This is a genomic window from Cellulosimicrobium funkei, from assembly GCF_001019615.1.
Lineage (GTDB): Bacteria > Actinomycetota > Actinomycetes > Actinomycetales > Cellulomonadaceae > Cellulosimicrobium > Cellulosimicrobium cellulans_E.
In genome coordinates, this window is sequence record NZ_JNBQ01000008.1 from 57,672 (window position 1) to 114,696 (window position 57,025).

Annotated in this window: 55 protein-coding genes (2 of these 55 only partly in view); 46 read left to right on the plus strand and 9 right to left on the minus strand. The window is 75.0% G+C overall.

Annotated features, from left to right (window positions below):
* From FB00_RS09360 to FB00_RS09430, 15 genes are all read left to right on the plus strand, one after another.
* Positions 1-1,770, plus strand: the 3' portion of a protein-coding gene (locus FB00_RS09360; protein ID WP_082141164.1) for a [protein-PII] uridylyltransferase. Its footprint begins 93 nt before the window's first position; only the last 1,770 of its 1,863 coding nucleotides appear in the window; its start codon lies beyond the left edge, outside the window; the stop codon is at positions 1,768-1,770.
* Between the two features lie 111 nt (positions 1,771-1,881).
* A complete protein-coding gene (gene ffh / locus FB00_RS09365; protein ID WP_047232646.1) occupies positions 1,882-3,492 on the plus strand; it encodes a signal recognition particle protein in 1,611 nt (536 codons plus the stop codon).
* 148 nt (positions 3,493-3,640) lie between these two features.
* Positions 3,641-4,765, plus strand: coding sequence for an amidohydrolase family protein (locus FB00_RS09370; protein ID WP_047232647.1), 1,125 nt, complete (start codon positions 3,641-3,643; stop codon positions 4,763-4,765).
* A gap of 171 nt (positions 4,766-4,936) precedes the next feature.
* Positions 4,937-5,374, plus strand: coding sequence for a 30S ribosomal protein S16 (gene rpsP, locus FB00_RS09375; protein WP_047232648.1), 438 nt, complete (start codon positions 4,937-4,939; stop codon positions 5,372-5,374).
* Entirely contained in the window at positions 5,374-5,613 is a 240-nt protein-coding gene (locus tag FB00_RS09380) for an RNA-binding protein (protein WP_024840519.1), read from the plus strand. Before rpsP ends, FB00_RS09380 begins: the two co-directional genes overlap by 1 nt.
* Before the next feature lie 140 nt (positions 5,614-5,753).
* Positions 5,754-6,347 carry a ribosome maturation factor RimM gene (gene rimM, locus FB00_RS09385; protein ID WP_047232649.1) on the plus strand — a complete coding sequence of 198 codons (594 nt, stop codon included), beginning with the start codon at positions 5,754-5,756 and terminating at the stop codon, positions 6,345-6,347.
* Positions 6,348-6,349: 2 nt separating this feature from the next.
* Complete coding sequence (gene trmD / locus FB00_RS09390) at positions 6,350-7,165, plus strand: tRNA (guanosine(37)-N1)-methyltransferase TrmD (RefSeq protein ID WP_047232650.1); 816 nt, start codon at positions 6,350-6,352, stop codon at positions 7,163-7,165.
* A 275-nt stretch (positions 7,166-7,440) separates the two neighbouring features.
* Positions 7,441-7,800 carry a 50S ribosomal protein L19 gene (rplS, locus tag FB00_RS09395; protein WP_047232651.1) on the plus strand — a complete coding sequence of 120 codons (360 nt, stop codon included), beginning with the start codon at positions 7,441-7,443 and terminating at the stop codon, positions 7,798-7,800.
* A 143-nt stretch (positions 7,801-7,943) separates the two neighbouring features.
* A complete protein-coding gene (lepB, locus tag FB00_RS09400) occupies positions 7,944-8,747 on the plus strand; it encodes a signal peptidase I (protein WP_231581789.1) in 804 nt (267 codons plus the stop codon).
* Positions 8,744-9,601, plus strand: a complete 858-nt coding sequence (locus tag FB00_RS09405; protein ID WP_369799756.1) for a ribonuclease HII — start codon at positions 8,744-8,746, stop codon at positions 9,599-9,601. Before lepB ends, FB00_RS09405 begins: the two co-directional genes overlap by 4 nt.
* 37 nt (positions 9,602-9,638) lie before the next feature.
* Positions 9,639-9,938 carry a DUF2469 domain-containing protein gene (locus tag FB00_RS09410; RefSeq protein ID WP_024840525.1) on the plus strand — a complete coding sequence of 100 codons (300 nt, stop codon included), beginning with the start codon at positions 9,639-9,641 and terminating at the stop codon, positions 9,936-9,938.
* Between the two features lie 114 nt (positions 9,939-10,052).
* Positions 10,053-10,412 carry a YraN family protein gene (locus FB00_RS09415; protein WP_047232652.1) on the plus strand — a complete coding sequence of 120 codons (360 nt, stop codon included), beginning with the start codon at positions 10,053-10,055 and terminating at the stop codon, positions 10,410-10,412.
* Positions 10,412-11,950 carry a YifB family Mg chelatase-like AAA ATPase gene (locus FB00_RS09420; RefSeq protein ID WP_047232653.1) on the plus strand — a complete coding sequence of 513 codons (1,539 nt, stop codon included), beginning with the start codon at positions 10,412-10,414 and terminating at the stop codon, positions 11,948-11,950. Before FB00_RS09415 ends, FB00_RS09420 begins: the two co-directional genes overlap by 1 nt.
* The gene (dprA, locus tag FB00_RS09425) at positions 11,943-13,283 is read left to right on the plus strand and encodes a DNA-processing protein DprA (RefSeq protein ID WP_047232654.1); all 1,341 of its coding nucleotides are present in this window, start codon (positions 11,943-11,945) and stop codon (positions 13,281-13,283) included. Before FB00_RS09420 ends, dprA begins: the two co-directional genes overlap by 8 nt.
* A gap of 128 nt (positions 13,284-13,411) precedes the next feature.
* Positions 13,412-14,386: a tyrosine recombinase XerC gene (locus FB00_RS09430; RefSeq protein WP_082141165.1), complete on the plus strand. Its 975-nt coding sequence runs from the start codon at positions 13,412-13,414 to the stop codon at positions 14,384-14,386.
* A gap of 22 nt (positions 14,387-14,408) precedes the next feature.
* Here FB00_RS09430 and FB00_RS09435 read toward each other — a convergent pair whose 3' ends face one another.
* Positions 14,409-14,963 carry a M23 family metallopeptidase gene (locus FB00_RS09435; RefSeq protein ID WP_231581790.1) on the minus strand — a complete coding sequence of 185 codons (555 nt, stop codon included), beginning with the start codon at positions 14,961-14,963 and terminating at the stop codon, positions 14,409-14,411.
* Positions 14,964-15,417: 454 nt separating this feature from the next.
* Between FB00_RS09435 and rpsB the strand changes: the two genes are divergently transcribed.
* From rpsB to FB00_RS09495, 12 genes are all read left to right on the plus strand, one after another.
* Positions 15,418-16,401: a 30S ribosomal protein S2 gene (gene rpsB, locus FB00_RS09440; RefSeq protein ID WP_047232656.1), complete on the plus strand. Its 984-nt coding sequence runs from the start codon at positions 15,418-15,420 to the stop codon at positions 16,399-16,401.
* A gap of 134 nt (positions 16,402-16,535) precedes the next feature.
* Positions 16,536-17,375 (plus strand): translation elongation factor Ts, encoded by an 840-nt coding sequence (tsf, locus tag FB00_RS09445; protein WP_047232657.1) that lies wholly within the window; start codon positions 16,536-16,538, stop codon positions 17,373-17,375.
* A 159-nt stretch (positions 17,376-17,534) separates the two neighbouring features.
* Positions 17,535-18,290: a UMP kinase gene (gene pyrH / locus FB00_RS09450; protein WP_047232658.1), complete on the plus strand. Its 756-nt coding sequence runs from the start codon at positions 17,535-17,537 to the stop codon at positions 18,288-18,290.
* Positions 18,291-18,365: 75 nt separating this feature from the next.
* Complete coding sequence (gene frr / locus FB00_RS09455) at positions 18,366-18,923, plus strand: ribosome recycling factor (RefSeq protein ID WP_047232659.1); 558 nt, start codon at positions 18,366-18,368, stop codon at positions 18,921-18,923.
* Between the two features lie 32 nt (positions 18,924-18,955).
* Positions 18,956-19,813, plus strand: a complete 858-nt coding sequence (locus tag FB00_RS09460; protein WP_047232660.1) for a phosphatidate cytidylyltransferase — start codon at positions 18,956-18,958, stop codon at positions 19,811-19,813.
* A gap of 124 nt (positions 19,814-19,937) precedes the next feature.
* Complete coding sequence (gene rlmN / locus FB00_RS09465) at positions 19,938-21,029, plus strand: 23S rRNA (adenine(2503)-C(2))-methyltransferase RlmN (RefSeq protein WP_047232700.1); 1,092 nt, start codon at positions 19,938-19,940, stop codon at positions 21,027-21,029.
* Entirely contained in the window at positions 21,026-21,577 is a 552-nt protein-coding gene (locus tag FB00_RS09470; protein WP_047232661.1) for a DivIVA domain-containing protein, read from the plus strand. Before rlmN ends, FB00_RS09470 begins: the two co-directional genes overlap by 4 nt.
* A gap of 25 nt (positions 21,578-21,602) precedes the next feature.
* A complete protein-coding gene (locus tag FB00_RS09475; RefSeq protein WP_197088787.1) occupies positions 21,603-22,364 on the plus strand; it encodes a class I SAM-dependent methyltransferase in 762 nt (253 codons plus the stop codon).
* Positions 22,365-22,422: 58 nt separating this feature from the next.
* The gene (gene dxr, locus FB00_RS09480; RefSeq protein ID WP_047232662.1) at positions 22,423-23,622 is read left to right on the plus strand and encodes a 1-deoxy-D-xylulose-5-phosphate reductoisomerase; all 1,200 of its coding nucleotides are present in this window, start codon (positions 22,423-22,425) and stop codon (positions 23,620-23,622) included.
* Between the two features lie 55 nt (positions 23,623-23,677).
* Entirely contained in the window at positions 23,678-24,988 is a 1,311-nt protein-coding gene (locus FB00_RS09485; protein WP_047232663.1) for a M50 family metallopeptidase, read from the plus strand.
* Between the two features lie 225 nt (positions 24,989-25,213).
* Positions 25,214-26,353 (plus strand): flavodoxin-dependent (E)-4-hydroxy-3-methylbut-2-enyl-diphosphate synthase, encoded by a 1,140-nt coding sequence (gene ispG, locus FB00_RS09490; protein WP_021482273.1) that lies wholly within the window; start codon positions 25,214-25,216, stop codon positions 26,351-26,353.
* 7 nt (positions 26,354-26,360) lie between these two features.
* Positions 26,361-27,323, plus strand: coding sequence for a DUF4081 domain-containing GNAT family N-acetyltransferase (locus FB00_RS09495; protein WP_082141166.1), 963 nt, complete (start codon positions 26,361-26,363; stop codon positions 27,321-27,323).
* A gap of 36 nt (positions 27,324-27,359) precedes the next feature.
* Here the strand turns inward: FB00_RS09495 and FB00_RS09500 are convergent, their stop codons facing one another.
* The gene (locus FB00_RS09500) at positions 27,360-28,283 is read right to left on the minus strand and encodes an Fpg/Nei family DNA glycosylase (RefSeq protein ID WP_047232664.1); all 924 of its coding nucleotides are present in this window, start codon (positions 28,281-28,283) and stop codon (positions 27,360-27,362) included.
* Positions 28,284-28,316: 33 nt separating this feature from the next.
* On the opposite strand from FB00_RS09500, the gene FB00_RS09505 reads away from it, so the two are divergent.
* Positions 28,317-30,185 carry a proline--tRNA ligase gene (locus tag FB00_RS09505; RefSeq protein ID WP_047232703.1) on the plus strand — a complete coding sequence of 623 codons (1,869 nt, stop codon included), beginning with the start codon at positions 28,317-28,319 and terminating at the stop codon, positions 30,183-30,185.
* Between the two features lie 147 nt (positions 30,186-30,332).
* On the opposite strand, the gene FB00_RS09510 is transcribed toward FB00_RS09505, so the two are convergent.
* Positions 30,333-31,442 (minus strand): DUF4439 domain-containing protein, encoded by a 1,110-nt coding sequence (locus FB00_RS09510; protein ID WP_082141167.1) that lies wholly within the window; start codon positions 31,440-31,442, stop codon positions 30,333-30,335.
* A gap of 150 nt (positions 31,443-31,592) precedes the next feature.
* On the opposite strand from FB00_RS09510, the gene rimP reads away from it, so the two are divergent.
* The 5 genes from rimP (at position 31,593) to rbfA (ending at position 37,288) form a co-directional block, all read left to right on the plus strand.
* Positions 31,593-32,207, plus strand: a complete 615-nt coding sequence (rimP, locus tag FB00_RS09515; RefSeq protein WP_082141168.1) for a ribosome maturation factor RimP — start codon at positions 31,593-31,595, stop codon at positions 32,205-32,207.
* A 2-nt stretch (positions 32,208-32,209) separates the two neighbouring features.
* On the plus strand, positions 32,210-33,271 hold the full coding sequence (gene nusA / locus FB00_RS09520) for a transcription termination factor NusA (RefSeq protein ID WP_047232666.1): 1,062 nt from the start codon (positions 32,210-32,212) through the stop codon (positions 33,269-33,271).
* Between the two features lie 81 nt (positions 33,272-33,352).
* Entirely contained in the window at positions 33,353-33,676 is a 324-nt protein-coding gene (locus tag FB00_RS09525; RefSeq protein WP_047232667.1) for a YlxR family protein, read from the plus strand.
* A gap of 155 nt (positions 33,677-33,831) precedes the next feature.
* Positions 33,832-36,705 (plus strand): translation initiation factor IF-2, encoded by a 2,874-nt coding sequence (infB, locus tag FB00_RS09530; protein ID WP_047232668.1) that lies wholly within the window; start codon positions 33,832-33,834, stop codon positions 36,703-36,705.
* 139 nt (positions 36,706-36,844) lie between these two features.
* The gene (gene rbfA, locus FB00_RS09535; protein ID WP_047232669.1) at positions 36,845-37,288 is read left to right on the plus strand and encodes a 30S ribosome-binding factor RbfA; all 444 of its coding nucleotides are present in this window, start codon (positions 36,845-36,847) and stop codon (positions 37,286-37,288) included.
* 110 nt (positions 37,289-37,398) lie between these two features.
* On the opposite strand, the gene FB00_RS23090 is transcribed toward rbfA, so the two are convergent.
* The gene (locus tag FB00_RS23090) at positions 37,399-37,548 is read right to left on the minus strand and encodes a hypothetical protein (protein WP_331386739.1); all 150 of its coding nucleotides are present in this window, start codon (positions 37,546-37,548) and stop codon (positions 37,399-37,401) included.
* A complete protein-coding gene (locus FB00_RS09540; protein ID WP_331386740.1) occupies positions 37,542-38,933 on the minus strand; it encodes an MFS transporter in 1,392 nt (463 codons plus the stop codon). The genes FB00_RS23090 and FB00_RS09540 overlap by 7 nt, the downstream gene beginning before the upstream one ends.
* Before the next feature lie 81 nt (positions 38,934-39,014).
* Between FB00_RS09540 and FB00_RS09545 the strand changes: the two genes are divergently transcribed.
* The 5 genes from FB00_RS09545 (at position 39,015) to FB00_RS09565 (ending at position 44,037) form a co-directional block, all read left to right on the plus strand.
* Complete coding sequence (locus FB00_RS09545) at positions 39,015-39,605, plus strand: TetR/AcrR family transcriptional regulator (protein ID WP_047232670.1); 591 nt, start codon at positions 39,015-39,017, stop codon at positions 39,603-39,605.
* On the plus strand, positions 39,602-40,582 hold the full coding sequence (truB, locus tag FB00_RS09550; RefSeq protein ID WP_047232705.1) for a tRNA pseudouridine(55) synthase TruB: 981 nt from the start codon (positions 39,602-39,604) through the stop codon (positions 40,580-40,582). Before FB00_RS09545 ends, truB begins: the two co-directional genes overlap by 4 nt.
* A gap of 106 nt (positions 40,583-40,688) precedes the next feature.
* Positions 40,689-41,723 carry a bifunctional riboflavin kinase/FAD synthetase gene (locus FB00_RS09555; protein WP_047232671.1) on the plus strand — a complete coding sequence of 345 codons (1,035 nt, stop codon included), beginning with the start codon at positions 40,689-40,691 and terminating at the stop codon, positions 41,721-41,723.
* A gap of 2 nt (positions 41,724-41,725) precedes the next feature.
* A complete protein-coding gene (locus FB00_RS09560; RefSeq protein WP_082141170.1) occupies positions 41,726-42,430 on the plus strand; it encodes an ABC transporter ATP-binding protein in 705 nt (234 codons plus the stop codon).
* Positions 42,431-42,432: 2 nt separating this feature from the next.
* A complete protein-coding gene (locus FB00_RS09565; RefSeq protein WP_052877565.1) occupies positions 42,433-44,037 on the plus strand; it encodes a DUF6297 family protein in 1,605 nt (534 codons plus the stop codon).
* A gap of 25 nt (positions 44,038-44,062) precedes the next feature.
* On the opposite strand, the gene FB00_RS09570 is transcribed toward FB00_RS09565, so the two are convergent.
* The gene (locus FB00_RS09570) at positions 44,063-44,815 is read right to left on the minus strand and encodes an ABC transporter ATP-binding protein (protein WP_047232673.1); all 753 of its coding nucleotides are present in this window, start codon (positions 44,813-44,815) and stop codon (positions 44,063-44,065) included.
* 79 nt (positions 44,816-44,894) lie between these two features.
* Positions 44,895-46,016 carry an ABC transporter permease gene (locus FB00_RS09575; RefSeq protein ID WP_047232674.1) on the minus strand — a complete coding sequence of 374 codons (1,122 nt, stop codon included), beginning with the start codon at positions 46,014-46,016 and terminating at the stop codon, positions 44,895-44,897.
* Positions 46,017-46,225: 209 nt separating this feature from the next.
* On the opposite strand from FB00_RS09575, the gene FB00_RS09580 reads away from it, so the two are divergent.
* The 8 genes from FB00_RS09580 to FB00_RS09615 all read left to right on the plus strand — a co-directional run bounded on the left by FB00_RS09580 (position 46,226) and on the right by FB00_RS09615 (position 56,239).
* A complete protein-coding gene (locus tag FB00_RS09580) occupies positions 46,226-47,569 on the plus strand; it encodes a sensor histidine kinase (protein ID WP_231581791.1) in 1,344 nt (447 codons plus the stop codon).
* Positions 47,566-48,207: a LuxR C-terminal-related transcriptional regulator gene (locus tag FB00_RS09585; protein WP_047232675.1), complete on the plus strand. Its 642-nt coding sequence runs from the start codon at positions 47,566-47,568 to the stop codon at positions 48,205-48,207. The genes FB00_RS09580 and FB00_RS09585 overlap by 4 nt, the downstream gene beginning before the upstream one ends.
* A 236-nt stretch (positions 48,208-48,443) precedes the next feature.
* Positions 48,444-50,411, plus strand: coding sequence for a peroxidase family protein (locus tag FB00_RS09590; protein ID WP_052877566.1), 1,968 nt, complete (start codon positions 48,444-48,446; stop codon positions 50,409-50,411).
* Positions 50,412-50,588: 177 nt separating this feature from the next.
* Complete coding sequence (gene rpsO / locus FB00_RS09595) at positions 50,589-50,858, plus strand: 30S ribosomal protein S15 (RefSeq protein WP_021479897.1); 270 nt, start codon at positions 50,589-50,591, stop codon at positions 50,856-50,858.
* Positions 50,859-51,172: 314 nt separating this feature from the next.
* On the plus strand, positions 51,173-53,398 hold the full coding sequence (locus FB00_RS09600; RefSeq protein ID WP_047232676.1) for a polyribonucleotide nucleotidyltransferase: 2,226 nt from the start codon (positions 51,173-51,175) through the stop codon (positions 53,396-53,398).
* Between the two features lies 1 nt (position 53,399).
* The gene (locus tag FB00_RS09605; RefSeq protein WP_047232677.1) at positions 53,400-54,731 is read left to right on the plus strand and encodes a M16 family metallopeptidase; all 1,332 of its coding nucleotides are present in this window, start codon (positions 53,400-53,402) and stop codon (positions 54,729-54,731) included.
* Positions 54,732-54,938: 207 nt separating this feature from the next.
* Positions 54,939-55,694: a 4-hydroxy-tetrahydrodipicolinate reductase gene (gene dapB, locus FB00_RS09610; RefSeq protein ID WP_255365076.1), complete on the plus strand. Its 756-nt coding sequence runs from the start codon at positions 54,939-54,941 to the stop codon at positions 55,692-55,694.
* 104 nt (positions 55,695-55,798) lie between these two features.
* Entirely contained in the window at positions 55,799-56,239 is a 441-nt protein-coding gene (locus FB00_RS09615; RefSeq protein WP_047232710.1) for a hypothetical protein, read from the plus strand.
* 19 nt (positions 56,240-56,258) lie between these two features.
* Here the strand turns inward: FB00_RS09615 and FB00_RS09620 are convergent, their stop codons facing one another.
* The gene (locus FB00_RS09620) at positions 56,259-56,717 is read right to left on the minus strand and encodes a hypothetical protein (RefSeq protein WP_047232678.1); all 459 of its coding nucleotides are present in this window, start codon (positions 56,715-56,717) and stop codon (positions 56,259-56,261) included.
* 79 nt (positions 56,718-56,796) lie between these two features.
* A protein-coding gene (locus tag FB00_RS09625) for a GNAT family N-acetyltransferase (RefSeq protein WP_047232679.1) crosses the window boundary here: on the minus strand, positions 56,797-57,025 show its end. It continues 281 nt past the right edge of the window; 229 of the gene's 510 nt are visible here — the last part of the coding sequence; its start codon lies beyond the right edge, outside the window — the gene reads right to left on this strand; it ends in the stop codon at positions 56,797-56,799.

Below are 57,025 nucleotides of genomic sequence, written 5' to 3' on the forward strand. Positions count from 1 at the left end.
GTCCCGCACCCCGAGGGGGTGCGGGACCTCCGCGCGCGGATGCTCGACGTCGCGCGGTCCATGAGCGGACCAGGCCGCAGCGGGGTCGCGCGCCGGGCCGCCGTCGTCGACCTCGTGACGTCGTCCCTCCAGGACCTGTGGCGCGACGCGACCGACGGCGTCGCGGCCGACGGGATCGCGCTCGCCGCGGTGGGCAGCCTCGGCCGGGGCGACATGGGACCCGCGAGCGACCTCGACCTCGTCCTCGTCCACGACGGCCGCAGCCACACGGCCGACGACGTCGCACGGGTCGCCGAGCGCCTGTGGTACCCGCTCTGGGACGCCGGGGTCGACCTCGACCACTCGGTGCGCTCGCTCTCGCAGTGCCGCCAGGTGGCGTCCAAGGACGTCCCCGCCGCCGTGGGCTGGCTCGACGTGCGCGCGGTGGCTGGCGACGCGCTCGTCGTGCACCGGGCGTCGTCCGCGGTCCTCACCGACTGGCGCTCCGCGTCGCGGCGCCGCCTGCCCGACCTGCTCTCCTCGACGCGCGAGCGTGCCGAGCGGTCCGGCGAGCTCGCCTACCTCATCGAGCCCGACCTCAAGGAGTCGCGCGGCGGGATCCGGGACGCGGTCGTGCTCTCCGCCTTGGCCGCGACGTGGCTCACGGACCGTCCGCACGGGTCGGTCGACCGCGCGCACGCGCACCTGCTGGACGTGCGCGACACCCTGCAGGTCGTCACGGGCCGGCACACGAGCCGGCTCCTGCTGGCCGACCTGGACGAGGTCGCCGCGCTGTCCGGGTTCGACGACCCCGACGAGCTGCTCGCGAGCCTCGCCGCGGCCGGCCGCGAGGTCTCCTACGCGCTCGACACGACGGTCCGCCGCGCCCGCCAAGCCCTTCAGCGCCCCTCGATCGCCCGCCGTCCCGTCCTCGTCCGCGGCCGCCGGGCGGCACCGCGGCTGCGGTCCGTCGGCGACGGGCTCGTGGAGCACGACGGCGAGCTCGTCCTCGCGGTGGACGCCCACCCCGCGTCCGACCCGCTCCTGTCGCTGCGCGCTGCCGCCACGGCCGCCCGGACGGGCCTCACGCTCTCGCCGGTCTCGGTCGCGAGCCTCGCCCAGTGCCCGCCGCTGCCCGAGCCGTGGCCGCGGGCTGCGCGGGCGGCGTTCCTCTCGCTGCTGGGCTCGGGCCAGGCCCAGGTCGCCGTGTGGGAGGCGCTCGACCTCGCCGGCGTGGTGACCACGTGGATCCCCGAGTGGGCGGGCGTGCGGAACCGTCCGCAGCGCGCCGCCGTGCACCGGCACACCGTCGACCGGCACCTCGTGGAGGTGGTGGCGCGCGCGGCCCGGGACCGCAAGGACGTCGAGCGACCGGAGCTGCTCCTGCTGTCCGCGGTGCTGCACGACATCGGCAAGCGCGCGGGCGCCGTCGACCACTCGGTCGAGGGCGCGCGGCTGGTCCCCGCGATCCTCGGCCGCATGGGGTTCGAGCCCGACGTCGTGGTCGACGTGGAGCGCCTCGTGCGGCACCACCTGACGCTGTCGCGGCTCGCGGTGAGCGAGGACCCGGACGACCCGGCGACGGTCGCCGAGCTCGCCGACGCCGTCGACCACCGGCCGGACCTCCTCCGGGTGCTGCGCGCGCTGACCGAGGCGGACGCGTCGTCCCTCGGGCCGAGCGCGTGGACCGCGTGGCGGGCGCGGCTCGTCGACGACCTGGTGGGGGAGACGCTGCGCGCGCTGGGCGCTGCGCGGAACGACGTGCCGAGAGACCCGGACGCCGCCGGGTAGGCTGGTCCCTCGCGGACGGCCCGTCCTCTGCCAGCCCGCGCCCGGCCTCGGGCGACGGCAGGCGGGAGGCCACCGCGGACGAGACTTCCGACGACTGGTGAGGATGACGCGGTGTTCAACACGCTGTCGGACCGACTGACATCGACCTTCAAGAACCTGCGTTCCAAGGGCCGGCTGTCCGAGGCGGACATCGACGCGACGATCCGGGAGATCCGGCGCGCGCTGCTCGACGCCGACGTGGCGGTCCCCGTCGTGCGCGAGTTCAGCGCGACCGTGCGCGAGCGGGCGCTCTCGTCCGAGGTCTCGGGCGCGCTCAACCCGGCGCAGCAGGTCGTGAAGATCGTCAACGAGGAGCTCGTCGGCATCCTCGGCGGCGAGAGCCGCGGGCTGCGGTTCTCGAAGACGCCGCCGACGGTCATCATGCTCGCGGGCCTCCAGGGCGCGGGCAAGACGACGCTGGCCGGGAAGCTCGCGCTGCACCTGCGCGAGCAGGGGCACACGCCGCTCCTCGTCGCCGCGGACCTCCAGCGGCCGAACGCGGTCACCCAGCTCAGCGTCGTCGCCGAGCGCGCCGGGGTCCCGGTGTTCGCCCCGCACCCGGGCAACCAGAGCGGGGTCGAGGTCGACGACGTCATCGGCGACCCCGTCGCCGTCGCGCGCGAGGGCGTCGAGACGGCGCGGCAGCGCCAGCACGACGTCGTCATCGTCGACACCGCGGGCCGCCTCGGCCTCGACGCCGTCCTCATGCAGCAGGCCTCGGACATCCGTGACGCCGTGCAGCCCGACGAGGTCCTGTTCGTCATCGACGCGATGATCGGCCAGGACGCCGTCGCGACCGCGAAGGCCTTCGAGGAGGGCGTCGACTTCACGGGCGTCGTGCTCACCAAGCTCGACGGCGACGCGCGCGGCGGCGCCGCGCTCTCCGTCCGCGGGGTCACCGGCCGCCCGATCCTCTTCGCCTCCACGGGCGAGAAGCTCACCGACTTCGAGGCGTTCCACCCGGACCGCATGGCGTCGCGCATCCTCGACATGGGTGACGTCCTCACGCTCATCGAGCAGGCCGAGAAGGCGTTCGACGCCGAGCAGGCCGCGAAGATGGCGGAGAAGGTCGCCACGGGGCAGGACTTCACGCTCGCGGACTTCCTGGTGCAGATGCAGCAGATGAAGAACATGGGCTCGATGAAGAAGATGCTCGGGATGCTCCCGGGCATGGGCCAGATGCGCGAGGCGCTCGACAACTTCGACGAGCGCGAGGTCGACCGGATCGAGGCGATCATCCGCTCGATGACCCCCGCGGAGCGCGACAACCCGAAGATCATCAACGGGTCGCGCCGCGCACGCATCGCGCGTGGCTCCGGCGTGACGACGAGCGACGTCAACCAGCTCCTGGAGCGGTTCGCGGGCGCGCAGAAGATGATGCGGCAGATGAGCCGGGGCGGCGGGATGCCGGGGATGCCGGGCATGGGCAACCTCCCGGGCATGGGCGGCAAGAAGGCGCGCGGACGCCAGGCGCCGCAGCGCAAGGTCAAGGGCAAGTCGGGCAACCCGGCGAAGCGCGCCGCGCAGGAGCGCGCGGCCGCGGCGCGGGCGGCAGGAGAGGCCACGGGTCCGGCGGCACCCGCCGGCTCGGCGTTCGGCGTGGGCCGGACCGCCGAGCCTGCACAGCCGTCGTCGGACGACCTGCAGCTCCCGCCCGGGTTCGAGAAGCTGCTCGGCCGCTGACCGGGCCGACGCCCTCGCGGCACGCCCCGTGCCCCGGGTGCGTCCCCGGGGCGCCCGGGCGCTAGGTTATGTCCGTGGCACCTGCCCGGTGCCGCCCCGCGCCCGCGAGCCGGGCCGACCGTCCTGACCGTCCTCACCCAGGAGCCGCATGTCCGCGCTGGAAGGCCCCACGCTGCACGTCCGCGGCCACGTCATCGTCGGCGACGACCGCGAGGTGGGCGACCTGTGGGTCAAGGACGGGCGGATCAGCCTCACGCGGCCGTCGGCGCAGGGCACCAACATGGTCGAGCTCGAGGGCTGGGTGCTCCCCGGCCTCGTCGACGTGCACTGCCACGTCGGGCTGGGTGCCCAGGGCGCGGTCGACGCGGCGACGGCGCAGGAACAGGCCGTCACGGACCGCGACAGCGGCGTCCTCCTCGTGCGCGACGCGGGCTCGCCGCTCGACACGCGGTGGGTCCACGGGCGGCGCGACCTGCCGCGGCTCGTGCGGGCCGGCCGGCACCTCGCCCGCCCCAAGCGCTACCTGCGCGGCTACGGACTCGAGCTCGACGACGTCGCGCAGCTCCCCGAGGCCGTGCGGCGCGAGGCGCGCCAGGGCGACGGCTGGGTGAAGATCGTGGGCGACTGGATCGACCGCGACCTCGGGGCCGAGGGCGACCTGCGGCCGTTGTGGCCCGACGACGTCCTCGCCGAGGCCGTCGCCGCCGCGCACGCCGAGGCCGCGCGCGTCACCGTGCACGCCTTCTCCGAGGAGGTGATCCCGTCCCTGCTCGCCGCGGGCGTCGACGGGATCGAGCACGGTACGGGGATCGACCCCGACCTGATGTACGAGATCTCCGAGCGTGGGGTCGCGGTCACGCCCACCCTGCTGCAGATCGGCCAGTTCGAGGCGATCGCCCGGCAGGCCGACGAGAAGTACCCGGTGTTCGCCGCGCGCATGCGACGGCTCCACGAGCGACGGCACGAGCAGGCCCGGGCGCTGTACGAGGCGGGCATCCAGATCCTCGTGGGGACGGACGCGGGCGGGACGATCGGGCACGGCCGCCTCGCGGACGAGTGCGCCGAGCTCGTCGCCGCCGGTATCCCCGACGCGGCGGTCGTCGCGGCGGCGAGCTGGCAGGGCCGGGAGTACCTCGGCTACACGTCGCTCGTCGAGGGCGCCTCCGCGGACTTCGTCGTGTACCCGCAGGACCCGCGCCAGGACGTCGGCGTCCTGCGCGCGCCGACGGCGATCGTGCTCCGCGGCGAGATCGTCGCCCCGCACGCAGGCTGAGGGGCCGCGCGCAGGTTGGTCCCGGCCGGTCCGGTCTGGCACAATGTCCCGGTACTCGGCGTGCCCCGGCCCCTCTCTCCGGCGCGTGCCGTGTCCTGAACCCCTTCCTCGTCCTGTCCCCACGGGACGGGTCCGGGTTCGCCCGAACCAGAACCAGGAGAGACCACCACTGTGGCCGTCAAGATTCGTCTGAAGCGTCTCGGCAAGATCCGTGCGCCGTACTACCGTGTCGTCGTCGCGGACTCGCGCACCAAGCGTGACGGTCGCGTGATCGAGGAGATCGGCAAGTACCACCCGACCGAGGAGCCCTCGTTCATCGAGATCACCTCGGACCGCGCCCAGTACTGGCTCGGCGTCGGCGCGCAGCCGACCGAGCAGGTGCTCGCGCTCCTCAAGATCACGGGCGACTGGCAGAAGTTCAAGGGCCTGCCCGGGGCCGAGGGCACGCTCAAGGTCAAGGGCGAGAAGGTCGACCCGGCCGCCGCGATCGAGGCCGCCGCCGCGGACGCGGAGAAGGTCAAGGCCAAGGCTGCCGAGAAGAAGACCGAGGCTCCGGCCGAGGAGCCCGCCGACACGGCCGACGAGGCCGCTGCCGACGAGCAGGCCTGATGATCGCCGAGGCGCTCGAGCACCTCGTGCGCGGCATCGTGGACAACCCGGACGACGTCCGGGTGAACGCGAAGACGCTGCGTCGCGGTGACCTGCTCGAGGTCCGGGTGCACCCGGACGACCTCGGCCGCGTGATCGGTCGTGGCGGACGCACCGCCCGTGCCCTGCGCACGGTGATCGGCGCGCTCGCGACCGACGGGCCGGTCCGCGTCGACGTCGTGGACGTCGACCGCCGCTGAGGCCCGCACATCGTGCCCCGCGAGGGGCCACGGGCAAGGCCCGGCTCGCCGACCGGCGGGCCGGGCCTTCCTGTTCCCGCCGCCCGACCAGGTGCCGGACCGGCACCACCCCGACCAGGACCACCGGAGGAGTGACGACCATGGAGCTGACCGTCGCGCGCGTCGGCAAGGCGCACGGACTGCGTGGCGAGGTCGCGCTCGACCTGCGCACCGACGACCCCGAGGAGCGCCTCGCCGTGGGCGAGCGCCTGGAGACGCGCCCCGCGACGGCGGGGCCGCTCACGGTCGGGACCGTGCGGGTGCACCAGGGGCGGTGGCTCGTCGGCTTCGAGGGCGTCCGCGACCGCACCGCCGCGGAGGCCCTGCGCGGCGTCGAGCTCGTGGTCGAGGTCGACGCGTCCGACGAGGAGGACGCGTGGTACCCGCACGAGCTCGTCGGGCTCCGCGCGGAGGACCCGGACGGCCGGACGCTCGGGCGCATCGACGGACTCGAGCACCTGCCCGCGCACGACGTCCTCGTGCTGCGCGAGACCGGGGGCGCGCGCACGCTCGTCCCGTTCGTCCGGCAGATCGTCCCGCTCGTCGACGTGGCCGGAGGCCGGGTCGTGCTCGACCCGCCGGGCGGGCTGCTCGCGTCGGACGCGGACCGGCTCGAGGTGGCGAGCCCGGACGGCGGCGAGACGTCGCGCTCCGCCGCGAGCGAGCCGGGCGATCCGCGCGACGGCGAGGGCTGACCGTGCGCATCGACGTCGTCACGATCTTCCCCGACTACCTCGCCGCGCTGGACCTGTCGCTCGTGGGCAAGGCGCGTACGGCGGGGATCCTCGACCTGCGCGTCCACGACCTGCGGGACTGGACGACGGACCGGCACCGCACCGTCGACGACACGCCGTTCGGCGGCGGGGCGGGCATGGTCATGCGCCCCGACGTATGGGGCCGCGCGATCGACGACGTGGCGGGCCTCTCGGCCGGCACGCCGGACGCGGCGGGCGCCGTGCACCTGGTCGTGCCGACGCCGTCGGGCGAGACCTTCACGCAGCGCACGGCGGAGGCGCTCGCGACCGAGGAGCACCTCGTCGTCGCCTGCGGGCGCTACGAGGGGATCGACGCGCGCGTCGCCGAGCACTACCGGTCGGCCGGGATGCGGGTCAGCGAGCTGTCGATCGGGGACTACGTCCTCAACGGGGGAGAGGTCGCCGCGCTCGTCATGGTCGAGGCGGTCGGGAGGCTGCTGCCGGGCGTCGTCGGCAATCCCGAGTCGCTCGTCGAGGAGTCGCACGGCGCCGCAGGCCTGCTCGAGTACCCCGTGTACACGAAGCCGCCGGCCTGGGACGACCTCGAGGTGCCCGACGTGCTGCTCTCGGGCCACCACGCGCGCATCCACCGCTGGCGCCGCGACCAGGCCCTGCGCCGGACCGCCGTGCGGCGGCCGGACATGGTCCGCGCGCTGGACGTCGACACGCTCGACCGGCACGACCTGGAGGTCCTCGCCGAGGCCGGGTGGTCCGTCGTCGACGGCCGCCTCGACCGCGCCGGTCACGACGCCTCCTGACCCTCCGCGGTGCGCGCTGGGGTCGGGCGCCGGGCCCGGCTGCCGCCGGTCACCGGCATGTGGCAGAATGGTCGACCGGTGTGTGCCGCCCCGGAACCTCTGCCACAGGGGAGCCCGCGCCCGGATCCTCGGGCGGACTGGCACGACGGGTCGACGACCGCGAGGTGGTCGACCGTCCGCGCGCAGCACGGCACACCCCACCGACAGACGACGACGGCCCGGCGCGCCCGGGCCACGAGCACGCGTCCGACCTGTGGCGGACGAGGAGAAGCACCATGCACACGCTGGACAGCGTCGACGCAGCATCGCTGCGCAGCGACGTCCCGGAGTTCCGCCCCGGCGACACGCTCAAGGTCAACGTCAAGGTCGTCGAGGGCAACCGCTCCCGCGTCCAGGCGTTCCAGGGCGTCGTCATCGCCCGTCAGGGCAGCGGGGTCCGCGAGACGTTCACGGTCCGCAAGATCAGCTTCGGCGTGGGTGTCGAGCGCACGTTCCCCGTGCACTCGCCGTCCATCGACTCGGTCGAGGTCGTGACGCGCGGTGACGTGCGTCGTGCCAAGCTGTACTACCTCCGCGCGCTGCGCGGCAAGAAGGCGAAGATCAAGGAGAAGCGCGACACCGCGCCCGCTCGCTGATCGGCTGTCGGCAGGTACTGCCGCTCCGCTCGCACGACGGCGGCCGTCCCCTCGGGGCGGCCGCCGTCGTCGTTCCCCGCGACACGCGGTCCGCGGGCCGGTCCCGTTTCCCGGATCACGGTCCGAGGTGGCATGGTGAACGCGTGACCGACAGCGCCCCGCCCCGCGGCCCGCATCCCGACGCCGGCACCGAGCGTGAGGCGCTCGGCCCTCGGGACGACGAGGAGTCCCCGCACGGGCAGCACCTCGCCACGTCCCGCACGGAGCGTCCGGCGCGGAAGTCGTCGCTGCTGCGCGAGACGGCGATCATCGTGGTCAGCGCGCTGGTGCTGTCGCTGCTGATCAAGACGTTCCTGGTGCAGGCGTTCTTCATCCCGAGCGCGTCGATGGAGGACACGCTGGTCGAGGGCGACCGGGTGATGGTGTCCCGGCTCGTGCCGGGCGCGTTCGACGTGCACCGGGGTGACGTCGTGGTGTTCAAGGACCCGGGCGGGTGGTTGCCGCCGCCGGTGCCGCAGGCCGAGAGCCCGGTGTCGGAGGCGGTGCGCGCGGCGCTGACGTTCGTCGGTCTGCTGCCGCAGGACACCGGCGAGCACCTGATCAAGCGGGTGATCGGCACGCCGGGCGACCACGTGGTGTGCTGCGACGCGGAGGGGCGCGTGAGCGTCAACGGGGTGTCGATCGACGAGACGTACATCAAGCCGGGCTCGATCCCCAGCCAGGACCCGTTCGACCGGACGGTGCCGGCGGACATGCTGTTCGTCATGGGTGACAACCGGCAGAACTCGGCGGACTCCCGGTACAACACGGGCAAGCCCGGGGGCGGGTTCGTGCCGATGGGCAACGTCGTGGGGACGGCGTTCGTCAAGGTCTGGCCCCTGTCCCACCTGGGCCTGCTGCGCAACCCCGGCGACGTGTTCGCCGACGTGCCCGAGGTGGAGCCGTGACGCTGGACGCGGTCGCTCCTCCCGCCGGTCCGGTGCCGGGCTCGGCGCCCGCCGCCGCCCCGGCGCGCGTGCGTCGTGCCCCTGCGCGGCGCCGCCCGGACCTCCGGCAGGAGCGCGCGATGCTGCGCGACGGTGCCCGGCTCGTCGCCGGCATGGACGAGGTCGGGCGCGGAGCGCTCGCCGGACCGGTCTCGGTGGGCGTCGTGGTCGTCGACCTCGAGACGAAGCCCTGCCCTCCTGGTCTCACCGACTCCAAGCTCCTCACCGCGGCCGCGCGGGAGGCCCTCGTGCCGCTCGCCCGCGCATGGTCCGTCGCCTGGGCCGTGGGCCACGCCGGGCCCGCCGAGATCGACGCGCACGGCATCGTCGGTGCGCTGCGCCTCGCGGGCCGCCGGGCGCTCGCCCAGGTGCGGCGCACGGTCGGCGACGTCGACGCCGTCCTCCTGGACGGCAAGCACGACTGGCTCAGCCGTCCCTCGGCGGTGGACCTCTTCGAGGCGTTCGACCTCGACCCGCACGACGACGAGCGGCTCGTCGACCCGCGGGTGCGCACGCTGGTCAAGGCGGACCTCCAGTGCGCCTCGGTCGCCGCGGCGAGCGTCCTCGCGAAGACGGAGCGCGACGGTCTCATGACCAGCCTCGCGCGGCAGTACCCCGCCTTCGGGTGGGACCAGAACAAGGGGTACGGCGCGGCGGCGCACGTCGAGGCCCTGCGCGAGCACGGCCCGACGCCGCAGCACCGCCGGTCCTGGCGGCTGCCCGAGCGGGGGGACGAGGGTCTCGACACCCCCGCGTACGGCGAGCCCGTGGACGTCCTCGAGCTCGACCCGGACGCCGCGCTGCCCACGAGCTGAGGCGGGCGCCGAGCGCTCGATGGTCCATGATGGAGGCGTGAGCGCCGAAGACCTCGAGAACTACGAGACCGAGATGGAGCTCGCGCTGTACCGCGAGTACCGCGACGTGGTGGGCCTGTTCTCGTACGTGGTGGAGACCGAACGTCGCTTCTACCTGGCGAACCAGGTGGACCTCCAGGTGCGTTCCGCCGCGGGCGAGGTGTACTTCGAGCTGCGGCTCGCCGACGCGTGGGTGTGGGACGTGTACCGGTCGGCCCGGTTCGTGAAGTCGGTGCGCGTCGTGACCTTCAAGGACGTCAACGTCGAGGAGCTCGCGAAGGCCGAGCTCCAGCTCTGAGTACGGTCCTGGCCGTCCACAGGACGGCTTCCTGACGCTCCCGTCCACAGGCGGCCGCAGTCCTCTGGCACCGCGCCCTCCCCGTCGCCCACGGTGGGCGGCGGAGGTGAGCCCATGGGAGCGAAGGACGCCGTCGGGCGGTACGGGGAGAGGGTGGCCGCGGCCCACCTGGTCGAGGCGGGATGGACCCTGCTCGACCGCAACTGGCGCGGGACGCGCGGCGAGCTCGACGTCGTCGCGCTCGACGGGGACGTGCTGGTCGCCGTCGAGGTGAAGACGCGTCGTGGCACCGGCTTCGGGCACCCCGCCCAGGCCGTGACGCCCGCGAAGCTCGGTCGCCTGCGGCGGCTCACGGGGGAGTGGCTCGCGACCCACGACGTGCGCGCGCGGTCGGTCCGCATCGACGTCGTCGCCGTGCTCGTGGCGCGGGCGGGCGCCGCGCAGGTGGAGCACCTCGTCGGGGTGAGCGCCTGATGGGCCTCGGCACGACCCGGGCCGTCGCGCTCGTCGGGCTGTCGGGCCACGTCGTCGAGGTGCAGGCGCACCTCGCGGCGTCGGTGCCCGGGTTCGTGCTCGTCGGGCTCCCGGACGCGGCGCTCAGCGAGTCGAGGGACCGCGTGCGTGCGGCCGTCACGTCGTCGGGCATCGCCTGGCCGCAGCGCAAGGTCACGATCAACCTCTCGCCCGCCGCGCTCCCCAAGTCCGGCACGGGCTTCGACCTCGCGATCGCGGTCGCGCTCCTCGCCGGCGCCCAGGTCGTCCCGGTGCGCGCCGTGGAGGACGTGGTGCACCTCGGCGAGCTGGGCCTCGACGGCCGCCTCCAGCCCGTGCGTGGCGTCCTGCCCGCGGTGGCGGCCGCCGTCGCCGCCGGGTTCGAGGAGGTCGTCGTGCCGGCGGCCGACGTCGAGGAGGCCCGGCTGGTCCCCGGCGCGCGCGTCGTGGGGGCGACCACCCTCGCGGACGTCGCCCGGCTCCACGGGGCGTCGCTCGACGACCCGGGCGGCGCCGCGTCCCCGGTCGTGGTGCCCCGGCCTGTCGCGGTACGCCCGCAGCCGGGCGACCTCGCGGACGTCGTGGGTCAGGAGGAGGCGCGGCACGCGCTCGAGGTCGCGGCGGCGGGAGGCCATCACCTCCTGCTCGTCGGGGCGCCGGGCGCGGGCAAGACGATGCTCGCGTCGCGGCTCCCCGGGATCCTGCCCGACCTCACGGAGGGCGAGGCCGTCGAGGTGACGGCCGTCCACTCGGTGGCCGGGGTGTTCGATCCCGGGACCGGGCTCGTGCGCCGTCCGCCGTACGAGGACCCGCACCACACGGCCACCCCGGCGGCGATCGTCGGGGGCGGCAGCGGCCTGCCCCGGCCCGGCGCCGCGTCGCGCGCCCATCGTGGGGTCCTCTTCCTGGACGAGGCGCCCGAGTTCGGAGCGCGCGTGCTCCAGACCCTGCGCCAGCCGCTCGAGCACGGCGAGCTCGTGATCCACCGGGCCGGCGGGACGGCGCGGTACCCCGCGCGCTTCCAGCTCGTCCTCGCGGCGAACCCGTGCCCGTGCGGCAAGGGCGTCGGCAAGGGTCTCGAGTGCACGTGCTCGCCCGTCGCGCAGCGCCGCTACTTCGGCCGGCTGTCCGGTCCGCTCCTCGACCGGGTGGACGTCCAGGTCGAGGTGCGGCCCGTCACACGGGTCGAGCGCGCGGGCGCGGGGCGGCCGGAGTCGAGCGCCGCGGTCGCGCGGCGGGTCGCCGCCGCCCGGGAGACGGCGTCCGCGCGCCTGGCGGGTACGCCGTGGCGGACGAACGCCGAGGTTCCCGGCACCTGGCTGCGCGACCGGCTCGGGCCCGACCCGGGCCTCCTGACGGACGTCGACACCGCGCTCGACCGCGGCACGCTGAGCCTGCGGGGAGCGGACCGGGTGCTGCGCCTCGCCTGGACCGTCGCCGACCTCGCCGGGCACGCCGCGCCCACGCGCGCCGACGTCGGCGCCGGGCTCGCGCTCCGGACACGGGGCTACCGTGGCTGAGCGCCGTGCGGGTCCGACGCCACCCGTGCGCCCGGCGTTCGACGTCTCTGACGACCGGCTCGCCCGGGCGGCGTGGTCACGCCTGGCGGAGCCGGGGGACGAGGTCGCGGTCGCGCTTGTCGAGCAGCTCGGGGCCTCGGGCGCGCTCGCCTGGCTCGTCGAGGCGGTGAACGACCCGGCGCGGGCCCGCCGGGAGCTCGTCGGGCTCGCGGAGTGCGCCGGCGACGACCGAGCCGGGCTGGAGCGGCTGCTCGGGGTGCCAGGGATCGGTGCAGCGGTGCCGACGGAGGACAGCGGCGCGCCGGTCCGCGACCCACGGAGCGGGCCCGTCGCGCGGCTCCTGCGCGCCGTCGCGCGCTGGGCGCCGCGGCTCGACGGCCTCGACCCCCGCCGCGAGCTCCACGTGCTGGAACGGCTCGACGGCTCGCTCGTCGTCCCGGGCGACCCGGGGTGGCCCACGGCACTCGACGACCTCGGGGCGGTCCGTCCGCTCGCGCTGTGGGTCCGTGGGTCGGACCGCCTGGCGGAGCTCGCGGCGCGGTCCGTGGCGGTGGTGGGGGCGCGCGCCTGCACGGACTACGGGCGCCACGTGACGGGGGAGATCGCCTCGGGACTCGCGGCGCGCGGGTTCACGGTCGTCTCCGGAGGGGCGTACGGCATCGACGCCGCGGCGCACCGCGCCGCGCTGGTGTCGTCCGCCCCGACGGTCGCGTTCCTCGCGGGCGGGGTGGACCGGCTCTACCCGGTCGGCAACACCGAGCTCCTCCGGGCCGTCGTGGGCACCGGCGGCGCCGTGGTGTCGGAGGTCCCGCCGGGCTCCGTGCCCAGCCGGGTCCGCTTCCTCCTGCGCAACCGGCTCATCGCGGCGTTCGCGGGTGCGACCGTGGTCGTGGAGGCGGCCTGGCGCTCCGGGTCGCTGAGCACGGCGGTGCGCGCCGCCGAGCTCTCCCGACCGGTCGGCGCCGTGCCCGGGCCGGTGACCTCCATGGCGTCGACCGGCTGCCACCGGCTCCTGCGCGACGGTGCCGCCGTGTGCGTCACCGACGCCGACGAGGTCGCGGAGCTGGCCGGGGCGCTCGCGCGGGACGCGGCACCGGCGGCGCCGGCCGCGGGGACGCGCAGGGCGCCCCGCGGCGCCGCGTACGACGGGCTCGACGCCGTCGAGACCCGGACGTGGGACGCCCTGCCGCTGCGCTCGGGCGCACCGACGGACGCGGTCGCCCGGTCGGCCGGGCTCGCCGTCTCGGAGGCCGTCGGTGCCCTCGGGCGGCTCGAGATCCGCGGCCTCGCCGAGCGGACGCCCGGCGGGTGGCGGCGCGTGCGCGCGGGGTGAGGAGGCCGGTCTGGCGCGTCACGGCGGCGGCTGGCGGAGGGCGGCGGCCGGAGCGCTTCCGGCGGGCTGAGGGGGGCGGCCGGAGCGCCTCCGGCGGTCCTGCGGTACCGCGCGCGAGACTGGGGGGGATGACCCGCTCGACCCGTCCTGACGCAGCCGCCGACGCACCACCGGGCGAGGGCCGGCCCGACTCCCTGCCGCCGGCGCTCGACACGGCGCTCGCGGACTTCGGGACGCATCTCGAGGTCGCACAGGGCTCGTCCGCGCACACGGTGCGCGCGTACACGGGCGACGTCGAGGCGCTGCTGGACCATGCCGCCCGGCACGGCGCGACGTCGCCGCAGGACGTCGACCTCGCCGCCCTGCGCGCGTGGCTGACGGAGCAGTCGGAGCGCGGGCTCGCCCGTGCGACGCTCGCGCGGCGTGGCGCGGCCGCACGGGCGTTCTTCGACTGGGCGCGCCGGACCGGACGCGTCACGGCGGACCCCGCCGCGCGCCTCGCGAGCCCGCGCGTCCCGCGCACCCTGCCGACCGTGCTCACGGCCGACGCCGCGGGACGGCTCCTCGACGCCGCCCGGGAGGCGGCGGGCGAGGGCGAGCCGGCCCGGCTGCGCGAGTGGGCCGCCGCCGAGCTGTTGTACGGTGCCGGGATCCGGGTGGGGGAGCTCGCGGGGATCGACGTGGACGACGTGGACCTGTCGCAGCGGGTCGTCCGGGTGCTCGGCAAGGGGGACAAGGAGCGGGTCGTGCCCTTCGGCGTCCCGGCGGCCCGGGCGGTGACCCGCTGGCTGGACACGGGGCGGCCGGCGCTCGTCACGGAGCGGTCGGGCGCGGCCCTCCTCGTCGGGGACCGCGGCGGTCGGTGGGGGCAGCGGCAGGTGCGCGACGTCGTGCACCGCCTCGCGCTCGCGGCTGGGGTCGACGACGTCGCCCCGCACGACCTGCGGCACAGCGCCGCGACGCACCTCCTCGCCGGCGGGTCCGACCTGCGCAGCGTGCAGGAGATCCTCGGGCACTCGTCGCTCGCGACGACGCAGCGCTACACCCACGTGACGGCCGAGCGGCTGCGCAGCTCGTTCGAGCAGGCCTTCCCGCGCGCCTGAGCCCCGGGCCGCCGTCGTCCGGTCACGGCTCCCCGAGCGGGAGCAGCACGATCGGGGGCCGCTCACCGAGCAGCGCGAGCGGGTCGACGTAGCGCTCGCCCCGACGCACGCCCCAGTGCACGCAGGCGCCCGCGCAGTGGCTCGCGACGGCCCCGCCGTCGGAGCCCTGCACGGTCCCGACGACGTCTTCCGCGGCGACGCGCGTCCCCCGGGGCACCGTGCCGGTGACCGGCTCGAGCGACGTGCGCAGGCCGTCGTCGTGCGTGACGACGACCACGTCGCGCCCCGCGACGGGACCGGCGAACGTGACGACTCCCGGCGCCGGGGCCAGGACGGGCTCCCCGGCGGTGGCGGCGAGGTCGACGCCCCGGTGACCGGGGAGCCAGCTCTGCAGCGGCGGGTCGAACGGCGCGAGCACGCCGAGCGCGTCGGGTGCTCGGTCGAGCGGCGGCACCCACTCGGCGGACGCGGCCGAGGTGACCTCGCCACGCCCGCCCGTCGTGGCGGACGCCGCCGGTGCGAGGGCGAGCAGGAGCGCGGACAGCACGAGGGCGACCGCACGTGGTCGGGTCGTCACGGGGGTACGGTCGTGAGGCATCGCGCCAGGGTGCCCGACGCAGCCCTGCGTCGGGCAGCCAGGTCTTGCGGCCTGTGGACGACGGGCCCTGGCGGCGCCCCGGACCGGCGGCTGTGGTCGGCCCTGCCGTCGGGTAGACTTGCCGCTGCGACCGGCGCGTTCGCCGTGCCCGGCCCGGGGTGATCACCTCGGCCGAGGACGGAGCCGGTCGACTTCGCGCGTCACGTCCTCGCCCATCCTCCCGGCTCGGCCGGTCCGGGCGGGGCCGCGTCCGGCGTCGGTCCTGCCCGCACCTGCTCGAACGGTGCGTCGCAGGCGTCGGCACGGGTGGCGCCAGGGGTGCGACCACCAGGGTCGTCACCGACAACCGCACCGCGGTCCGTCCTCCGGGAGGGGCCGCCAGAAGCGTGCGCGCACCGGGTGGATCCCGGGCCGCACGGCGAAAGGACGTGTCATGGCCGTCGTGACCATGCGCCAGCTCCTCGAGAGCGGTGTCCACTTCGGGCACCAGACCCGCCGTTGGAACCCGAAGATGAAGCGTTTCATCTTCACCGAGCGCAACGGCATCTACATCGTCGACCTCCAGCAGTCGCTGTCGTACATCGACCGCGCGTACGAGTTCGTCAAGGAGACCGTCGCGCACGGCGGCTCCATCCTGTTCGTCGGCACCAAGAAGCAGGCCCAGGAGCCCGTGGCCGAGCAGGCCGCGCGCGTCGGCATGCCCTACGTGAACCACCGCTGGCTCGGCGGCATGCTCACCAACTTCACCACGGTGCACAAGCGTCTCCAGCGCCTCAAGGAGCTCGAGGAGATCGACTTCGACGACGTCGCGGGCTCTGGCCTGACCAAGAAGGAGCTCCTCGTCCTGCGTCGCGAGAAGGACAAGCTCGCCCGCACGCTCGGCGGCATCCGCGACATGGCGAAGGTCCCCTCCGCCGTGTGGATCGTCGACACGAACAAGGAGCACCTCGCGGTCGACGAGGCGCGCAAGCTCAACATCCCGATCGTCGCGATCCTCGACACCAACTGCGACCCCGACGTCGTGGACTACAAGATCCCCGGCAACGACGACGCCATCCGCTCCGTCACGCTGCTCACCCGCGTGATCGCGGACGCCGCCGCCGAGGGCCTGCTCCAGCGCCACTCCGGTCGCTCGGGCGCCGAGGCCGAGGCGGGCGCCGAGGCCGAGCCGCTCGCCGAGTGGGAGCGTGAGCTCCTCGCCGGTGCCGAGAAGCAGCTCGAGGCCGACGAGACCGCCGCCGAGGCGAACGTCGAGGCCGCCGCGGCCGAGGGCGTGGCCGAGGCTGCTGCCGAGGTCGCCGCCGAGGAGCCGGGCGACGCCACCGCCGAGGTCGTCGAGGAGGCCGCCGCCGAGGCTGCCGTCGTCGCCGACGCCGAGGCCGTGGTCGCCGACGCCGAGGCCGACGAGACCAAGTGACGTCCCGGGGTGCGCGGCGGGCGACCGCCGCGCACCCCGTGCCGTCCCACCGGCGCACACCGGGCACCGCCACGGTGCCCCCTGCACGTACCCGTGACGAAGAACCCGTGACGAACCACGAGTGAGGAACCACCATGGCGAACTACACCGCCGCTGACATCAAGGCCCTGCGCGAGCGCACCGGCGCCGGCATGCTCGACGTCAAGAAGGCTCTCGACGAGGCGGACGGCGACGCGGAGAAGGCGCTCGAGATCATCCGCGTCAAGGGTCTGAAGGGCGTCGCCAAGCGCGAGGGCCGCTCGACCTCCGAGGGCCTCATCGCCGTCGACATCCGCGACACCGAGGGTGGCCAGGTCGCGACGCTCATCGAGCTCAACTCCGAGACGGACTTCGTCGCGAAGAACGACACGTTCATCTCTCTCGCGGACCGCGTCCTCAAGGCTGCGGCCGACGCCGGTGCGCGCGACGCCGACGCGGCGCTCGCCGCCGACGCGGACGGCGAGACCGTCCAGCAGGTCATCGACAACCAGGCCGCCACGCTCGGCGAGAAGATCGTCCTGCGCCGCGTGACCCGCGTCGCGGGCGAGCGCGTCACCGCGTACCTGCACCGCACCGCGCGCGACCTGCCGCCGTCGATCGGCGTCGTCGTCGCCACGGACGCCGCGGGCGAGACCGTCGCGAAGGACGTCGCGCAGCACGTCGCCGCGATGTCCCCGACGTACCTGTCGCGCGACGAGGTCCCGGCCGAGACGGTCGAGAACGAGCGCCGCATCGCCGAGGAGACCTCGCGCAACGAGGGCAAGCCCGAGGCCGCGCTGCCGAAGATCATCGAGGGTCGCCTGAACGGCTTCTTCAAGGACGTCGTCCTCGTCGACCAGCCGCTCGCGAAGGACCCCAAGAAGACGGTCGGCCAGGTCGTCTCCGAGGCCGGCGGCACCATCACCGAGTTCGTGCGGTACCGCGTCGGCGCCTGACGCCCCCGTCGGCCCGGTCCCGTCGCCCGCGAGGCGGTGGGACCGGGCCGACCGCGCACCCGGCCCCGGGCGCGCGACGACCGGCGTCGTGCCGCACCATCGGGTGGGACGACGGCGGAGCAGGACCACCCCGCCCCACCGGGCCAGGACGAAGGACAGGTGTCGACAGTGACGGCAGGCGAGCAGACCACGCCCCGCGAGGGGACCGAGCACCGGCGGGTGCTCCTCAAGCTGTCGGGCGAGACGTTCGGCGGCGGGCAGATCGGTCTGGCGCCCGACGTCGTCCAGCGCGTCGCCCGGGAGATCGCGGACGCGGTCGCCCAGGGCGTGCAGGTCGCCATCGTCGTCGGCGGTGGGAACTTCTTCCGCGGCGCCGAGCTCTCGCAGCGCGGTCTGGACCGCGCGCGTGCCGACTACATGGGCATGCTCGGCACCGTGATGAACTGCCTCGCCCTCCAGGACTTCCTCGAGCAGGCGGGGGTGAAGACGCGCGTGCAGACCGCCATCACCATGGGCCAGGTCGCCGAGCCGTACATCCCGCTGCGGGCCATCCGCCACCTCGAGAAGGGCCGCGTCGTCATCTTCGGCGCCGGCGCCGGCATGCCCTACTTCTCCACCGACACGGTCTCCGTGCAGCGCGCCCTCGAGACGCACTGCCAGGAGGTCCTCATGGGCAAGAACGGCGTGGACGGCGTCTACACGGCCGACCCGCGCAAGGACCCGTCGGCGACGAAGCTCGACCACCTCACCTACACCGACGCGCTCGTCAACGACCTCGGCGTCATGGACGCGACGGCGCTGAGCCTGTGCCGCGACAACGACGTGCGCATGCGCGTCTTCGGCATGGGCGAGCCGGGGAACGTCACCCGTGCCCTGGTCGGCGAGAATATTGGCACACTGGTCACGACCGACTGACATCGGTGCGCCGACGCCGGAGACCCCGGCCGCGACCGCACGGACCGACCCACGACGAACGACGAAGGAGCACTGGTGATCGACGAGACCCTCCTCGAGGCCGAGGAGAAGATGGACAAGGCCGTCGAGGTGGCCAAGGAGGACTTCGCCGCGATCCGCACGGGCCGTGCGAACGCCGCGATGTTCAACAAGATCACGGTCGACTACTACGGTGCGCCGACGCCGTTGCAGCAGCTCGCGTCGTTCACGGTGACCGAGGCTCGCACGATCCTCGTCTCGCCGTTCGACAAGAGCTCGATCACGGCGGTCGAGAAGTCGCTGCGCGACTCCGACCTCGGCGTGAACCCGTCCAACGACGGCAACGTCATCCGCGTCGTGCTGCCCGCCCTCACGGAGGAGCGTCGCCGTGACTTCGTGAAGCTCGCGAAGTCGAAGGCCGAGGACTCGCGCGTCGCGATCCGCAACGTGCGTCGTCGCGCCAAGGAGGAGCTGGACCGCATCGCGCGCGACGGCGAGGCCGGCGAGGACGAGGTCGGGCGCGCCGAGAAGGAGCTCGAGTCCCTCACCAAGGCGCACGTGGACCAGGTCGACGTGCTGCTCGCGGGCAAGGAGAGCGAGCTGCTCGAGGTCTGAGCACCTCGTCCGGCGAGCTCCTCCACGCACCGATGACCGACACCTCCTCGACGGCCGCCGGCGACAGCACCTCCGTGGCGCGCGCCCCGAAGGCGGGCCGCAACCTCCCCGTGGCGATCGCGGTGGGCCTCGGCCTGCTCGCGCTCGTCGCGGCGAGCCTCGCCTTCCGGCCCGAGTTCTTCGTGCTGCTCGCGACCGTGGCGGTCGGCGCCGCGCTGTGGGAGCTCGCCCAGGCGTTCAAGCGCCGCGAGCTGCACCTCCCGCTCCTCCCGCTCCTCGTGGGCACGGTGGGCATCCTCGTGTCCTCGTTCTACTCGGGCCCGGAGGCGCTGCTCGTCTCCTTCATGCTCACGGTCGCGGGCGCCGTCGTGTGGCGGGTCATCGACGGGTCGGGGACCGCGGCGGTGCGCGACGCCGCGGCGGCGACGTTCGCGGCGGCGTACCTGCCGTTCATGGCGGGGTTCGTCATGCTCATGCTCGCGGCGCCCGACGGACGCGTCCGGGTCCTGATCTTCATCCTGCTCGCCGTCGCGAACGACGTCGGCGGGTACGTCGCGGGCGTCCTGTTCGGGCGCCACCCGTTGGCTCCCTCGGTGAGCCCCAAGAAGTCCTGGGAGGGACTGGCGGGCTCGTTCGTGCTCGCGACGGCGGTCGGTGTGGTCGGAGCCGTGGTGGGCCTCGGAGCGAGCCCCCTCCTGGGCGTCGCGCTGGGTGTCCTCGCCCCGCTCACCGCCACGATCGGCGACCTCGCCGAGTCGATGATCAAGCGCGACCTAGAATTGAAGGACATGGGGTCGCTCCTGCCCGGTCACGGAGGCATCCTGGACCGGCTCGACTCCATGCTCCTCACCGCCCCGTTCGTGTACGTGCTCCTCGCGCTCGCCGTCTGACAGCCGTCCGACGACCCGCTCGCACCGCGGTGCGAACCGTCCGCACGACCCCCCACGCTTGGACCTCCTCATGACCGTCCGTTCCGTCCGCCCGTCCGCGGAGTCGAAGCCGCTCCCGCTCGTCATGACCGCGCCCCGGCGCGGCAAGCCGCCGCGCCACTTCGCCGACCTCGCACCCGAGGAGGTGCGCGACGTCGTCGTCGAGCTGGGGGAGAAGCCGTTCCGGGCCAAGCAGCTCGCGACGCACTACTACGCGCACCTCACGCGCGACCCCGAGGCGATGACGGACCTGCCGAAGGCGACGCGCGACGTGCTCACGGACGCGCTGTTCCCGCCGCTGCTCACCGCGGCGCGCCGCATGGAGGCCGACGGCGGGACGACCGTCAAGACGCTCTGGCACCTCTTCGACGGTGCCAAGGTCGAGTCGGTCCTCATGCGCTACCCGCAGCGCTCGACGCTGTGCGTGTCGAGCCAGGCGGGCTGCGGCATGGCGTGCCCGTTCTGCGCGACCGGGCAGCTCGGCCTCACGCGCAACCTCTCCGTCGCCGAGATCGTCGAGCAGGTGCGGTCCGCGGCGCGCTCGCTCGCGGACGGGGAGATCCCCGGCGGCGCGACCCGGCTCAACAACCTCGTGTTCATGGGCATGGGTGAGCCGCTCGCCAACTACAAGGCCGTCATGGGCACCGTGCGCCGCCTCGTCGCGCCGGCCCCGGACGGTCTCGGCATGTCGGCGCGCAACATCACGGTCTCGACGGTCGGGCTCGTCCCGGCGATGCGCAAGCTCGCCGACGAGGGGATCCCGGTGACGCTCGCGCTGTCGCTGCACGCTCCCGACGACGACCTGCGCAGCGAGCTCGTGCCGATCAACACGCGGTGGAGCGTCGACGAGACGCTCGACGCGGCACGGCACTACTTCGAGGTCACGGGCCGGCGCGTGAGCATCGAGTACGCGCTCATCAAGGACATGAACGACCACGCGTGGCGCGCCGACCTGCTCGGCGAGAAGCTCAACGCGCGCGGCCGCGGCTGGGTGCACGTCAACCCGATCCCGCTCAACCCGACGCCCGGCTCGATCTGGACGGCCAGCGACCCTGCCGTCGAGGCGGAGTTCGTGGCACGATTGCGCGGGCACGGGATCCCGACGACGATCCGTGACACCCGCGGCAGCGACATCGACGGCGCCTGCGGGCAGCTCGCTGCAGAGGAGGACGAGTGAGTTCGCTGTTCACCACGGTCGGCAAGACCCGGAACGGGTACGACCCCGAGGAGGTCGACGACTTCTTCGAGCACGCGCGCGACGTGTACGAGGGCCGGGTGTCGGACCGGCTGACCAGCACCGAGATCCAGGCGTCGGTCTTCGACCTGGTGCGGGGCGGGTACAACACCCACGAGGTCGACGCCGCGCTCGACCGGCTCGAGGGCGCGTTCATCGCGCGGCAGCGCGCCGAGTACGTCGCGGCGCACGGCCAGCAGGCCTGGATGAACGCGCTCGCGGAGCGTGCCCGCTCGCTCTACGGCCGCCTGGGCCGCCCGGACGGTGAGAAGTTCGCGCTGGCGGAGCGCGGCAAGCCCGCGTACGACGTCGACGACGTGGACGACCTGTGCGACCGGCTCGTCGCCTACTTCGACCGTCAGGTGCCGATCACCGCGGCGGAGATCCGTTCCGCGACGTTCGGCCGCGCGCGTGGTCGCGACGGGTACGCGGAGGGGCCGGTCGACGCGTTCTTCGCCCGCGCCATCGAGGTCCTGCTCGGCGTCGAGTGACGACGTCCCGCCCTCCCCGACGCGCGTGAGCCTCGATCCCCGGACCTCCTCGAACCCGTTGGTCCGGGGTGCGGCGTCGTGGCTGAGCGGCGTCAACGCCCGGCACCCCTGGAACCACAACGAGCACTTTCACGGCTGGGTCGTGCGGCGCGTGCCCCGCGACGCCCGGGTCGTGCTCGACGTGGGCTGCGGTGCGGGCGTCCTCCTCGGCAGGCTCCGGCGCCGGGCGGACGCGGTCCACGGGATCGACGCCGACGCCGGCATGGTCGCCCAGGCCCGCGCGCGGCACGCCGACGAACCCGCCGTCACCGTGCGGCTGCTGAGGTTCGACGACGTCCGCACGCCAGACCGCGTCCACGCGCACGACGCGTGCGGCCCACAGGCGCGGCCGGAGGGTCTGGACGGCCCCGAGGGCGGCGGCTACGACGCGGTGACGATGGTCGCGGTGCTGCACCATCTCGACCTCGACGAGGCGCTCCGGCACGCCCGTGGCCTGCTCGCCCCGGGCGGGCGCCTGCTCGTCGTCGGCCTCGCGCGCGTGGCGTCGGCACGCGACCTCGCGGTCGACGTCGCGTCCGCGTTCCTCAACCCGCTCGTGGGCCTCGTGAAGCACCCCCGCCGAGCCCGGCCCGGCGACACCGGTCCCGACGCTCCGGGCATGCCCGTGCGAGACCCGCGGCACTCCGTCGACGAGGTCGCGCGCACGGCCCGGGCGCACCTGCCCGGGGTGCGCGTGCGCCGTCGGCTCTTCTTCCGGTACACGCTCGAGTGGACCGCCCCGCGCTGACCGGGCCACGACCGGCACGGTGCCCGCGCACCGTCCGCGGCCTGGAAGGATGGGAGCCATGCTCGACAGTCCCGCACGCGCCCCCCGCACCGTGACGATCCTCGGCTCGACCGGGTCGATCGGCACGCAGGCGATCGACGTCGTCCGGGCCCACCCCGAGAGGTTCCGCGTCGAGGCGCTCTCGGCGGGCGGCGGCGACGTCGACCTGCTCGCGCGCCAGGCCGTGGAGCTCGGGGTGCGCGCGGTCGGGGTCGCGGACCAGAGCCGTGCGGCGGCGCTCGAGGTAGCGCTCGTGGGGGCCGTGTCCGGCCGCGGGGACGTCCCCGAGGTGCTCGCCGGACCCGACGCCGCGGCCGAGCTCGCCGGCCGGGGGAGCGACGTCGTCCTCAACGGCGTCACGGGCTCCGTCGGCCTCGGCCCGACGCTCGCCGCGCTGCGCGCGGGGTCCACGCTCGCGCTCGCGAACAAGGAGTCGCTCGTCGCCGGAGGCGCCCTGGTGCGCGCGGCGCAGCAGCACGCCGACCAGATCGTCCCCGTGGACTCCGAGCACTCGGCGATCGCGCAGTGCCTGCGCTCGGGGACGCGCGCCGAGGTGCGGCGCCTCATCCTCACCGCGTCGGGCGGGCCGTTCCGCGGCTGGGAGGCCGACGCGGTCAAGGCCGCGACGGTCGAGCAGGCGCTCGCGCACCCCACCTGGGCCATGGGGCCGGTCGTCACCGTGAACTCCGCGAGCCTCATGAACAAGGGCCTCGAGCTCATCGAGGCGCACCTGCTGTTCGACGTCCCGGCCGACGACATCACGGTCGTCGTGCACCCGCAGTCCGTGGTGCACTCGATGGTCGAGTTCGTCGACGGCTCCACGATCGCCCAGGCGTCGCCCCCGGACATGCGCCTGCCCATCGCGCTGGGCCTGTCGTGGCCCGACCGGCTCGACCCGGTGACCCCGCCGTGCGACTGGACGGCCGCGACGTCGTGGACGTTCGAGCCGCTCGACGACGCCGCGTTCCCGGCCGTGAACCTCGCGCGCGCGGCCGTCGCGGCGAGCGCGACGCACCCGGCCGTGTACAACGCGGCCAACGAGGAGGCCGTCGCGGCGTTCCTCAGCGGACGCGCAGGTTTCGGTGACATCGTGACGACGGTCGAGCGCGTGCTCGCTGCGCACGACGGAACCCCCGCGGACGCCGTGACGTTGGACCACGTGGCGGACGCAGAGGCCTGGGCCCGCGCCCGCGCGCACGAGATCCTGGACCGCCGGTGACGAGCAACCGTCCGGGCGCGTCGAGCGCCCGGACCGAGAAGGAGCAGAGGGAACGATGGCGACGCTGATCGGCATCCTCGTGATCGTGGTCGGGATCGTCGTCTCGATCGCGCTGCACGAGGTCGGGCACATGGTGCCCGCGAAGAGGTTCGGCGTCCGGGTGAGCCAGTACATGGTCGGGTTCGGCCCGACCCTGTGGTCGCGGACCAAGGGCGAGACCGAGTACGGGTTCAAGGCGATCCCGCTCGGCGGCTACGTCCGCCTCGTCGGCATGTACCCGCCCGCCCCCGCCGGCGCGCGGCCGCGGGGCAACGGCTTCTTCTCGCAGGTCGTCGCCGACGCGCGCGACGCGAGCACCGAGGAGATCCGCCCCGGCGAGGAGCACCGGGCCTTCTACAACCTCTCCGCGCCCAAGAAGGTCGTCGTCATGCTCGGCGGCCCGTTCATGAACCTCCTCATCGCGTTCGTGCTCATGGCGATCGTGTGCGTCGGCATCGGCCTGCCTGCCGTCACGACCACGGTCGGGTCCGTCTCCGCGTGCGTCCCGTCGGTCGTCGCGACCGAGCAGGAGGAGTGCGCCGCCACCGCCGACCCGTCGCCCGCGGCCGCCGCGGGCCTGGAGCCCGGCGACACGGTCGTGTCGTTCGACGGCGAGGAGGTCACCTCCTGGGACCAGCTCTCCGGGATGATCCGCGGCGCGGGCGGGCAGGCGACGCCCGTCGTCGTCGAGCGCGACGGCGAGCAGGTCGACCTCACCATCACCCCGGTCGACGTCGAGCGCCAGGTCGTCGCCGAGGACGGGACGCCCGTCGTCGACGACTCCGGAGACCCGGTGACCGAGCCCGCCGGGTTCGTCGGCTTCACCCCGACGGTCGAGCGGGAGCCCACCGGGATCGGCGTCGCCGCCGAGGCGACGTGGCAGCAGGTGTCCGGCACCGCGGGGATCATCGTGACCCTGCCCGTCAAGGTCTACGAGGCCGCCCAGGCAGCGTTCACCGACGCGCCGCGCGGCCAGGACTCCGTGATGAGCGTCGTCGGGGTCGGTCGCGTCGCGGTCGACGTCGCCGGGGCAGAGAGCCCGATCCTCGACCGCGTCGTGACGATGCTCCTGCTGCTCGCCGCGCTCAACGTCGCGCTGTTCGTCTTCAACCTCATCCCGCTCCTGCCGCTCGACGGCGGGCACGTCGTCAACGCCCTCTACGAGGGGGCCAAGCGCACGGTCGCCCGCGTGCGCGGCCGTCCGCGCCCCGGCCCGGCCGACCTCGCGCGCATGATGCCGGTCGCGTACGTCATGTTCGTCGTCCTCGTCGGCGTCGGCGCCCTGCTGATACTTGCCGACATCATCGACCCCGTCCGCCTCACGTAGTCCGCTGCGCCGCCCGCGAGGTAGAGCCTCCGGTCGCGACGCAGAACGCGGCGAGCTCTACCTCGTGACCGGACGTTCTACCTCGGCGCGAGTCAGCGGCGCGTGGAGGGGGCGCGAAGATGTGCTGGACCGAGCGGGAAGGTGACGACCCGGACAGGTCCGACGTGCGGCGTCGGACGGCCGACGGGGGATACTAGGGGCGTGAGCGTACCCATCAGTCTCGGAATGCCTGCCGCCCCGCCGCCGGTCCTCGCGCCGCGACGCAAGAGCCGCAAGATCAAGGTCGGCAAGGTGGACGTCGGCGGCGACGCCCCCATCAGCGTCCAGTCGATGACGACGACGCCGACGACGGACATCAACGCCACCCTCCAGCAGATCGCGGAGCTCACGGCGTCGGGCTGCGACATCGTGCGCGTCGCGGTGCCGAGCGCGGACGACGCGCTCGCGCTGCCGGCGATCGCCAAGAAGTCGCAGATCCCGGTGATCGCGGACATCCACTTCCAGCCCAAGTACGTGTTCGCCGCGATCGACGCGGGCTGCGCCGCGGTGCGCGTGAACCCGGGCAACATCCGCAAGTTCGACGACCAGGTCAAGGAGATCGCGAAGGCGGCGTCCGACGCGGGCGTGTCCCTGCGCATCGGCGTGAACGCAGGCTCCCTCGACCCGCGCCTGCTCGCGAAGTACGGCAAGGCGACGCCCGAGGCGCTGGTCGAGTCGGCCGTGTGGGAGGCGTCGCTGTTCGAGGAGCACGGCTTCCACGACTTCAAGATCTCCGTGAAGCACAACGACCCGGTCGTCATGGTGCGGGCGTACGAGCTGCTCGCGGAGGCGGGGGACTGGCCGCTGCACCTCGGCGTGACCGAGGCCGGCCCCGCGTTCCAGGGCACGATCAAGTCGGCCACGGCGTTCGGCGCGCTGCTGAGCAAGGGCATCGGCGACACGATCCGCGTCTCGCTGTCCGCGCCCCCGGTCGAGGAGGTCAAGGTCGGCAACCAGATCCTCCAGGCGCTCAACCTGCGCCCCCGCAAGCTCGAGATCGTCTCCTGCCCGTCGTGCGGCCGCGCCCAGGTGGACGTGTACACGCTCGCGGAGAAGGTCACGGCCGGGCTCGAGGGCATGGAGGTGCCCCTGCGCGTCGCCGTCATGGGCTGCGTCGTCAACGGCCCGGGCGAGGCGCGCGAGGCGGACCTCGGCGTCGCGTCGGGCAACGGCAAGGGACAGATCTTCGTCAAGGGCGAGGTCGTCAAGACGGTGCCGGAGTCGCTGATCGTGGAGACGCTCATCGAGGAGGCGCTGCGCATCGCGGAGACCATGACGCCGGAGAACGACGCGCAGGCCGGCCCGCCGGTCGTCACGGTCGGCTGACGCCCTCGTGAGCCGCTGGCGCCCGTCCGTCCCGGCCCTGCGGCCCCGGGCGCGGGGCGAGGCCGGGCACGGCGGGCGCCCTCGGGCGCGCGTGCTCGTCGACGCGGACGTCCCGGAGGCGCTGGCGGTGTGCGCGGGCGACCCGGTCGCGTCGACGCTCGCTGCCGCGCGGCTCGCGGTCGCGCAGCACGCGGGCCTGCACGCAGCGGGCGGCCAGGCCTGGGGGTTCCCCGCCGCCGGGCCGCTCGAGGCGGTGTGCTGGGCGGGGGCGAACCTCGTCCCGGTGGTGCCCGCGTCGCTCGACGCGTCGCGCGCGCGGGCGGCGGTCACGGCGTTCGCCGAGCTCGCGCGGCACGCGGGGCGACGGTCGTCGTCGGTCGTCGGCGAGCGCGACGCCGTCCTCGCGCTGTGGGAGCTGCTCGCGCCGCACTGGCCGTCGCCGCGCGAGATCCGGGCGAACCAGCCCTCGCTCGCGATCGACCGCGAGCCCGACGTCGCGCCCGACCCCGGCGTGCGGCGCTCCGTCCCCGCCGAGGTCCCGGTCGTCCTGCCGGCGTGCGTGCGCATGTTCACCGAGGAGGTGGGCTACTCACCGGTCGAGGGCGGCGGGCGGGCGTACGAGGAGCGCGTGCGGTCGCTCGTGCTCGCCGGCCGGTCGTTCGTCCGGCTCGCGGGCGGCGACGGCGCGCCGCACGTCGTCTTCAAGGCCGAGCTCGGCGCGGTGACGCCGCTCGTCGCCCAGGTGCAGGGCGTGTGGGTCGACCCGCGGTACCGCGGACAGGGCCTGGCCGCGCCGGGGATGGCCGCCGTCGTGCACCTCGCCCGCCAGGGCGCCCCGGCCGAGGCCGCCCGCCGCGCCGGGCCGCCCGTCGTCTCGCTGTACGTCAACGACTACAACACCCGCGCCCTAGCGACGTACCGCCGCGTCGGGTTCGAGCAGGTCGGCACGTACGCCACCGTCCTCTTCTGACGACCCGCCCTCTTCTGACGACCCGCGATCGGTCCGCTACTTGAGCAGGCGCGACATCCGGCGGTCGGCGAGCACCTGCCCGCCCGTCTGGCACGTCGCGCAGTACTGCAGGCTGCGGTCGGCGAAGCTCACCTCCCGCACGGTGTCCCCGCACACGGGGCACGGCAGCCCGGTGCGCCCGTGCACGCGCATCCCCGCGCGCTTGGCATCCTTGAGCTCCGCAGCGGGCTTGCCCGACGACGCCGCGACGGCCTCGGCGAGCACCTCTCCGACGGCGGCGTGCACCCGGGCGACCTCGTCCGGCGTGAACGAGCGCGTGAGCTTGAACGGGCTCGTGCGCGCCGCGTGGAGGATGTCGTCGGAGTAGGCGTTCCCGATCCCGGCGATCGACGACTGGTCGCGCAGCAGGCCCTTGACCTGCTGGTTGCGTGCCGCCATGAGCGCGCCCAGCGCCTCGGGCGTGAAGCCGGGGTCGAGCGGCTCGATCCCGAGCGTCTCGATCGCGCGGACCTCCTCCGGGTGCCGGACGACGTGGACCGCGAGCCGCTTGCGCGTCCCGGCCTCGGTCAGGTCGAACCCCGAGCCGTCGTCCAGGCGTACGCGCAGGGCGAGCACCGCCGCCTTCCCTCCGCCGCTGCCGCCGAGCCGGGGACGGACGGGGGTCGTCGGCGCCTTCTCGGACCAGCGCAGCCACCCCGCCCGGGCGAGGTGGAAGACGAGGTGGACCTCGTCGTCGGGCCCGGGCGCGGGCGGTCCGCCGACGGGCTGCGCGAGGACGAGGTCGAGCCACTTGCCGTGCCGGCGCGCGCCGGTCACGACGCGGCCGACGAGGGCGCCGACGGGCGGGTCGAACGTCTTGAGCGCGGCGATCTGGGCGACGTCGGCGGCCACGACGGTGCGGCCGGTCGCGCGGTCGTCGAGGAACCGGACCAGGGCCTCGACCTCGGGCAGCTCGGGCATGGGGACATCCTCCCCGCCGGTAGGGTGGGGCGCATGTCTTCCGTCACGTCCGGCGCGCCCGCCGCGGCCTCCACCCGCGTCCGGGGCGCCGACCTCCTGCGCCTGTCCACCCTGTTCGTCCGGACGCTGCGCGAGGACCCGGCCGACGCCGAGGTCGCGAGCCACAAGCTCCTCGTGCGAGCGGGCTACATCCGCCGTGCCGCCCCCGGCATCTACACCTGGCTCCCGCTCGGGCTGCGCGTGCTGCGCAAGGTCGAGGACGTGGTCCGCGAGGAGATGGCCGCGGCGGGCGCGCAGGAGGTGCACTTCCCGGCGCTGCTGCCCAAGGAGCCGTACGAGGCGACGGGTCGCTGGACGGAGTACGGGCCCAACATCTTCCGGCTCAAGGACCGCAAGGAGGGTGACTACCTCCTCGCGCCGACGCACGAGGAGATGTTCACGCTCCTCGTCAAGGACCTGTACTCGTCGTACAAGGACCTGCCGCTGACGATCTACCAGATCCAGACCAAGTACCGCGACGAGGCGCGTCCGCGCGCGGGCCTCATCCGCGGCCGCGAGTTCGTCATGAAGGACGCCTACTCGTTCGACACCACGGACGAGGGCCTCGAGCGCTCCTACGAGGCGCAGCGCGCGGCGTACCGACGCATCTTCGACCGGCTCGGGCTCGAGTACGTCATCGTGGCCGCGACGTCGGGCGCCATGGGCGGCTCGCGCTCCGAGGAGTTCCTGACCCCCACGCCGATCGGCGAGGACACGTTCGTCCGCTCGCCCGGCGGGTACGCGGCGAACGTCGAGGCGGTCGTCACGCCCGTCCCCGAGGACGTCGACTACGCCGACGCGCCCGCGGCGCACGTCGAGGACACCCCGGACACCCCGACGATCGACTCGCTCGTCGCCTTCTCCAACGCGCGCTTCCCGCGCCCCGACCGTGCGTGGACCGCGGCGGACACGCTGAAGAACGTCGTGCTCGCCCTCACGCACCCCGACGGCCGCCGCGAGGTCGTCGTCGTCGGGCTGCCCGGCGACCGCGAGGTCGACCTCAAGCGCGTCGGCGCGGCGTTCGAGCCCGCCGAGGTCGAGCCGGCGACGGACGCGGACTTCGCCGCGCACCCCGAGCTCGTCAAGGGCTACATCGGACCGCAGGCGCTCGGCCCGAACGTCCGCCGCGACGTGCCCGCCGACGTCGCCGAGGGCGAGGTGCCCGAGCGGCACTCCGTGCGCTACCTCCTCGACCCGCGCGTCGTCGCGGGCACGCGCTGGATCACCGGCGCGAACGAGCCGGGCCGGCACGTGTTCGACCTCGTCGCCGAGCGCGACTTCTCGGCCGACGGCACGGTCGAGGCCGCCGAGGTGCGCGCGGGCGACCTCGCGCCCGACGGCTCGGGCCCGCTCGAGCTGGCCCGCGGCATCGAGATCGGCCACATCTTCGCGCTCGGCCGCAAGTACGCCCAGGCGCTCGGTCTCACCGTGCTCGACGAGAACGGCAAGCAGGTCGTCGTGACCATGGGGTCGTACGGCATCGGCGTGACGCGCGTCCTCGCGGCGCTCGCGGAGGCCAACCACGACGACGCCGGGCTGGCGTGGCCCGCGCACGTCGCGCCCGCGCACGTCCACGTCCTCGCGACGGGCAAGGACGCGAGCGTGTTCGACGAGGCCGAGCGCCTCGCGACCGAGCTCGCCGACCGGGGCATCGAGGTCGTCTACGACGACCGCCCCAAGGTCTCGCCCGGCGTGAAGTTCAAGGACGCCGAGCTCCTCGGCGTGCCGCTGCTCCTCGTCGTGGGCCGCGGCCTCGCCGACGGCGTCGTCGAGGTCCGCCCGCGTGCGGGCGAGGCGGTCCCGGTCGCGGTCGCGGACGCCGTCGAGCACGTCGCCACGCAGGTCGCCGAGCTCCTCGGCTGACACGCCGCCGTGGCGGAGCGCCCCCGGTCCGTGTCCACGGGCCGGGGGCGCCTCGTCGTCAGGGCGGACTTCGCGGGGAGAGGGGACGGTCGTGCGCGGGCCGGAGCAGGGGCCGCGGGCCGAGCCCGTCGGCGGGGATGGGGCGGCTCAGCCGGCCGACCGCTCGGGGAGGCCGGGGAAGGCGACGGGGGCCTCGCCCCACGCGACCGCGCTCGCCCACGAGTCGACGAGGAGGGCGACCGCCTCCGCCCGCGACGTGGGCGCGGCGGTGGCGACGAGGCTCGCGTACGTCTGCGCGAGGCCCGACTCGACCTGGCGCGCGAGGGCGGCGACGTCCGCGTCGTCCGGCAGCACGTAGGCGACCCGACGGGGGTCCTGGGCGGTGCCGTCCGTCCCGGCCGCGAGGGCCCAGGCCTGGCCGCGGGCCCGGTGCTCGGCCGCGCGCGCGACCGCCGCCGTCCGTGCGTCGTCCTCGGACTGCGCGGCGCGCACCTCGTACGCGTACCCCGCGGCGTCCTCCGTCTCGACGAGCGTCGCGAGGTCCGCGGCGCCGATCCCGGCCGGCGCCTCCTCGACGGGCGGGGCCGTCGTCACGAGCGCGTCGGCCGAAGCGGACCCGGTCAGCGCGGCGAGGCGCTGTGCCGAGACGTGCTCCGAGGCGGCGACGGACGCGAGGAGCCGGGCGAGCCCGGCGTCCGTCGCCGCGTCGGCCGAGGCGCCCGTGCGCTGCGCGGCCTCGACGAGCGCGACGACGACGTCGTCGGTCGTGGCGGCGCCGTCACCGGGCCCGTCCGCCGTGCCGTCCTCCTCCGCGCGGTCCTCCTCGGTGCCGGCTGCGTCGTCGGCCGGCTCGTCGGTGTCGTCCGCCGGGGCGGTCGACGTCGGGTCGCCGGCCGGGAGGTCGAGGTCGTCCAGGCCGGAGTCGTAGACCCCGCCGAGGGCGTCCGCGTGCTGCTCGGCGAACGCGGCGGCCTCCTCGAGCGCCGCGAGCGTGGCCGGGTCGGTCACCCCCGGCGTGACGTCCGCCACGAGGTCGGCGACCGCGAGGGCGTCGTCCACAGCGCCGGCGCGCAGGACCTCGACGGCGTCCGGCGAGGGCTCGGTGGGGGGCGGGGTCTCCAGCCGGACGCCGCACCCGGCCGCCAGGACGCCGGTCACGAGCGCCGTCACCGCCGCGAGCACCCGCCCGCCGGGCCGGGGCGTCCGGCGCGGGCGGGTACGGGGCGCGGCGGGCACCGCGGTCGCGTGGGGACTCATCGGGGGCGATGATGTCACGTCCGGGGCCCGTGAGTCGTTAGGCTGGTCCCCGGTCGAACGTCCCGACGAGCGGATCGTCGGGAGATCCCGAGACAACAACACACCGGTCGTCTTCCGTACCCGGCGTGGGACACGGACAGGAGCTGAGTCATGGCAGGGCAGGCGGGCGGTCAGCCCGGCAAGGCACCCGGAGGCGACGCGGCCACGCACGCGCTCCGCGAGAGCGTGCGCGAGGCCATCGAGCCGGTGGTCGTGGACGCGGGTCTCCACCTCGAGGACGTCACGGTGTCGGGCGCCGGTGCCCGGTCCGTGGTGCGCGTCGTGCTCGACCTCCCCGACGACGTCGAGGGGAACCTCGACCTCGACACGGTGGCGGAGGCGACGCGCCCGATCTCCACTGCGCTCGACGCGGTGGACCCGCTCCACGGTGCGTACACGCTCGAGGTCTCGACGCCCGGCACCGACCGACCGCTCACCGAGCCCCGCCACTTCCGGCGCGCCCGCGGTCGTCTGGTGCGCCTCCAGCTCGCCGACGGCGGCACGGTCGAGGGGCGCCTGCGGGCCGGGTCCGAGGTCGACCCCGGCCTCGTCCTGGACGTGCCCGGCACGCGCGGGGCCGTGACGGAGCGCGTCGTGCCGCTGGCCGACGTGGTCCGTGGGCAGGTGCAGGTGGAGCTCAAGCGCGCCCTCGAGGCGGACCTGCCCGAGCTCGACGAGACCGACGGCTCGACCGACGAGACGCCCGCCCGCGACGAGGAGGCCTGACGATGGACGTGGACATGAGCGCGCTGCGCCTGCTGGAGCGCGAGAGGGACATCAGCCTCGACGTCCTGGTCGCCGCGATCGAGCAGGCCCTGCTCTCGGCGTACCACCGCACCCCGGACGCGTACACGCGCGCCCGGGTCGAGCTCGACCGCAAGACCGGGCACGTCACGGTGTGGGCGCGCGAGGAGCTGCCCGCTCCCGAGACCGACGACGAGGACGCCCCGCGCGGCCCGGTCGAGTACGGCCCGGAGTTCGACCACACGCCCGCCGACTTCGGCCGGATCGCGACGTCGACCGCGCGCCAGGTCATCGTCCAGCGCCTGCGCGACGCGGAGGACGACCAGATCCTCGGCACGTTCCGCGGCAAGGAGGGCGAGGTCCTCGCGGGCGTCATCCAGCAGGGACGCGACCCGCGCGTCGTCCTGGTCGACGTCGGTGGCACGGAGGCCGTCCTCCCGCCGCACGAGCAGGTGCCGACGGAGGAGTACGTGCACGGCGAGCGCCTGCGCGCCTACGTGCTCGAGGTCGCCCGGGGAATGAAGGGCGCGCAGATCACGTTGAGCCGGACGCACCCGAACCTCGTGCGCAAGCTGTTCGAGCTCGAGGTGCCCGAGGTCGCGGACGGCTCGGTGGAGATCACCGCGATCGCGCGCGAGGCGGGGCACCGCACCAAGGTCGCCGTGCGGTCCCGGGTCCCGGGCCTCGGGGCCAAGGGCGCGTGCATCGGCCCGATGGGCTCGCGCGTGCGCGCCGTCATGGCGGAGCTGCACGGCGAGAAGATCGACATCGTCGACCACAGCGACGACCCGGCGCAGTTCGTCGCGAACGCGCTGTCGCCGGCTCGTGTGTCGTCCGTCACGGTCGTCGACGAGGCGGCCCGGGCCGCGCGCGTCGTCGTCCCCGACTTCCAGCTCTCGCTCGCGATCGGCAAGGAGGGGCAGAACGCCCGCCTGGCCGCGAAGCTGACGGGGTGGCGCATCGACATCCGCTCGGACGAGGGCGGCACCCCCGCGGAGGGGTCCGACCGCGACGCCACCGCAGGTCCCCGCACCGGAGACCGGTAGTCGTCGGGCGTGGGACGGTCACGGATGACGGGACGGCGCGGTAGACTGTCCTCGACCGGGCCGCGCGCCCGCACCTCGACCATGCCCCCGGACACCACGACCCGCCCCGTCGACACGGGCTCGGGTCCTGTCCGCACGTGCGTCGGATGCCGGGAGCGCGACCTGCGGTCAGCTCTCCTCCGTCTGGTCCTCGACCGGTCCGGCGCGAGCACCGACGAGCCCCGGCTCGTGGTGGACGCCGGGCGGTCGCTGCCGGGTCGCGGTGCGTGGCTCCACGCGTCGACCCGGTGCCTCGAGACGGCGGAACGCCGGCGGGCAGTCCCGCGGGCCCTGCGCGTCGCCGGGCCCCTCGACCTCGCCGCGGTCCGCACCGCGATCGAGGCGCCACCGGGAGAGCAGGTCTGAGCCATGCGTCACGGCCCCTCCCGGGGGCCGCACTGCACGACACGTCGACAAGGAAGCGGGTTAGAAGCCGATGGGCACCCGATGAGTACCCAGCGATGAGCACCCAGCACTAACGACGGTCCTCCCTGTCCGGGGCGGGCCGAGACAGGAGAGTTGTGGCAAAGGTCCGCGTCTACGAGCTCGCGAAGGAGCTCGGGGTGGAGAGCAAGACCATCATGACCAAGCTGACGGAGCTCGGTGAGTTCGTCCGCTCGGCATCCTCGACCATCGAGCCACCGGTGGTCCGTAAGCTGCGCGACGCCTTCCCCGCCGGGGGCGGCGGCGCGAGCAAGCCCGCGGCGGCACCCGCCCCCGCGCGTCCGGCCGCCCCCAAGCCGGCCCCGAAGCCCGAGGTGAAGGCCGCTCCGGCCGCACCCCAGGCGGAGGCGCCCGCGCCCCAGCCGGCGGCACCCGCCCCGGCGAAGGCCGAGCCCGCGAAGGGGCCCCAGGCTCCGACGCCGGCCGCGCCGGCACCGAAGGCACCGGCGCCCCAGGCCCCCGCGGCCGAGCGCCCCGCGCCGGCCCAGAAGCCCACCGCCACGCCCAAGCCGGGTGGCGGCACCAACGCGCCGGCTCCCCGTCCGGGTGGCTCGGGCGCTCGCCCCGGCGCCCCGCGCCCGGGCAACAACCCGTTCGCCACCAGCCAGGGCATGCCCCGGCAGGGTGGCGGACCGCGTCCGGGGGCCCCGCGCCCGGGCAACAACCCGTTCGCGTCGAGCCAGGGCATGCCCCGGCCCGGCTCGCGTCCCGAGCGCACCGAGGGTGCCGCGGCGGCGTCCGGCGAGCGTCCGGGCGGCCCCCGCCCGGGTGGCCCGCGTCCCGCTCCGCGCCCCGGCGGCCCGCGCCCGAACCCGGGCATGATGCCCGGTCGCACCTCGATCGGTCGCCCCGGCGAGCGTCCCGCTCCCGGTGGTCGTCCCGGTGGTGGCGGCGGCGGTCGTGGCGGCGGTGGCGGCTTCGCCGGTCGCCCCGGCGGCGGCGGCGCTCCCGGTGGTGGCGGCGGCTTCGCCGGTCGCCCCGGTGGCGGCGGCCGTGGCGGCGCGGGTCGTGGGTCCACGCAGGGCGCCTTCGGGCGCGCCGGCGGACGTCCGGTCCGTGGGCGCAAGTCGAAGCGCGCGAAGCGCCAGGAGTTCGAGCAGATGCAGGCGCCGTCGCTCGGCGGCGTGCAGGTTCCCCGCGGCAACGGCAAGACCGTCGTCCGCCTGCGTCACGGCTCGTCGCTCAACGACTTCGCCGACAAGATCGACGCGAACCCCGCGAGCCTCGTCACGGTGCTGTTCCACCTCGGTGAGATGGCGACCGCGACCCAGTCGCTCGACGAGGACACGTTCGGCACGCTCGCGGCCGAGCTCGGCTACGTCATCGAGATGGTCTCGGCCGAGGAGGAGGACCGCGAGCTGCTCGGGTCCTTCGACATCGACCTGGACGCGGAGCTCGAGGCCGAGGGCGACGACGAGCTGGCGGCCCGTCCGCCGGTCGTCACCGTCATGGGTCACGTCGACCACGGAAAGACCAAGCTTCTCGACGCGATCCGCCAGACGGACGTCGTCGCGGGCGAGGCCGGCGGCATCACCCAGCACATCGGTGCGTACCAGGTGCGTCACGAGCACGAGGGCACCGAGCGTGCCATCACCTTCATCGACACCCCGGGTCACGAGGCGTTCACCGCCATGCGTGCCCGCGGTGCGCAGGTGACGGACATCGCGATCCTCGTCGTGGCCGCGGACGACGGCGTGATGCCGCAGACCATCGAGGCGCTGAACCACGCCCAGGCGGCGAACGTCCCGATCGTCGTCGCGGTGAACAAGGTGGACAAGGAGGGGGCCAACCCCGCCAAGATCCGCCAGCAGCTCACCGAGTACAACCTGGTGGCCGAGGAGTACGGCGGCGACACCATGTTCGTCGACGTGTCGGCCAAGCAGAACATGGGCATCGACGACCTCCTCGAGGCCGTCCTGCTCACGGCCGACGCCTCGCTGGACCTGCGCGCGAACCCGGACAAGGACGCGCGCGGTGTCGCCATCGAGGCGAACCTCGACAAGGGCCGCGGCGCCGTCGCGACCGTCCTGGTCCAGTCCGGCACGCTGCGCGTCGGCGACGCGATCGTCGCCGGCACGGCCCACGGCCGCGTCCGCGCGATGTTCGACGAGCACGGCAACGCCGTGACCGAGGCGGGCCCCGCCCGTCCTGTCCTAGTGCTGGGTCTCGCGTCCGTGCCGAGCGCGGGTGACACGTTCCTCGTGGCGCCCGACGAGCGCACGGCACGCCAGATCGCCGAGAAGCGCGAGGCCGCCGAGCGCGCCGCCCTCCTGGCCAAGCGCCGCAAGCGCATCAGCCTCGAGGACTTCACGCAGGCGCTCCAGCAGGGCAAGGTCGAGACCCTCAACCTCGTCCTCAAGGGCGACGTGTCGGGCGCCGTCGAGGCGCTCGAGGACGCGCTGCTCAAGATCGACGTGGGCGACGAGGTCGAGCTGCGCGTCATCCACCGCGGTGTCGGTGCGATCACGCAGAACGACGTCAACCTCGCGACGGTCGACAACGCGATCATCATCGGCTTCAACGTGAAGTACGGCGAGCGCGTCGAGGACCTGGCCGAGCGCGAGGGCGTCGACGTCCGCTTCTACTCGATCATCTACCAGGCGATCGAGGACGTGGAGGCCGCGCTCAAGGGCATGCTCAAGCCGGAGTACGAGGAGGCCCAGCTGGGCACCGCGGAGATTCGCGAGATCTTCCGCTCCTCGAAGTTCGGCAACATCGCCGGTTCGATCGTCCGTTCGGGCGAGATCCGCCGCAACGCCAAGGCGCGTGTCCTGCGCGACGGCAAGATCGTCGGGGACAACCTCACGGTCGAGTCGCTCAAGCGGTTCAAGGACGACGCGACCGAGGTCCGCGAGGGCTTCGAGTGCGGTATCGGACTGGGTTCGTTCAACGACCTCCAGGTCGGCGACACGATCGAGACGTTCGAGATGCGGGAGAAGCCGCGTTCCTGACGCTCGTCACGCCCGGGGGCGGTCACGGTTCGTGGCCGCCCCCGGGCGTTCGTCTCCCGTCCCGCCCGGCCGACGGGGACCGTTCGGCGTACGGTCGTCGGGACCGTAGCCGGAACGCTCGGCACGAAAGGAAGAAGTCATGGTCGATCACCCTCGGGCGAGGAAGCTCGCCGACCGCATCAAGGAGATCGTCGCGCAGATGCTCGACACGCGGATCAAGGATCCGCGCCTCGGGTTCGTCACGGTGACGGACGTGCGCGTCACCGGTGACCTGCAGAACGCGTCCGTGTTCTACACCGTGTACGGCACCGACGAGGAGCGGGCCGGGACGGCCGCGGCGCTGGAGAGCGCGAAGGGCCTCATCCGGTCCGAGGTCGGCAAGCAGACGGGGATCCGTCTGACGCCGACGATCGAGTTCCACCTCGACTCCGTCCCCGAGACGGCCGCGCACCTCGACGCCGCGCTCGTCGAGGCGCGCCGTCGCGACGCGGAGCTCGCGGCCCTGCGCGAAGGCAAGGCCTTCGCCGGGGACGCGGACCCGTACCGCACGGCCGAGGAGGAGGGGGAGTCGGCCGAGCGCTGACCTCCGCACCGCGCCGAGGGCCGGTGGCGACACGCGACGCGTGCCGCCACCGGCCCTCGGTCGTTCCACGGGCGGGCCGGGCGAGAAGGGTCCTCGCCCGGTGGGCGTGGTCAGCGGCCCGTGCCCCGGGGGAGGAAGAGCGCGGCCGCGGTGGCGACCGCGAGCACGGCGGCACCGACGGCGAGGGCCGGTACGAGCCCGGTCGCGAAGGCGGCCGGTGTGAGCGCCCCGCCCGCGGCGAGGAAGACGGCGGTCAGCACCGCGACCCCGAGCGCGACGCCGATCTCCCGCAGCGTCGCGTTGACGCTGCTCGCCGTCGCGTGGTCGGCGTCCGCGACCCCGGCGAGCACCGCCGTCGCGACGGGCGCGAAGGTGAGACCCATGCCGACGCCGGCGAGCACGAACGCCGGCACGAGCGCGCCGTAGACGGTCGGGTCCGCGTCCACGAGGGAGGCCATCCAGCCGAGCGCGACGGTCTGGAGGGCGAGGCCGGTGACGACGAGGGGGCGCACGCCGACGCGGGATGCGAGCGCACCCGCGAGGGGCGCGACGACCATGGGCGCGGCCGTCCACGGCAGGGTCCGGACGCCCGCCTCGAGAGGGGGGAGTAGCCCTGGCCCACCTGGAGGAACTGCGTGAGCAGGAAGACCGCGCCGAACATCCCGACGGCGAACGCGAGGCTCGCGACGTTGGCCGCGCTGAAGCTCCGCGAGCGGAACAGGCGCAGCGGGACGAGCGGGTGCGCGGTGCGGGCTTCCCGGACGACGAAGAGCACGAGCAGGGCGGTCGCCGCGGCGAGGGTCGCGATCGTCGCCGCCGACCCCCACCCGCGCCGCTCGGCGTCGACGATGCCCCACACGGCGAGCAGCACGCCGCCGCCCGCGAGGAGCAGCCCCGGGACGTCGAACGGCTGCCGGCGCCCGAACGACTCGCGCAGCGCCGCGAGGACGAGCGGCACGGCGACGAGGGCGACCGGGACGTTGAGCCAGAAGATCGCCTGCCAGCTCAGGCCCTCGACGACGGCGCCGCCGACGAGCGGTCCGAGCGCGATGCCGAGGCCGGAGACGCCGCCCCACACGCCGATCGCGAGCGCGCGCCGCGCGGCCGGGACGGCGCCGACGAGCAGCGTGAGCGACAGCGGGAAGATCGCCGCGGCGCCGGCGCCCTGGACGGCGCGGGCCGCGACGAGCGCGCCGGGGGTGTCCGCGAGGGCGGCGGCCGCCGACGCGAGCGTGAAGAGCGCGATCCCGCCGACGAACACCCGGCGGCGACCGAGGCGGTCGCCGAGCGCGGCCGCGGGCAGCATGAGCGTCGCGAACGCGAGCGTGTAGGCGTTGACGAACCACTGGAGCTGCTCGACGGTCGGCCGGAGCGCCTCCGAGATCACGGGGAGCGCCCCGGTGACGACGAGGTTGTCGAGCGTCGCCATGAACATGGGCAGCGACGCGGCGACGAGCGCGAGGGCGACGGGGCGCGCACGCCGTGCCGTGGGCTCTGGGGAGGGGCGGGGCGCCCGTGCGGTCGGCGGGCGGCGCTCCGGCGCGTCTGCGACGGTCGTGCGCGCGAGGCGCGCGCTTTCGGGCAGGTCGTCGAGCAGCGCGTCGGTCGACGCGGGGGCCGACGGTTCGGTCGAGGGGAGTGTCATGGTCGAGCCTCCGAGGCGGGAGTAAGCATTGATTGATTACTTCCTGAGTGACGCTAGTAATCGACTGATAACCTGTCAACCATGAGTTCCGACGCACCGGTCCGGCGCATGACGCGCGACGAGCGCCGCGAGCAGATCCTCGACGCCGCCACCGCGGTGTTCGCCGAGGGCGGCTACGCGGGCACCAGCACGGACCAGGTCGCGCGGGCCGCGAACGTGTCCCAGCCCTACGTCGTGCGGCTCTTCGGGACCAAGGAGGAGCTGTTCCGCGAGGTGTTCGACCGTGTCGCGAGCGAGATCGTCGCGCGGTTCGAGGCCGTCCCGCCCGGCCCGGACGCCAAGGCCGCGATGGGCGAGGCGTACACGCGGCTCATCGCCGACCCGGACCAGCTCCGCGTCCTCATGCACGGGTTCGTGCTCGGCGCCGACCCGGTGCTCGGCACCCGGGCGCGCGCGGTGCTGGCGCAGGCGTTCGACCTCTACCGCACGCGTGCCGGGGCGAGCGACGAGGAGGCGCGCGACTTCGTGGCGCGCGGGATGCTGCTCAACACGCTGTTCGCCGTCGAGGCCCCGTCGCACGCCGACGACGACCCGGCGCTCGCGGTGCTCGTCCGGTGCACGGTCGACCCGTCGGACGCACCGGGTCGGGCGTCGACGGGGGCGGCCCGATGACCGCCGCACGCACCGAGCGTCCGCGCGACCAGGCGCCCCGCCGCCCGACGGCGCCCGACGGCCTGGTCGTCGTCGACAAGCCGGGCGGCTGGACGAGCCACGACGTGGTCGGTCGCGGACGGCGGCTCGCGGGCACGCGCAAGGTCGGCCACGCCGGCACGCTCGACCCCATGGCGACGGGCGTGCTCGTGCTCGGGGTCGGCCGGGCCACGAAGCTCCTCACGTACGTCGTCGGCGCGGACAAGGACTACCACGCGACGATCCGGCTCGGCGCGAGCACGACGACCGACGACGCCGAGGGCGAGGTCGTCGCGACCGCGGACGCGTCCGGCGTCGGGCGCGCCGACCTCGACCGCGCGATCGCCGACCTCACGGGCGAGATCCTCCAGGTGCCGAGCACGGTGAGCGCGATCAAGGTCGACGGGAAGCGCGCCTACGCCCGCGCCCGCGCGGGCGAGGACGTCGCGCTCGCGGCGCGCCCCGTCGTCGTCTCGCGGTTCGAGGTCCTCGACGTGCGCCCGGTGGGGGCGGGGGAGACGCCCGACGGCGCGCCTCCCGCCCTGGACGTGGACGTCGCCGTGACCGTGTCGTCGGGCACGTACGTGCGCGCGCTCGCGCGCGACCTCGGCGCGGCGCTCGGCGTCGGCGGGCACCTCACGGCCCTGCGGCGCACGCGCGTCGGCGGGTACGGGCTCGACGTCGCCTCGACGCTCGAAGAGCTCGAGGCGCAGGCCGACCGCGACGGCGTCCTCGCGACGCTGCCGCTCGCCGAGGCCGCGCGCGCGACGTTCCCCGTGCGCGAGCTCACGGCGCAGGAGGCCACGGCGCTGTCGTACGGGCAGTGGATCCCCGGGACCGGGTCGCCCGGGACCACGGCGGCGATCTCCCCGGCCGGCGAGCTCGTCGCCCTCGTCGAGGACACGCGCCGCGGCGGCGCCGACCTCGCGAGGCCCGTGCTCGTCCTGGCGCCCGCCTGACGTCCTCGGTTCGGCGTCGGGGCCGGGGCGTGGCAGTCTTGTCCAGCGGCGCCGACGACTCCCTGCCGGCGCGCCCGACCCACCCCCTCACCGGAGGAGTTCTCGCGTGCACCTGTGGACGGACCTGAGCCAGGTTCCCCCGGGTTTCGGCCCGTCGGTCGTGACGATCGGCAACTTCGACGGCGTCCACCGCGGCCACGCCCAGGTGCTCGGGCGGATCGTCGACCTCGCCCGCTCGCGCGCCGCGCGCGCCGTCGCCGTGACGTTCCACCCGCACCCGGCGGTGGTACACCGCCCCGAGAGCGCGCCCGAGCTCATCACGGGCATCGCCGACCGGGTCGAGCTGCTCGCGGCGACGGGCCTGGACGCCGTCCTCCTCGTGGAGTACACGCTCGAGTTCGCGCGCCAGACCCCGGAGGAGTTCGTGCGCACGTACCTCGTCGACGGGCTCCGGGTCGGGACCGTCGTCGTGGGGCACGACGTGCGCTTCGGCCGCGACAACGCCGGGACGATCGAGACCATGGTCGAGCTCGGGTCGCGGTTCGGCTTCGAGGTCGTGGCGATCGACGACGTCGGGCAGCACCAGGGCGTGCCCGTCACGGACGAGGCCGCGCCGGGGGACTCGCAGGTGCGCTGGTCCTCCACGGGCGTGCGGGCGCTGCTCGCGGCGGGCGACGTGCGCGAGGCGGCGCGCATCCTCGGCCGGCCGCACCGCGTGCGGGGCACGGTCGTGCACGGCGACGCCCGGGGTCGTGAGCTCGGCTTCCCGACGGCGAACCTCGGTGCGATCAGCGGCATGGTCCCGGCCGACGGCGTGTACGCGGGCTGGCTGGAGCGGCCGCAGCTCGCGGGCGCCGACCCCGAGCACGCCGACGTCCGCCTCCCGGCCGCGATCTCGATCGGCACCAACCCGACGTTCGACGGGCTCGAGCGCCGGGTCGAGGCGTACGTCCTCGACCGCGCCGACCTCGACCTGTACGACGAGGACGTGGTCCTCGAGCTGGTCGAGCGCCTGCGCCCGACGCTGCGCTTCGACGGCATCGAGCCGCTCGTCGCGCAGATGCACGACGACGTCGCCCGCGCCCGCGAGATCCTCGCCCGCGCGGACGGGGAGCCGGTCGCGACGGCCCCGGAGGCCTGACCGTGGCGGCCTCGACCCCGGCACCTGCCCCCGTGCTCGAGGCGCGCGCGCTGCGCGTCGGCTACGCCGACGTCGCCGTGTGCGCCCCGGTGGACCTCACCGTGCAGCCCGGCGAGCTGGTCGTCGTCATCGGCGCGAACGGCAGCGGGAAGTCGACGCTCCTGCGCACGGTGCTCGGCCTCCAGCCCGCGCTCGGCGGGGCCGTGCGGGCCTTCGGCCGCGCGGTCGACGAGCGCGAGCGGGACTTCCGCGCGCGCGTCGCGGGCGTGCTCGACGACGACGCGTTCTTCCCCGCGCTCACGGTGCGCGAGCACCTCGTCCTCGTCGCGCGCGGGCACGGCGTGGTCGGTGCGGGGGCGGCCGTGGACGCGCTCCTGGACCGGTTCGGGATCGCGGAGCAGGCGGCGGCTCTCCCGTCGGCGCTCTCGTCGGGCCAGCGGCGCCGCTTCCTCCTCGCCTCCGGCTTCGTGCGGCCCCGTGGGCTGCTCGTGCTCGACGAGCCGGAGCAGCGCCTCGACCCCGGCATGCGCGAACGGCTCGCGGGCCTGCTCGTCGACGACGCGCGCAGCGGCGTCGCCGTGGTCCTCGCGACGCACGACCCGGACCTCGTCGCGCGGACCGGCGCCCGTGGCCTGCTCGTGGGTGACGACGCGTGCGTCGCCCTGGATCCCGCGGACGCGCACGACGCGCTCCTGGCGGTGCGCTGACGGTGACCGGCGCGCACCCCGACGGAGCTCCCGGGGAGACTCGCCGCGCGAGCCGCGACGACGGTCCCGGCGACGCGGCGGACGGGCTGCGCACCGACCCCGACGAGCTGCTCACCGGCCGTGAGCTGCGGCTCCTGACGGCGCGCGCCGCGGCGGCGCGGGCCGACGCCGGGCCGGGGGAGATCGTCGTCGACGTCGCCTACGCGGTGGTGTCCGTCGCGCTCGCGACCGGCTGGGTGATCGGGCTCGCCTCGATGCTGCGCTCGTCGCTGGACACCGGCGCCGCGGCCGGCTCGGCGCAGGTGCTCGGTCCGGGCGGGATCCAGGCGCTCGGGACGGCCGCTCTGCTCGCGTTCCTCACGGGGACGGCCGTGCGCCTGGGCCCGGTGGGCGCGGGCAGCGGGGGAGTCCGCTGGTGGGTGCCCACCCCGGCAGACCGGCGCGGGCTCGTCGTGCCGTCGTTCGTCCGGGCGGTGCTGCTCGGCGGTGTCGTCGGCGCGGTCGGGACCGCCGTCGTCGCGGTCGCCGCGGGGCTCGACGCCGGCCCGGCGGTGCGGGGCGCGCTCACCGGCGGCGCCCTCGGCCTCCTGCTCGTCTCGGTCGCGGGCCTCGTCCAGCCGTCGACCCGCGCGGCGGCGGCGCTCGCCCGCGCGAGCGACGTCGCCGTCGCGGCCGTGCCGGTCGCGGGCCTCGTGCTCGTCGTCGTCGGCCGCTCCGGCCTGCCCGCGCTCGCCGCGCCGCCGCTCGTCGCGGTCGGGCTCCTCGCGGTCACGGCGGTGCTCGTGCTGCGCTGGTGGCGCGGGCTGGAGTCGCTCGGCGCGACCGTCCTGCGCGCGCAGAGCTCGGTCGCGGACCAGGTGGGCGGCGCCGTGCTCTCGTTCGACACGCGCGACCTCGGCCGCGCCCTGCGTCGTGCCGGGGCTGCCCGGGTGCGCGTCCGGCGCCCGCGCCGGTTCGCCGCGGTGCGCGGCGCGTTCGGCGCGGTCGTGACGGCCGACCTCGTCCTCCTCGGGCGCAGCCCGTCCGCGCTCGCGCAGCTCGTCGGCCTGGGCGCGCTGACGGTCGTCGCCCAGCAGGTCCCGGGCCTCGGCTCGGGGTTCGGCCTCTTCGCGGTGCTGGTCGTGGCGGGCCTCGGCGCCGCGGTGCTCGGCGCCGAGGGGGCGCGCACCGCGGAGATGGCGCCCGTCGTCGACTCCCTCGTGCCGCTCGCCGCGCGCTGGACCCGGTTCGCGCGCGCCGTCGTCCCCACGCTCACGGCCGCCGCGTGCCTCCTCGCGGGTTCGGCGCCGCTGGTGGTCGCGACGGGAGACGGGCGCTGGGTCGCGCTCGGCGTGCTCACGGCCGTCGTGCAGGGCGCAGCCGCCGTGCGCAGCGCCTACCGCGAGCCGCCCGACTGGGGCGGCCCGCTGCTCGCGACGCCCGCGGGCGGCGTGCCGACGGGCGCCGCCGCGGTCCTGCGCAAGGGCCCGGACGTAGCGGTCCTCGGCGCCGTCCCCCTGGGCGTCGCGCTCCTCGTCGGCGCTCCCGGCTGGGGTGCGGTCGTCGCGCAGGCCCTCGCGGCGGTGCTGGCGCTCGCGGTCGCGACCCACGTGCGCGCGGCGCGCTGACCGCGGCCTGCGGCCGGGGGAGACGTCAGGCGACGACCGGTACTTCGACGACCCGGCCGTCCGCCAGGTGCACGCGGGCGTCGACCGGGCCGAGGGTCGCCTCGTCGTGCGTGACGAGCAGCGTCGCGGCGTCGAGCTCGCGCGCGAGCCGCACGACGAGCTCCACGACCTGCACGCCGCGCTCGTGGTCGAGCGCCGACGTGGGCTCGTCGACGAGGAGCACCTGCGGGTCGTTCATGAGCGCCCGCGCGATCGCCACCCGCTGGCGCTGACCGCCCGAGAGGTGCTCCGGCCGGCGGTCCGCGCGGTCCGCGACGCCCACCGCGTCGAGCAGGGCGAGCGCGTGCGCGCGGCGCGACGCGGCGGGTCGGCCGCGCAGGTGGCTCATGAGCTCGAGCTGCTCGAGCACGGTGAGGGACGCCACGAGCTGCGGCTGCTGGAACACGATCCCGATGCGCTCGCGGCGCAGGGCCGCTGCCCGGTCCGCGGCACGCCGCGCCCGGCGGCGGGGCCCGCGCGCGGCCCGCGGCGCGCCGGCGGTGTCGTCGGGTGCGTCGAGCGGTGCGCTAACGACGTCGTCCCCGACCCGCACGACGCCGGACGTGGGCGGCGTGAGGGTCGCGGCGACGGCGAGCAGGCTGGACTTGCCGGCGCCGGAGGGGCCGAGCAGCGCCGTGGTCGTGCCCGACGGCACGGTGAGCGTGACGTCGTCCACGGCGACGAGGACGCCGTCGCCGTCGGGGTACGCGAGGCGGATGCGGTCGAGCGTGAGGTCCACGGGGTGCTCCTGGGGGTCTCGGGTCTGGGGGGGATGTCGGGGGACGGGTTCGGTGCGGGCGAGGGCGGCCGGACGCCGGTCAGCGCGCGGCGAGGGCGGCGTGCGGGTCCACGCGCGCGACCCGCGTCACGGCGAGGACCGCGCCGAGCCCGCCGAGGGCGACGAGCACGACGGCGGGGACGAGCGTCGTCGAGACGTCGACGACGACGGGCATGACGCGCGCCGCGAGCAGGCCGGCCCCGGCCGCGAGCGCCGTGCCGAGCCCGACGCCGACGCCGAGCACGACGCCTGCCTGGCCGATCGCGTCGCGCAGGAGATAGCGCGTCGAGGCGCCCAGCGCCCGCAGCACGGCGACGTCTCCGGCGCGCTGGATGGTCCAGACCGTGAAGAACGCGCCGACGACGAGTGCGGAGACGGCGAGGAGGAACACCTGCATGAGGGTCAGCGAGAGGTTCTCGGCGGTGAACGAGGAGATGGCGGAGCGCGCCTCGCGCGGCGTCGTGGTGACCGTCCCGAGGTCCGCGTCGGCCGCGGCGACCGCGTCCGCCGACGGCGGGTCGTCGCCGAACCGCAGCGCGACGACGGTCGCGGTCGGGCCGTCCTGAGCGTCGCCCGCAGCGGCGCCGCCGCGCGCGCCGACCGCCTGCCAGTCGTCGAGCGAGACCCAGACGACGGGCGTGTGGGCGAAGTCCGCCTCGGCGTCCGCGACCGCGGCGACGGTCAGGTCGAGCGGGCCGGCTCCGACCTGGTCGCCGACGTCCGCGCCCAGCGCGTCGGCGGCGCCGCTCGAGAGCACGACCGTCCCCGCGGAGACGTCGATGCCCCCGTCGTCCGCCCCGGGTACCAGGCCGGAGCCCGGCCGGACGCCGAACGTGGTGACGGCCGCCGTGCTCTCGCCGGACGCGCGCACCGTCGCGACGCCGAGCGGCTCCGCGTTCCGGACACCGGGGACGTCTGCCCACGCCTCCTGCTGGTCGGCCGTGACCTCGGACTCGGTGAAGGTCGGAGAGGCGCCCTCGGCCGGCGGCGCGAAGGCGAGGCGGTCGACGGGCAGCTCCGTCACGGCCGACGTGCTCGCGCGACCGAGCCCGGCGGTGAGCGCCGCGAGGAACGCGACGAGGAACGTGATGAGCGCGACGACCGTGATCATGAGCGCGAAGCGCCCGCGGGCGTGGCGCAGGTCGCGCAGGGCGAGGAACACGGGGAGGACCTCCAGGGTGCCGTGGGCGGGTGGACGACGGCGGGCCCGGCACCGGTGGGTGCCGCGTGTGCCCGACGTCCCCTCCACGGTCCCGCGGAGGGCGCCGGTCCGGATCGTCGTGCCGGTCGGTCCTGCGGCGCCGTGGGGTGGAGCCGGGCATCGACCGTTCGGACGATGCCGGGCACGGGCGGCGTGGCTAGGGTGACGGCGTGATCCCGACCGCGTCCTCGACGCCCGCAGCCGCGCCCGGTGGGCGTGCCGGGCTCGTCGGGGACGGCGCACGGGTCGTCCCGGCGGCCACGCGGTGGTTGCGCCGGGGCCTCGACGTCCTGCTCGTGGGTCTGCTCGTGCTCGCGCTCGTCGGGGCCCTCGCGACGGGCACGGCGCGCGGCGTCGTCGCCGTCGGGGTGGGTGCCGCGCTGCTCGCCCTCTACGTGCTGGGGCGGCGACGCCTGCCGGTCCCGGCCGACGTGCGTGCGCCCCGGGGCGCGTGGTGGCCCGCGGGCGCGTGGGTGACCGGGCTCGTGGTGCTGTGGGTCGCGCTGTGCCTGGCCTCGATCACGGCGGTGTGGGTCGCGTTCCCGCTCATGTTCGTCGCGATGCACGTGCTCGGCCCGCGCCGTGGCCCGGTCGTCGTCGGCGTGGTCGTGCTCCTCGTGATCGCGGTCATGGTCGCGTACACGGCGAACCTCGCGCTGCCGTTCGTGCTGGGCCCGGCCATCGGTGGCGCCGTCGCGGTCGTCGTCGTGCTCGCGCTCGAGGCGGTCGTGCGCGAGTCGCAGGAGCGCCAGCGCACGCTCGACGAGCTCGTCCGCACGCGCGACGAGCTCGCGACGGCCGAGCGCGAGCGCGCCGTCGCGGGCGAGCGCGAACGACTGGCGCGCGAGATCCACGACACGCTCGCCCAGGGTTTCTCGTCGGCCGAGCTGCTCCTGCGCGCCGCGCAGACCGCGCTCGACGACGGTGACGTGGCCACCGCGCGCGGGTACGTGGAGCAGACGCGGGACGTCGCGCGGCACAACCTCGCCGAGGCGCGCCGCGTCGTGCGCGCGCTCGCACCCGCCGACCTCGAGTCGTCGAACCTCGTCGACGCGCTGCGTCGCACCGCGGCTCGCACCGCAGCCGGCGCCTCCGGGCACGCCGCCGACGGCGGGCCGGACGTGGTCGTGCAGGTGAGCGGTGACGCGGTGCCGCTGCCGACGGACGTCGAGGCCGCCCTGCTGCGCGTCGCCCAGTCCGCGCTCGCCAACGTCGAGCGGCACGCGGACGCGTCGCGCGTCGCGGTCACGCTGAGCTTCCTGGCCGGTGTCGCGACGGGGGAGGAAGCCGTCGCGCTCGACGTGGTCGACGACGGGCGCGGCTTCGACCCCGACGGCCTCCCCGGCCGCTCCGCGGACGGGCAGCCGCCGTCGGGAGGGTTCGGCCTCGTGGCGATGCGTGCGCGGCTCGCCGAGCTCGGTGGCACGCTGTCCGTGGAGTCGGCGCCGGGCGCAGGCACAGCGGTCGCCGCCTGGGTGCCGCTCGCACCCGTCGAGGACGAGGAGGGGCGATGACCGGACCGGCCGTCGTCGACGTCGTCCTCGCGGACGACCACCCGGTCGTGCGCACGGGCCTGCGCGCGGTGCTCGAGGCCGAGCCGGACGTGCGCGTCGTCGCCGAGGTCGGCTCGGCCGAGGAGCTGCTCGCGCGGCTCCGCGGCGGGCTGCGGGCCGACGTCGTGCTGCTCGACCTCCAGTTCGGACCCGGTCGGCTCGGAGGGGTCGACGCGGTCCGGGAGATCGTCGCGACCGACGGCCCGGCCGTGCTCGTCGTGACGACCTACGACGCCGACGCCGACATCCTCGCGGCGGTCGAGGCGGGCGCTCGCGGGTACCTCCTCAAGGACGCGCCGACCCACGAGCTCGTGGCCGCCGTGCGCGCCGCCGCGGCGGGCGAGGTCGCGCTCGGCCCTGCCGTCCAGCGGCGCCTGCTCGGGCGCCTGCGCAGCCCCGGCACGGCGCTCACCGCGCGCGAGCTCGAGGTGCTCGCGCTCGTCGCCGAGGGACGCACCAACGACGAGATCGCGCGCGAGCTGTTCCTCTCGCGCGCGACCGTGAAGACCCACCTCGTGCACGTCTACGACAAGCTCGGCGCGCCGTCGCGCACCGCGGCGGTCGCCGAGGCCCGACGGCGCGGCCTCCTGCGCGGGTAGCGGGCGCCGGGCGGTGCGTCCGCCGGCGTCCGCGACGTGTCACGGGACCGGGTGCGGTCCCTCCCTCCGGGTGAGCGGCGTCGTCGTGCACGGCGTCCGTCGCGGCCGCGCGATCCCCGGGCCGCAGTCCAGGGGGCGGTCGCACACGCCCCTGCGCGAGCGCGAGCCGCCCGCGGGGGCGTCCGGTGGCCCGCCCGCGCGGGCCGCACGACGACCTCCCACAGAGAGGCAGAGCCATGGAGGCTCAGCAGCACGCGGCGCCACCCGGCGCCGGCGCCATCGTCGAGACGGTGGTCGACGACGTCGCCCCCGACGCGGTCGACCAGGCGTCCACCCCCATCGGCCGGACCGTCCGGAGCGTCGGTCACGGCGCGGCCGTCGCACCCGACGACGCCGTGCTCGATACCGACGCGCACGCGGACGTGGACCCCGCGGAGTCGAACGCCCCGCTCCTGCCCGCGGCCGAGGCCGCGGTCGCCCGGGACCACGAGCTCCACCGCTACGACTCCACGACCGCGTTCGACTACCTGTTCCCGGAGCTCGCGGAGCGCTTCCCCGCGTTCCACCTGCCGGTCGGCGACGGCGCGACGACGGGCACCGTCGAGGCGCTCCTGGCGCTCGGCGCGTCCATGGTCGCCCGACCGGTCGCCCCGCCCGGGCAGCCGCCGCGCGACCTCAACTCCCACGTGCCGGCGGTGTACACGTACTGGGGCCAGTTCATCGACCACGACATCACGCTCAACACGAACGGCCCGGACACGACGGCCGGCCGGGACGGCGACCAGGCGCTCGGCGACGTCGACGCCGTGCCGTTCCAGGTCTTCGCGCCGCGCGTCGTCGTGCGCTCGCTCCACAACGGGCGGCACCCCGCGCTCAACCTCGACTCGCTCTACGGGAGCGGGCCCGTGTTCGCGGGGGAGCGCGGCTACCGGACCACCCGCAGCGAGGCGTCCTACGTCCCGGGGTCCGCCAAGCTCCGGCTCGGGCGCATCTCGACCGAGCCGCTCGTGATCCCGGGCGGGCCGTCGTTCTCGCTCGTCGAGCCCGGCGGCGACGCCCAGCGCGACCTGCCGCGCGACGAGCAGGGCGCACCGCTCGTCCCGGACGGGCGCAACGACGAGAACCTCGTCGTCGCCCAGTTCCACCTCGCGATGATCCGCTTCCACAACGCCGTCGTGGACTGGGTGGACGACGTCGAGCCGTGGACGCGGCTCACGGGCGGGGAACGCGGTGTCTTCGAGCGCGCGAGCCAGCTCGTGCGCTGGCACTACCAGTGGCTCGTGGTCAACGACTACCTGCGCACCCTCACCAAGCCGGGGGTGCTCGACGCGACGCTCCTGCGCGACACGTCGTTCTTCCGCCCCCGGTACCCGATCTCGATGCCCCTCGAGTTCGCCGTCGCGGCGTTCCGGTTCGGGCACTCGATGATCCGGGACTCGTACGACTACAACGTCAACTTCACCGGGCCGCCGCCCCGGAACGCGAGCCTGGTCCAGCTCTTCCAGTTCACGGGGAGCGGCGGCAGCCTGCGCCCCGGGCCGGCGGGCGACCCCGCGCTGCCGTCCAACTGGCCGATCGAGTGGGCCCGCTTCGTGGACAAGGGCGACCCCTCGCCCTTCCGGGCCGCGGAGAAGATCGACACGTTCCTCGCACCGAGCCTCGGCGACCTGGTCAAGGAGGGGAACCTGCCGCCCGAGCCGCCCGCGCACACGCCGGCCCAGCTCGTGGCGAGCGCGCTCCAGAAGCAGCTCGCGCAGCGCAACCTGCTGCGCGGCTACATGCTCGCGCTGCCCACGGGCGAGGCCGTCGCCGCGGCGCTCGGCGTCACCCCGCTCACCCCGGCCCAGCTCGAGGACCGGGCGGGCGACGACGTGAAGCAGGCGCTCGCGGCCTTGCGGGACGGCGACCACGGCGGCACCCCGCTGTGGTACTACGTCCTCAAGGAGGCCGAGCTCCAGGGCAACGGGAGCTTCCTCGGCGAGGTCGGCAGCCGCGTGCTCGCGGAGACGTTCGTGTACCTGCTGCGCCAGGACGACACGTCCTACGTCCGGGCGAGCAACCACTGGACGCCGGCGCAGGGCGTGCACTTCGAGGACGGGTCCCTCGTCCTCACCCTGCCGGACCTGCTCCGGTTCGCGGGCGTGCTGCCCGACGCGGCGGGACGGTTCCGCGGCGACGGGACGGCCGGGCACGACGGGGCCTGAGCCCGGAGGACGGTGCGGCCGCGCCGTCGGCGGAGGTGCGCTCGGACGACGACCGCACCGTCGCCGGCGGTGCGGCCGCGCGCTGGTACGATGGATGCGCCGTCTGACCGGCCGCGGATCCAGAGAGCCCGGGAGAACCGTCCCCGGCGCACCGCGCAACGAACCCGAAGGAGAACCGTGCCGCTCGACACTGCCACGAAGCAGCGCATCATGACCGAGTACGCGACGAGCGAGGGCGACACCGGTTCGCCCGAGGTCCAGGTCGCGCTCCTCACGCAGCGCATCAAGGACCTCACCGAGCACCTCAAGGAGCACAAGCACGACCACCACAGCCGTCGTGGTCTGCTCCTCCTCGTCGGCCAGCGCCGTCGCCTGCTCGGCTACCTGCAGAAGGTCGACATCAACCGCTACCGCAGCCTCATCGAGCGCCTCGGTCTGCGTCGCTGACACGACACCGCCAGCCCGGTCCCTGCGGGGACCGGGCTGGTCTGGTGTGATGTACCTGTCACACCACGGCTGATCACCACCAGCCGACACCACCCACACCGCGCCGCCGGCCTCTCGTTCGGTCCTCGGTAGTGGCTCACGGACCCCCACGGCCCCGTCTCGGACGGAGCCGGTACGGGAACCGCCGTGGACCTCGATCGAAGACCGCCGAGCGTCGAGTGCGACCGGAGCCCCCGCGCCACGCGCGCCGGGGCGCGGACCGGAACCCTCGACAGGGGCTACCCGGGCGGCGCTTCGAGAAAGGGAGGGCACCCGTGGAGGGTCCCGAGATCCAGTTCGCCGAGGCCACGATCGACAACGGTCGCTTCGGCACCCGCACCGTCCGGTTCGAGACCGGGCGCCTCGCGCGTCAGGCCGCCGGCTCCGTCGCCGCATACCTCGACGACGAGACCATGCTCCTGTCGGCCACGACGGCCGGCAAGCACCCCAAGGACCAGTTCGACTTCTTCCCGCTGACGGTGGACGTCGAGGAGCGCATGTACGCCGCGGGCCGCATCCCCGGCTCGTTCTTCCGCCGCGAGGGCCGCCCCTCGACGGACGCGATCCTCGCGTGCCGCCTCATCGACCGCCCGCTGCGCCCGCTGTTCGTCAAGGGCCTGCGCAACGAGGTCCAGGTCGTCATCACGGTCCTCGCGCTCCACCCGGACGACGCGTACGACACGCTCGCGATCAACGCGGCCTCGGCGTCGACGCAGATCTCCGGCCTGCCGTTCTCCGGCCCGGTCGGCGCGGTCCGCATCGCGCTCGTCGACGGCCAGTGGGTCGCGTTCCCCAAGTACTCCGACAAGGAGCGCGCGGTCTTCGACATGGTCGTGGCCGGCCGTGTCGTCGGCGACGACGTCGCGATCGCGATGATCGAGGCCGAGGCCACCGACGGTGCCTGGGGCCTCGTCAAGGACGAGGGCGTCGGCGCGCCGACCGAGGAGGTCGTCGCCGAGGGCATCGAGGCGGCCAAGCCGTTCATCAAGGCGCTGTGCGACGCGCAGTCGGCGCTCGCCGCCCAGGCCGCGAAGCCGGTCAAGGAGTACCCGGTCTTCCTCGACTACCAGGACGACGCGTTCGCCGCGGTCGAGGCCGAGGTCTCCACCGACCTGCGCGCCGCGCTCGCCATCGCGGACAAGCAGGACCGCGAGAACCGTCTCGACGAGATCAAGAACGAGATGGTCGGCAAGCTCCAGGCCGGGTTCGACGGCCGCGAGAAGGAGCTGTCCGCCGCGTACCGCTCGCTCCAGAAGAAGCTCGTGCGCCAGCGTGTCCTCACCGAGGGCGTGCGCATCGACGGCCGTGGGCTCGCGGACATCCGCACGCTGTCGGCCGAGGTCGAGGTGCTCCCGCGCGTGCACGGCTCCGCGCTCTTCGAGCGTGGCGAGACCCAGATCATGGGCGTCACCACGCTGAACATGCTCCGCATGGAGCAGCAGATCGACTCGCTCGGTCCGGAGACGCGCAAGCGCTACATGCACAACTACAACTTCCCGCCCTACTCGACCGGCGAGACCGGCCGCGTGGGCAGCCCCAAGCGCCGCGAGATCGGCCACGGCGCGCTCGCCGAGCGTGCCCTCGTGCCGGTGCTCCCGAGCCGCGAGGAGTTCCCGTACGCGATCCGTCAGGTGTCCGAGGCCCTCGGCTCCAACGGCTCGACGTCCATGGGCTCCGTGTGCGCCTCGACGCTCTCGCTCCTCAACGCGGGCGTGCCGCTGCGCGCCCCCGTCGCGGGCATCGCGATGGGCCTCATCTCCGACACGGTGGACGGTGAGACCCGCTACGCGGCGCTCACCGACATCCTCGGTGCCGAGGACGCGTTCGGCGACATGGACTTCAAGGTCGCCGGCACGCGCGAGTTCGTCACGGCCATCCAGCTCGACACCAAGCTCGACGGCATCCCCGCCTCGGTGCTCGCCGGTGCGCTGACCCAGGCGCGCGACGCGCGCCTGACGATCCTCGACGTCCTCGCCGAGGCCATCGACGTGCCCGACGAGATGTCCCCGAACGCCCCGCGCGTCATCTCCGTGAAGGTGCCGGTCGACAAGATCGGCGAGGTCATCGGCCCCAAGGGCAAGATGATCAACCAGATCCAGGAGGAGACGGGCGCGGACATCTCCATCGAGGACGACGGCACCGTGTACATCGGTGCCACCGACGGCCCGTCGGCCGAGGCCGCCCGCGCGGCGATCAACGCGATCGCCAACCCGCACGTCCCGGAGATCGGCGAGCGCTTCGTCGGCACGGTCGTCAAGACGACGTCGTTCGGCGCGTTCATCTCGCTCTCCCCGGGCAAGGACGGTCTGCTGCACATCAGCCAGATCCGCAAGCTCGTGGGCGGCAAGCGCGTCGAGAACGTCGAGGACGTGCTGTCCATCGGCCAGAAGGTCCAGGTCGAGATCGGCGAGATCGACCCGCGCGGCAAGCTCTCGCTGCACGCCGTGGTCGAGGAGGAGGCTGCGGCCGACGCTCCCGCGACCGAGGGCGCGGACGCCTGACGTGCCATGGGACCTCCCGCTCGTCCCGGCGGGTGACGCCGGGGCCGAGCTGACCGCCGGGCAGGACGGCGCGACGATCCGTCGCTCCGTCCTGCCCGGCGGGGTCCGCGTGCTCACCGAGTCCATGCCGGGCCTGCGCTCGGCGACGATGGGGGCGTGGGTCGGCGTCGGCTCGCGCGACGAGACCGACGGCCACTTCGGCTCGACGCACTTCCTCGAGCACCTGCTGTTCAAGGGCACCGCGCGCCGCTCGGCGATGGACATCGCCGAGGCGTTCGACGCCGTCGGCGGCGAGGCCAACGCCGCGACCGGCAAGGAGCACACGTGCTACTACGCGCGCGTGCTCGACGCCGACCTGCCCATGGCGGTCGACGTCATCGCCGACATGGTGACGTCCGCGCGCCTGGACCCCGACGAGCTCGAGACCGAGCGCGGCGTGATCCTCGAAGAGCTCGCGATGAACGACGACGACCCCTCGGACGTCGTGCACGAGGAGTTCGCGGCGGCCGTGCTCGGCGGGCACGCGCTCGGCCGCCCCATCGGCGGCACCCCGGACACGATCAACGCGGTCCCGCGCGACGCCGTCTGGGAGCACTACCGCTGGCACTACCGCCCGGAGACGCTCGTCGTCGCGGCGGCGGGCGGCGTCGACCACGACACGCTGGTCGCCCAGGTGGGCCAGGCGCTGCTCGACGGCGGCTGGTCGCTCGACGCGGGCAGCGCACCGCGCGCGCGGCGCGACCCCGCCGACCCCGCCCTCGCGGGCGTCGGGACGGCGGGCGTCGAGCTGTCGGTGCACCGGGCCGTGGAGCAGGCGAACGTCGTCATCGGCGGCACGGGCCTGTCCGCGACCGACGACCGCCGCTTCACGCTCTCCGTGCTGAGCGCGGTGCTGGGCGGCGGCATGAGCTCGCGCCTGTTCCAGGAGATCCGCGAGAAGCGCGGCCTCGCGTACTCGACGTACTCGTTCGCGTCCGGCCACGGCGGCATCGGCACCTTCGGCCTCTACGCCGGGTGCGCGCCGTCGAAGGTCGACGAGGTCACGGCCCTGCTCCACTCCGAGCTCGACCGGCTCGCGGACGACGGCATCACCGGCGCGGAGCTCGACCGCAGCATCGGCCAGCTCTCCGGCGGCATGGTGCTCGGGCTCGAGGACTCCGGCTCGCGCATGAGCCGGCTCGGCAAGGCCGAGCTCGTCTACGGCGAGCTCCTGAGCGTCGAGGAGTCGCTCGACGCGGTCCGCTCGGTCACGGCCGACGACGTGCAGAAGCTGGCCGGCGAGCTCGCCTCGCGACCGCGGTCCGTCGTGCGCGTCGGGCCGTTCGGCGGCTGATCCCCGCCCGCCAGGGCGTCTCGCGGCGGCCGTCCTCCTTCGCGGAGGGCGGCCGCCGTCGTGCTGTGGGCAGACCCACTGCCCGGGGAGGCGGACGCGGCACCGGTCCGCCCGCGCACCGGCGATAGGGTGACGGGCGTGAGCGACCAGAGCATCCCCGCGCCCGATTCCGCCCCGACCGCCCCCGGCCAGGAGCCGGGGCGCCCGCTGCGGGTCGCCGTCCTGGGCGCCGCCGGGCGCATGGGCGCGACGGTCTGCGCCGCCGTCGAGGGCGCGGCGGACCTCGAGCTCGTCGCACGCCTCGACGCGGGCGACGAGGTCGCGGCCGCGACGCTCGGCGGTGCGGACGTCGCCGTCGACTTCACCGTCCCGTCCGCGACCGAGGCGAACGTCCACGCGCTGATCGACGCGGGCGTGCACGCCGTCGTCGGGACCACGGGCTGGACGGAGGAGAGCCGCGGACGCGTCGTCGCGCACCTCGGTCGTGCCGCCGCAGCCGGCGCACCAGGTCTCGGCGTGCTCATCGCGCCCAACTTCGGTCTGTCCGCCGTGCTCGCGATGACGTTCGCCGCCAAGGCCGCCCGCTACTTCGAGTCGGCCGAGGTGATCGAGCTGCACCACCCGGACAAGGTCGACGCGCCGTCCGGCACCGCGCGGCACACCGCCGCGGCGATCGCCGCGGCGCGCGCCGACGCGGGCGTCGCGCCGAGCCCCGACGCGACGGAGACGGGCTGGGAGGCGCGCGGCGCCGACGTCGACGGCGTGCGCGTGCACGCGGTGCGCCTGCGCGGCCTCGTCGCGCACGAGGAGATCCTGTTCGGCAACGCGGGCGAGCAGCTGGTCATCCGGCAGGACTCGTTCGACCGCGTCTCCTTCATGCCGGGCGTCCTGCTCGGCGTCCGCGAGGTCGTCGGCCGACCGGGCCTGACCGTCGGGCTCGAGAACGTGCTGGACCTGGCGTGAGCGCGCCCGGCGGTCCGGTCGGTCCTGGCGCCGACGGCGGCAGCGACGACGGCCGTCCGGAGGGGACGACCGGGCGGTCGCGCGCCGCCCGGCCCTGGAAGGCGATCGTCGGCGCGGTGCTCGTGACGATCCTGCTCGCGCTCTACGTGTGGCAGGTCGCCGGCCGTGCCGCCGCGCTCGTCGGCACGGGTGAGCCGGTGGCGATGGTGATCGGCGCGGGCGTGCTCGTGCTGCCCTTGCTCGTGGTGGGGCTGGTCGGGCGCGAGTTCGCGCTCGCCGGCACCGTGCAGCGCATGGCCGACGACCTCGCCGCCCAGGGCCGGCTGCCGGTCGACGACCTGCCGCGCTCGCCCGGCGGGCGCATCGACCGGGAGGCCGCCGACGCGGCGTTCGGCCCCTACCGCGACGCGGTCGACGCCGACCCCCAGAGCTGGGAGGCCTGGTACCACCTCGCGTTCGCCTACGACGCGGCGCGCGACCGGCGGCGTGCGCGCGAGGCGCTGCGCAAGGCCGCGTCGCTCTACCGCTCGCGCCGCCGCGCCTGACCGCGCCCGGGCACGAGGGTCACAGGCTGGTCCAGCAGTAGAGCCGGTGACCGGCGTCGTCGGCACGGGCGCACAACGCGGAGAGCCGGTGCAGCGCGTCCGCGAGGTCCGCGGGGTCGGACCCCTCGAGCTCCTCGGTCGCGGCCCACCGCACGGCGACCTCGTCGAGTGCCGCAGGCGTCGCACCGGCGAGGGCGCCCACGAGGGTGTCGGTCACCGAGACCACCCACGGCCCCTCGTCCCCGGCGGTCGCGACGAGCGACCCGTGACGGGCGTCGGCCGTCACCTCGGCGTACGGCCGGTCCGTGAGCAGGCTGGTCAGCGTGCCGGCCACGACGAACGGGTCGATGCCCTTGAGCTCCACCGTCGCGAACGCGGGCTGGGAGGTCAGCGGGTCCGGAGAGTCGGGGCCCAGAGCCGCGGCGGTCGCGGCCCGGGTGTCGTCGGGAGCGGCGAAGTAGTCGGTGAGGATGCCCATGGCGGTCGATCTTCGCAGGTCAGGTGCGCGGGCGGGTCACGGCGGTGTCACGGGTACGTGACGAACAGGGACCCGAGCCTCAGATCTCGGCGGTCCAGCGCCGCTCGACGACGTCGCGCACCCCGGTCGCGAGCGTGCGGGTCCGCCCGTCGGGCCCGAGGCCGGCCCCGGCGAGGAACGCCTCGCGCGCGGTGTCGCCGTCGAGCACCCAGGTGACGACCTCCTCCGCGCCGTCGCGGCGCAGCCGGTCGACCGCGGCCGCGAGCAGGCGCGACCCGTGCCCGCCGCGCTGGTGCCGCGGCTCCACC

What these genes read in the sequence shown, in the direction of transcription:
- FB00_RS09370 (WP_047232647.1), top strand. Translation starts at nt 3,641, where the DNA reads ATGTCCGCGCTGGAAGGCCCCACGCTGCACGTCCGCGGCCACGTCATC.
- FB00_RS09380 (WP_024840519.1), top strand. Translation starts at nt 5,374, where the DNA reads ATGATCGCCGAGGCGCTCGAGCACCTCGTGCGCGGCATCGTGGACAAC.
- rimM (WP_047232649.1), top strand. Translation starts at nt 5,754, where the DNA reads ATGGAGCTGACCGTCGCGCGCGTCGGCAAGGCGCACGGACTGCGTGGC.
- rplS (WP_047232651.1), top strand. Translation starts at nt 7,441, where the DNA reads ATGCACACGCTGGACAGCGTCGACGCAGCATCGCTGCGCAGCGACGTC.
- FB00_RS09415 (WP_047232652.1), top strand. Translation starts at nt 10,053, where the DNA reads ATGGGAGCGAAGGACGCCGTCGGGCGGTACGGGGAGAGGGTGGCCGCG.
- FB00_RS09420 (WP_047232653.1), top strand. Translation starts at nt 10,412, where the DNA reads ATGGGCCTCGGCACGACCCGGGCCGTCGCGCTCGTCGGGCTGTCGGGC.
- FB00_RS09430 (WP_082141165.1), top strand. Translation starts at nt 13,412, where the DNA reads ATGACCCGCTCGACCCGTCCTGACGCAGCCGCCGACGCACCACCGGGC.
- rpsB (WP_047232656.1), top strand. Translation starts at nt 15,418, where the DNA reads ATGGCCGTCGTGACCATGCGCCAGCTCCTCGAGAGCGGTGTCCACTTC.
- tsf (WP_047232657.1), top strand. Translation starts at nt 16,536, where the DNA reads ATGGCGAACTACACCGCCGCTGACATCAAGGCCCTGCGCGAGCGCACC.
- FB00_RS09460 (WP_047232660.1), top strand. Translation starts at nt 18,956, where the DNA reads ATGACCGACACCTCCTCGACGGCCGCCGGCGACAGCACCTCCGTGGCG.
- rlmN (WP_047232700.1), top strand. Translation starts at nt 19,938, where the DNA reads ATGACCGCGCCCCGGCGCGGCAAGCCGCCGCGCCACTTCGCCGACCTC.
- dxr (WP_047232662.1), top strand. Translation starts at nt 22,423, where the DNA reads ATGCTCGACAGTCCCGCACGCGCCCCCCGCACCGTGACGATCCTCGGC.
- FB00_RS09485 (WP_047232663.1), top strand. Translation starts at nt 23,678, where the DNA reads ATGGCGACGCTGATCGGCATCCTCGTGATCGTGGTCGGGATCGTCGTC.
- ispG (WP_021482273.1), top strand. Translation starts at nt 25,214, where the DNA reads ATGCCTGCCGCCCCGCCGCCGGTCCTCGCGCCGCGACGCAAGAGCCGC.
- FB00_RS09500 (WP_047232664.1), bottom strand. Translation starts at nt 28,283, where the DNA reads ATGCCCGAGCTGCCCGAGGTCGAGGCCCTGGTCCGGTTCCTCGACGAC.
- FB00_RS09505 (WP_047232703.1), top strand. Translation starts at nt 28,317, where the DNA reads ATGTCTTCCGTCACGTCCGGCGCGCCCGCCGCGGCCTCCACCCGCGTC.
- FB00_RS09510 (WP_082141167.1), bottom strand. Translation starts at nt 31,442, where the DNA reads ATGAGTCCCCACGCGACCGCGGTGCCCGCCGCGCCCCGTACCCGCCCG.
- rimP (WP_082141168.1), top strand. Translation starts at nt 31,593, where the DNA reads ATGGCAGGGCAGGCGGGCGGTCAGCCCGGCAAGGCACCCGGAGGCGAC.
- nusA (WP_047232666.1), top strand. Translation starts at nt 32,210, where the DNA reads ATGGACGTGGACATGAGCGCGCTGCGCCTGCTGGAGCGCGAGAGGGAC.
- FB00_RS09525 (WP_047232667.1), top strand. Translation starts at nt 33,353, where the DNA reads ATGCCCCCGGACACCACGACCCGCCCCGTCGACACGGGCTCGGGTCCT.
- rbfA (WP_047232669.1), top strand. Translation starts at nt 36,845, where the DNA reads ATGGTCGATCACCCTCGGGCGAGGAAGCTCGCCGACCGCATCAAGGAG.
- FB00_RS09540 (WP_331386740.1), bottom strand. Translation starts at nt 38,933, where the DNA reads ATGACACTCCCCTCGACCGAACCGTCGGCCCCCGCGTCGACCGACGCG.
- FB00_RS09545 (WP_047232670.1), top strand. Translation starts at nt 39,015, where the DNA reads ATGAGTTCCGACGCACCGGTCCGGCGCATGACGCGCGACGAGCGCCGC.
- truB (WP_047232705.1), top strand. Translation starts at nt 39,602, where the DNA reads ATGACCGCCGCACGCACCGAGCGTCCGCGCGACCAGGCGCCCCGCCGC.
- FB00_RS09585 (WP_047232675.1), top strand. Translation starts at nt 47,566, where the DNA reads ATGACCGGACCGGCCGTCGTCGACGTCGTCCTCGCGGACGACCACCCG.
- FB00_RS09590 (WP_052877566.1), top strand. Translation starts at nt 48,444, where the DNA reads ATGGAGGCTCAGCAGCACGCGGCGCCACCCGGCGCCGGCGCCATCGTC.
- FB00_RS09620 (WP_047232678.1), bottom strand. Translation starts at nt 56,717, where the DNA reads ATGGGCATCCTCACCGACTACTTCGCCGCTCCCGACGACACCCGGGCC.